Source organism: Nitrosomonas sp. (genome assembly GCF_020852615.1).
In the GTDB taxonomy this organism is placed as follows: Bacteria; Pseudomonadota; Gammaproteobacteria; order Burkholderiales; family Nitrosomonadaceae; genus Nitrosomonas.
The window spans coordinates 1-57,671 of the sequence record NZ_JADZAJ010000012.1; the positions used below are offsets into that span (position 1 = coordinate 1).

General features: G+C 51.7%; 50 protein-coding genes (1 of these 50 running past the window's edge). 24 read left to right on the plus strand and 26 right to left on the minus strand.

Annotated elements, in window-relative coordinates:
- Positions 1–214: 214 nt before the first annotated feature.
- Positions 215–478, minus strand: coding sequence for a 30S ribosomal protein S20 (gene rpsT, locus IT527_RS02025; RefSeq protein ID WP_292965846.1), 264 nt, complete (start codon positions 476–478; stop codon positions 215–217).
- Positions 479–796: 318 nt separating this feature from the next.
- On the opposite strand from rpsT, the gene acs reads away from it, so the two are divergent.
- Together acs and IT527_RS02035 are read left to right on the plus strand one after the other, a co-directional pair.
- The gene (gene acs, locus IT527_RS02030; protein ID WP_292965848.1) at positions 797–2,764 is read left to right on the plus strand and encodes an acetate--CoA ligase; all 1,968 of its coding nucleotides are present in this window, start codon (positions 797–799) and stop codon (positions 2,762–2,764) included.
- A gap of 17 nt (positions 2,765–2,781) precedes the next feature.
- Entirely contained in the window at positions 2,782–3,762 is a 981-nt protein-coding gene (locus IT527_RS02035) for an MBL fold metallo-hydrolase (protein ID WP_292965850.1), read from the plus strand.
- Between the two features lie 366 nt (positions 3,763–4,128).
- Here the strand turns inward: IT527_RS02035 and IT527_RS02040 are convergent, their stop codons facing one another.
- Positions 4,129–4,317 carry a hypothetical protein gene (locus IT527_RS02040; protein ID WP_292965852.1) on the minus strand — a complete coding sequence of 63 codons (189 nt, stop codon included), beginning with the start codon at positions 4,315–4,317 and terminating at the stop codon, positions 4,129–4,131.
- Between the two features lie 18 nt (positions 4,318–4,335).
- Between IT527_RS02040 and kdpA the strand changes: the two genes are divergently transcribed.
- From kdpA to kdpE, 5 genes are read left to right on the plus strand one after another with little or no spacing between them, the layout of a single operon-like run.
- Entirely contained in the window at positions 4,336–6,042 is a 1,707-nt protein-coding gene (gene kdpA, locus IT527_RS02045) for a potassium-transporting ATPase subunit KdpA (RefSeq protein ID WP_292965855.1), read from the plus strand.
- 14 nt (positions 6,043–6,056) lie between these two features.
- Positions 6,057–6,722, plus strand: coding sequence for a K(+)-transporting ATPase subunit C (gene kdpC / locus IT527_RS02050; protein WP_292965858.1), 666 nt, complete (start codon positions 6,057–6,059; stop codon positions 6,720–6,722).
- A 19-nt stretch (positions 6,723–6,741) separates the two neighbouring features.
- The gene (gene kdpB, locus IT527_RS02055; RefSeq protein WP_292965860.1) at positions 6,742–8,847 is read left to right on the plus strand and encodes a potassium-transporting ATPase subunit KdpB; all 2,106 of its coding nucleotides are present in this window, start codon (positions 6,742–6,744) and stop codon (positions 8,845–8,847) included.
- A gap of 59 nt (positions 8,848–8,906) precedes the next feature.
- A complete protein-coding gene (locus tag IT527_RS02060) occupies positions 8,907–11,669 on the plus strand; it encodes a DUF4118 domain-containing protein (RefSeq protein ID WP_292965862.1) in 2,763 nt (920 codons plus the stop codon).
- Entirely contained in the window at positions 11,666–12,355 is a 690-nt protein-coding gene (kdpE, locus tag IT527_RS02065; RefSeq protein ID WP_292965864.1) for a two-component system response regulator KdpE, read from the plus strand. The genes IT527_RS02060 and kdpE overlap by 4 nt, the downstream gene beginning before the upstream one ends.
- Before the next feature lie 57 nt (positions 12,356–12,412).
- Here the strand turns inward: kdpE and IT527_RS02070 are convergent, their stop codons facing one another.
- A complete protein-coding gene (locus IT527_RS02070; protein ID WP_292965867.1) occupies positions 12,413–13,051 on the minus strand; it encodes a hypothetical protein in 639 nt (212 codons plus the stop codon).
- Positions 13,052–13,252: 201 nt separating this feature from the next.
- Positions 13,253–14,761: a lysine--tRNA ligase gene (gene lysS / locus IT527_RS02075; protein ID WP_292965870.1), complete on the minus strand. Its 1,509-nt coding sequence runs from the start codon at positions 14,759–14,761 to the stop codon at positions 13,253–13,255.
- 266 nt (positions 14,762–15,027) lie between these two features.
- Between lysS and IT527_RS02080 the strand changes: the two genes are divergently transcribed.
- On the plus strand, positions 15,028–16,728 hold the full coding sequence (locus tag IT527_RS02080; RefSeq protein WP_292965873.1) for a glutamine--tRNA ligase/YqeY domain fusion protein: 1,701 nt from the start codon (positions 15,028–15,030) through the stop codon (positions 16,726–16,728).
- Positions 16,729–16,858: 130 nt separating this feature from the next.
- Positions 16,859–17,383 carry an NlpC/P60 family protein gene (locus IT527_RS02085; RefSeq protein ID WP_292965876.1) on the plus strand — a complete coding sequence of 175 codons (525 nt, stop codon included), beginning with the start codon at positions 16,859–16,861 and terminating at the stop codon, positions 17,381–17,383.
- Between the two features lie 40 nt (positions 17,384–17,423).
- Here IT527_RS02085 and IT527_RS02090 read toward each other — a convergent pair whose 3' ends face one another.
- From IT527_RS02090 to IT527_RS02100, 3 genes are read right to left on the minus strand one after another with little or no spacing between them, the layout of a single operon-like run.
- Positions 17,424–18,251, minus strand: coding sequence for a pyruvate, water dikinase regulatory protein (locus IT527_RS02090; RefSeq protein ID WP_292965879.1), 828 nt, complete (start codon positions 18,249–18,251; stop codon positions 17,424–17,426).
- Between the two features lie 4 nt (positions 18,252–18,255).
- Positions 18,256–20,631, minus strand: coding sequence for a phosphoenolpyruvate synthase (gene ppsA, locus IT527_RS02095; protein ID WP_292965882.1), 2,376 nt, complete (start codon positions 20,629–20,631; stop codon positions 18,256–18,258).
- Positions 20,632–20,674: 43 nt separating this feature from the next.
- Positions 20,675–21,043 (minus strand): Mth938-like domain-containing protein, encoded by a 369-nt coding sequence (locus IT527_RS02100; RefSeq protein ID WP_292965885.1) that lies wholly within the window; start codon positions 21,041–21,043, stop codon positions 20,675–20,677.
- 133 nt (positions 21,044–21,176) lie between these two features.
- On the opposite strand from IT527_RS02100, the gene IT527_RS02105 reads away from it, so the two are divergent.
- The 8 genes from IT527_RS02105 (at position 21,177) to odhB (ending at position 32,069) form a co-directional block, all read left to right on the plus strand.
- A complete protein-coding gene (locus tag IT527_RS02105; protein WP_292965888.1) occupies positions 21,177–22,403 on the plus strand; it encodes a pyridoxal phosphate-dependent aminotransferase in 1,227 nt (408 codons plus the stop codon).
- Between the two features lie 105 nt (positions 22,404–22,508).
- Positions 22,509–23,825 (plus strand): homoserine dehydrogenase, encoded by a 1,317-nt coding sequence (locus tag IT527_RS02110; protein WP_292965891.1) that lies wholly within the window; start codon positions 22,509–22,511, stop codon positions 23,823–23,825.
- A 113-nt stretch (positions 23,826–23,938) separates the two neighbouring features.
- Positions 23,939–25,372, plus strand: a complete 1,434-nt coding sequence (gene thrC, locus IT527_RS02115) for a threonine synthase (RefSeq protein WP_292965894.1) — start codon at positions 23,939–23,941, stop codon at positions 25,370–25,372.
- Positions 25,373–25,500: 128 nt separating this feature from the next.
- Complete coding sequence (locus tag IT527_RS02120; RefSeq protein ID WP_292965897.1) at positions 25,501–26,196, plus strand: succinate dehydrogenase iron-sulfur subunit; 696 nt, start codon at positions 25,501–25,503, stop codon at positions 26,194–26,196.
- Positions 26,193–26,459 carry a succinate dehydrogenase assembly factor 2 gene (locus IT527_RS02125; RefSeq protein WP_292965900.1) on the plus strand — a complete coding sequence of 89 codons (267 nt, stop codon included), beginning with the start codon at positions 26,193–26,195 and terminating at the stop codon, positions 26,457–26,459. Before IT527_RS02120 ends, IT527_RS02125 begins: the two co-directional genes overlap by 4 nt.
- A gap of 23 nt (positions 26,460–26,482) precedes the next feature.
- Positions 26,483–27,766, plus strand: coding sequence for a citrate synthase (gltA, locus tag IT527_RS02130; protein WP_292965903.1), 1,284 nt, complete (start codon positions 26,483–26,485; stop codon positions 27,764–27,766).
- 166 nt (positions 27,767–27,932) lie between these two features.
- Positions 27,933–30,791 (plus strand): 2-oxoglutarate dehydrogenase E1 component, encoded by a 2,859-nt coding sequence (locus IT527_RS02135; RefSeq protein ID WP_292965906.1) that lies wholly within the window; start codon positions 27,933–27,935, stop codon positions 30,789–30,791.
- A 21-nt stretch (positions 30,792–30,812) separates the two neighbouring features.
- The gene (gene odhB, locus IT527_RS02140; protein ID WP_292965909.1) at positions 30,813–32,069 is read left to right on the plus strand and encodes a 2-oxoglutarate dehydrogenase complex dihydrolipoyllysine-residue succinyltransferase; all 1,257 of its coding nucleotides are present in this window, start codon (positions 30,813–30,815) and stop codon (positions 32,067–32,069) included.
- A 135-nt stretch (positions 32,070–32,204) separates the two neighbouring features.
- On the opposite strand, the gene IT527_RS02145 is transcribed toward odhB, so the two are convergent.
- The 9 genes from IT527_RS02145 to IT527_RS02185 all read right to left on the minus strand — a co-directional run bounded on the left by IT527_RS02145 (position 32,205) and on the right by IT527_RS02185 (position 38,498).
- Entirely contained in the window at positions 32,205–32,978 is a 774-nt protein-coding gene (locus IT527_RS02145; protein WP_292965912.1) for a hypothetical protein, read from the minus strand.
- Positions 32,979–33,410: 432 nt separating this feature from the next.
- Positions 33,411–33,662, minus strand: a complete 252-nt coding sequence (locus IT527_RS02150) for a BolA/IbaG family iron-sulfur metabolism protein (protein ID WP_292965915.1) — start codon at positions 33,660–33,662, stop codon at positions 33,411–33,413.
- A gap of 33 nt (positions 33,663–33,695) precedes the next feature.
- Positions 33,696–34,451, minus strand: a complete 756-nt coding sequence (locus IT527_RS02155; protein ID WP_292965918.1) for an ABC transporter permease — start codon at positions 34,449–34,451, stop codon at positions 33,696–33,698.
- A complete protein-coding gene (locus tag IT527_RS02160; RefSeq protein ID WP_292965921.1) occupies positions 34,448–35,362 on the minus strand; it encodes an ABC transporter ATP-binding protein in 915 nt (304 codons plus the stop codon). The genes IT527_RS02155 and IT527_RS02160 overlap by 4 nt, the downstream gene beginning before the upstream one ends.
- A gap of 49 nt (positions 35,363–35,411) precedes the next feature.
- Complete coding sequence (locus IT527_RS02165; protein WP_292965924.1) at positions 35,412–35,735, minus strand: STAS domain-containing protein; 324 nt, start codon at positions 35,733–35,735, stop codon at positions 35,412–35,414.
- A 1-nt stretch (position 35,736) separates the two neighbouring features.
- Positions 35,737–36,354, minus strand: coding sequence for an ABC transporter substrate-binding protein (locus IT527_RS02170; RefSeq protein ID WP_292965927.1), 618 nt, complete (start codon positions 36,352–36,354; stop codon positions 35,737–35,739).
- Positions 36,355–36,368: 14 nt separating this feature from the next.
- A complete protein-coding gene (gene mlaD / locus IT527_RS02175) occupies positions 36,369–36,848 on the minus strand; it encodes an outer membrane lipid asymmetry maintenance protein MlaD (protein ID WP_292965930.1) in 480 nt (159 codons plus the stop codon).
- A complete protein-coding gene (gene mlaE, locus IT527_RS02180; protein WP_292965933.1) occupies positions 36,848–37,645 on the minus strand; it encodes a lipid asymmetry maintenance ABC transporter permease subunit MlaE in 798 nt (265 codons plus the stop codon). The genes mlaD and mlaE overlap by 1 nt, the downstream gene beginning before the upstream one ends.
- A 37-nt stretch (positions 37,646–37,682) precedes the next feature.
- Positions 37,683–38,498 carry an ABC transporter ATP-binding protein gene (locus IT527_RS02185; protein ID WP_292965936.1) on the minus strand — a complete coding sequence of 272 codons (816 nt, stop codon included), beginning with the start codon at positions 38,496–38,498 and terminating at the stop codon, positions 37,683–37,685.
- Between the two features lie 119 nt (positions 38,499–38,617).
- Between IT527_RS02185 and IT527_RS02190 the strand changes: the two genes are divergently transcribed.
- A complete protein-coding gene (locus tag IT527_RS02190) occupies positions 38,618–39,493 on the plus strand; it encodes a thermonuclease family protein (protein ID WP_292965939.1) in 876 nt (291 codons plus the stop codon).
- A gap of 14 nt (positions 39,494–39,507) precedes the next feature.
- Here the strand turns inward: IT527_RS02190 and IT527_RS02195 are convergent, their stop codons facing one another.
- Complete coding sequence (locus tag IT527_RS02195; protein WP_292965942.1) at positions 39,508–40,188, minus strand: TIGR04211 family SH3 domain-containing protein; 681 nt, start codon at positions 40,186–40,188, stop codon at positions 39,508–39,510.
- A 104-nt stretch (positions 40,189–40,292) separates the two neighbouring features.
- Positions 40,293–40,487, minus strand: coding sequence for a hypothetical protein (locus tag IT527_RS02200; protein WP_292965944.1), 195 nt, complete (start codon positions 40,485–40,487; stop codon positions 40,293–40,295).
- A gap of 113 nt (positions 40,488–40,600) precedes the next feature.
- Here IT527_RS02200 and cutA point away from each other — a divergent pair, with 113 nt between their 5' ends.
- The 3 genes from cutA to IT527_RS02215 all read left to right on the plus strand — a co-directional run bounded on the left by cutA (position 40,601) and on the right by IT527_RS02215 (position 43,543).
- Positions 40,601–40,939 carry a divalent-cation tolerance protein CutA gene (gene cutA / locus IT527_RS02205; RefSeq protein WP_292965946.1) on the plus strand — a complete coding sequence of 113 codons (339 nt, stop codon included), beginning with the start codon at positions 40,601–40,603 and terminating at the stop codon, positions 40,937–40,939.
- Positions 40,940–40,951: 12 nt separating this feature from the next.
- Complete coding sequence (dsbD, locus tag IT527_RS02210; protein ID WP_292965948.1) at positions 40,952–42,889, plus strand: protein-disulfide reductase DsbD; 1,938 nt, start codon at positions 40,952–40,954, stop codon at positions 42,887–42,889.
- A 105-nt stretch (positions 42,890–42,994) separates the two neighbouring features.
- On the plus strand, positions 42,995–43,543 hold the full coding sequence (locus tag IT527_RS02215; protein WP_292965950.1) for a TlpA disulfide reductase family protein: 549 nt from the start codon (positions 42,995–42,997) through the stop codon (positions 43,541–43,543).
- Positions 43,544–43,645: 102 nt separating this feature from the next.
- Here IT527_RS02215 and IT527_RS02220 read toward each other — a convergent pair whose 3' ends face one another.
- From IT527_RS02220 to ovoA, 4 genes are all read right to left on the minus strand, one after another.
- Positions 43,646–43,813, minus strand: a complete 168-nt coding sequence (locus IT527_RS02220; protein WP_292965953.1) for a hypothetical protein — start codon at positions 43,811–43,813, stop codon at positions 43,646–43,648.
- A 685-nt stretch (positions 43,814–44,498) separates the two neighbouring features.
- A complete protein-coding gene (locus IT527_RS02225) occupies positions 44,499–45,695 on the minus strand; it encodes a J domain-containing protein (RefSeq protein ID WP_292965956.1) in 1,197 nt (398 codons plus the stop codon).
- 275 nt (positions 45,696–45,970) lie between these two features.
- The gene (locus IT527_RS02230; RefSeq protein WP_292965959.1) at positions 45,971–47,164 is read right to left on the minus strand and encodes a pyridoxal phosphate-dependent aminotransferase; all 1,194 of its coding nucleotides are present in this window, start codon (positions 47,162–47,164) and stop codon (positions 45,971–45,973) included.
- The gene (gene ovoA / locus IT527_RS02235; RefSeq protein ID WP_292965962.1) at positions 47,161–49,278 is read right to left on the minus strand and encodes a 5-histidylcysteine sulfoxide synthase; all 2,118 of its coding nucleotides are present in this window, start codon (positions 49,276–49,278) and stop codon (positions 47,161–47,163) included. The genes IT527_RS02230 and ovoA overlap by 4 nt, the downstream gene beginning before the upstream one ends.
- Positions 49,279–49,451: 173 nt before the next feature.
- Here ovoA and clpB point away from each other — a divergent pair, with 173 nt between their 5' ends.
- The 3 genes from clpB (at position 49,452) to bamC (ending at position 54,170) form a co-directional block, all read left to right on the plus strand.
- On the plus strand, positions 49,452–52,067 hold the full coding sequence (clpB, locus tag IT527_RS02240; protein WP_292965965.1) for an ATP-dependent chaperone ClpB: 2,616 nt from the start codon (positions 49,452–49,454) through the stop codon (positions 52,065–52,067).
- A gap of 65 nt (positions 52,068–52,132) precedes the next feature.
- Complete coding sequence (gene dapA, locus IT527_RS02245; protein ID WP_292965968.1) at positions 52,133–53,011, plus strand: 4-hydroxy-tetrahydrodipicolinate synthase; 879 nt, start codon at positions 52,133–52,135, stop codon at positions 53,009–53,011.
- Positions 53,012–53,021: 10 nt separating this feature from the next.
- Positions 53,022–54,170, plus strand: coding sequence for an outer membrane protein assembly factor BamC (gene bamC, locus IT527_RS02250; protein WP_292965971.1), 1,149 nt, complete (start codon positions 53,022–53,024; stop codon positions 54,168–54,170).
- Between the two features lie 195 nt (positions 54,171–54,365).
- On the opposite strand, the gene IT527_RS02255 is transcribed toward bamC, so the two are convergent.
- The 4 genes from IT527_RS02255 to murJ all read right to left on the minus strand — a co-directional run.
- Positions 54,366–54,602, minus strand: coding sequence for a hypothetical protein (locus IT527_RS02255; RefSeq protein ID WP_292965974.1), 237 nt, complete (start codon positions 54,600–54,602; stop codon positions 54,366–54,368).
- 297 nt (positions 54,603–54,899) lie between these two features.
- The gene (locus IT527_RS02260) at positions 54,900–55,868 is read right to left on the minus strand and encodes an SGNH hydrolase domain-containing protein (RefSeq protein WP_292965977.1); all 969 of its coding nucleotides are present in this window, start codon (positions 55,866–55,868) and stop codon (positions 54,900–54,902) included.
- A complete protein-coding gene (locus IT527_RS02265; RefSeq protein WP_292965980.1) occupies positions 55,868–57,028 on the minus strand; it encodes an acyltransferase in 1,161 nt (386 codons plus the stop codon). Before IT527_RS02265 ends, IT527_RS02260 begins: the two co-directional genes overlap by 1 nt.
- A gap of 75 nt (positions 57,029–57,103) precedes the next feature.
- On the minus strand, positions 57,104–57,671 hold the 3' end of the coding sequence (murJ, locus tag IT527_RS02270) for a murein biosynthesis integral membrane protein MurJ (RefSeq protein WP_292965983.1). 980 nt of this gene lie beyond the right edge of the window; the window shows 568 of its 1,548 coding nt (coding positions 981–1,548); its start codon lies beyond the right edge, outside the window — the gene reads right to left on this strand; its stop codon occupies positions 57,104–57,106.

The following is a 57,671-nucleotide window of genomic DNA, read 5'->3' on the forward strand; positions in this document are numbered from 1 at the left end:
CCGATCCAGCTTCAACGCATCATAAGTCTCGTCCGGTACCGTCGATATGTCCGCCTGTACCGCCCCGCACAGCATTATCCCCGCGCAGAACAATACCCCCCTTATCCACTCCCCTAATCTCATCTCTCTCTCCTTTGTAGCTATCTTAACAACAACTTTTCAACAACCTTTCCAATCTCTGTTTCCAGAAACTTTGATCTGTAAATCCAGTCTGTCAACCCATCGCCTTAACTGCACCGGAAAGACGGCTTTTATGTCTCGATGCCTTATTCTTGTGAATCACTCCCTTACCTGCGATTGTATCGATAACGCTTACTGCTTTTCTGAACACAGCCTCAGCCAGACCTTTGTCACCAGCTGCTACTGCTTTTCTGACGCCTTTAATTGCGGTACGCAGCTTGGACCGCAATCCAAAATTACGCTCCCGCCGCTTGGCGGTTTGTCTCACTCGCTTTTTGGCTTGTGCTGTATTTGCCATATATTTCCAGTTCTCCGTTAATTTTTTTAACTATTGCTTCAGTACAAAATATCGAACCGCGCGATTTTACTTTCATTTCACGCTTAATGCAAAAATCGATAACACACCTTCGCTGCACCTATTTCAGAAAGCGGAAAGCCCCTCGTTGAAAAAATCATACAAACCCGGCCTCAGAAAAAATCAATTTACTCCTGTACAGGTACAGCCAGTGGTCAAATTATTGTTTACATCTCTGATTTTTCATGCTGAGTGTTACAATCGCGCGCTAAATTAAGACTTGGTCAGCAGAACAGGAAACAGAACAGGAAACAGAACAGTATGGCTACGATTGAATCAATTTTGCACGAAAACCGGGTGTTTCCGCCCACCGATAAATTTACCCGAAGCGCTAATTTGCCCGGGACAGATGCCTGCGAAGCTCTGCGCCAGGAAGCTGAGCACGATTACGCTGGTTTCTGGGCAAAACTTGCAAAACAGTACATTACCTGGCACAAACCTTTCACCCGTGTTCTTGATGATACCAGTCCGCCTTTTTACAAGTGGTTCGATGATGGTGAACTGAACATTTCATGGAATTGTCTGGATCGACATCTGACTACCCAGGCCGAAAAAACTGCCATTATCTTTGAATCTGACGAAGGCAGGACAACCCGCTGCAGTTATCGTGAACTGCACAGCCGGGTCTGCCGTCTTGCCAACGGATTGAAATCACTTGGTATCCGCCAGGGTGATCGCATTGTCATCTACATGCCCATGCGAATCGAGGCTGTGGTTGCCATGCAGGCATGTGCGCGTATTGGCGCAATTCACTCGGTTGTGTTCGGTGGTTTTTCGGCAAAAAGCGTGCACGAACGTATCATCGATGCCGGTGCATCTGCCATCATCACCGCTGATGAACAAACCCGCGGAGGGAAACATCACCCGTTAAAAGCAACCGTGGATGAAGCATTGGCAATGGATGGCACAACCTCTGTTCACAGCGTCATTGTCTTCCAGCATACGGGAGCTGACATTACCTGGCGACCGGAACGGGACTGCTGGTGGCATGACCTCACCGCTCAACAGCCCGATCAGTGCGAACCGGCCTGGGTCAATGCTGAACACCCGTTATTTACGCTGTATACCTCAGGTTCAACCGGAAAACCAAAAGGGGTGCAACATTCCTCAGCCGGCTACCTGCTTGGCACGATAATCAGCATGCAATGGGTATTTGATTACCATCCGGAAGATATATTCTGGTGTACAGCTGATGTAGGCTGGGTTACCGGACATAGCTACGTTACCTACGGGCCGCTGGCTGTCGGTGCAACCCAGGTGATTTTTGAAGGAACCCCGACCTACCCTCATGCGGGCCGATTCTGGGAAATCATTCAGAAACACAAGGTCACGACCTTCTACACTGCACCCACCGCCATCCGTTCCCTGATCAAACTGGGTTCCGACCTGCCCGGGAAATATGATCTTTCCTCGTTGCGCCTGCTTGGTTCGGTGGGTGAACCGATCAACCCGGAAGCATGGATGTGGTATTACACTGTTGTCGGTCAGTCACGCTGCCCGATAGTCGATACCTGGTGGCAAACTGAAACCGGCTCTCACATGATCGCCCCGATTCCAGGCGCGGTACCGGCCAAGCCAGGTTCCTGCACCCTCCCGCTACCCGGTATTTACGCCGCGGTGATAGATGAGACCGGACATCCGGTAGAACAGGGAAAGGGTGGGTTTCTGGTTATCCAGCGTCCATTCCCTTCAATGCTGCGCACCTTGTGGAATGACCCGGAACGATTCCAGAAAACCTATTTCCCGACAGATATTGCCGGTGGCCGCTACTACCTCGCAGGTGATTCAGCCCATTGTGACCAGGATGGCTATTTCTGGATCATGGGGCGGATTGATGATGTACTGAATGTTTCCGGTCATCGGCTCGGCACCATGGAAATCGAATCCGCACTGGTGGCGCATCCTCTGGTTGCAGAAGCGGCTGTTGTCGGAAAACCGCATGAAATCAGGGGAGAAGTAGTTGTGGCATTCGTTGTATTAAGAGGAAAATTACCTGATGATCAGCAAGCTGCTGAAATTGCTGCAGCTTTACGTGAATGGGTTACCAGCGAAATTGGTGCGATTGCCCGTCCTGAAGAAATCCGGTTTGGTGAAAATCTGCCTAAAACACGTTCCGGCAAAATCATGCGACGCCTCCTGCGCGCCCTGGCAAAAGGTGAAACTGTTACGCAGGATATTTCAACATTGGAAAATCCGGTAATCCTTGAACAACTCAGCCAGACTGTATAACCGAAACCTCTCTATTTATGGAACAACTCCCAGCCATCACTGATTATCCGGACGGGATCAGTGTTATTGATGCACGTTATCATCGTCCGGGCCGTGCTGCCATTCACCTGATCACAGAAGGCGACAAGGCCGCGCTGGTGGATACCGGCACCCGTTTTTCGGTTCCCGGTACCATGGCAGCACTGGCGCATAAACACATTACTCCCGAACAAATCGAATATATTTTTCTCACCCACATCCACCTTGATCATGCCGGCGGGGCAAGTGAATTCATGCGGCAGCTGCCCAACGCCAGGCTGGTAGTGCACCCGCGGGGAGCATCCCACATGGCCAACCCAGTGAAGCTGATTGCCGGTGTCATGGCCGTGTACGGTGAATCCGAATTCCGGCGTGTCTACGGTGAAATCCTGCCAATCTCCGCCGAACGTATTATTGAGGCACCTGATGATACCGTGATCGAACTGAATGGCCGTCCATTACGGCTGCTGGATACGCCCGGGCATGCGCGGCATCACTATTGCATTCACGACGCCCGCAGTGCATCCATCTTTACTGGCGATACCTTTGGAGTGTCATATCGCGAATTCGATGCCAACGGACTGGAATTTGTTTTTCCGACCACCTCACCGGTACAGTTTGACCCGGAAGCTGCCCATGTTTCCATCAACCGGCTCATGGCACTACACCCCGAACAGGCATTTCTCACGCATTACGGGCGTATTCGCCACCTTCCACATCATGCATCGCAAATGCACACGCTCATCGATGCCTTTGCCGGCATCGCACAGCAAGCTGCAGCAATTCAGGACCGGCAACCCGTCATCATGCAGGCACTGCAGGATCTGCTCCTGGAACGGCTTGCTGCTCACCGGTGCACCCTCACCCGGGATGCCGCCCTCCCGATATTACAGACTGATATCAGACTCAATGCACAGGGGCTTGAAATCTGGCTGGAACAAACCCTCAGGCAATCAGAACAAGGGCGAGCTGCAGGCTGAACATTTCCAGCAGGAGTCTCCACCCGCCTGCTGCACTTACCCCCATAATTCCCCTGTAACGGGGCGATGTGCGCAGCGGACGACTCACCCGGCGCATACTTACCGCTGCAGGTCGGGACAGTCGGGCACCCCCGCCTGAATACCCGCCAGCCACTACCCGGATCATGCTTCACACAGGCCGGCAGCTTGCGGATAAATGGCAGAGACCACCTTGATATTATCTTGATACTATCCCATACAATCTTTATCACAGCCAGATTTCCACAGTCGCAGTATTTCTCCGCATGTTCCGGGGAGAGGTCACAGTGTTACCTCCTTTCTCATAAAATCACTGCTGCAAAGGAAGCCCCCTGATCTCACCCGCTTTCATTCACTGGTTTGCTGTTGCAGGTGCACCGGTTGTTTATCCCGGATACATCCTGTCACATCTGGAGAAACTCTGATTATCGGAGCACACACAACTTGCAGGACATCATTTTCATCGGCACCACGGTTGTTTTCTTCGCTGTTACCGTATGGCTCATATTCGTGCTGCAGCGTCTTTAAACAGCTCATTTTTCAGGGATCCGTTTCATGGAACTCGATATTTCCGGTTTTACCGCTGTACTTGTAACAATGACCGGATTGGCCATCATCATGGGACACCGGCTGGCCAAACTGTTTGAAGATGAACAGCACCTGGCACCGGAACGCCTGAGCTATCGCGTGCTGGGTGTGGACCCGGCCGAGCGCATGGGCTGTGCCCGCTACAGTCTGGCACTGCTGCTGTCCAACGCCGCCATGATGGCGCTGGGCTATGTGCTCCTGCGCCTGCAGGGCTGGCTGCCGCTGAACGAGCCGGGCAACACGGCGCAGGCACCGGATCTCGCTTTCAACACGGCTGCTTCCTTTATCACCAATACCAACTGGCAGGCCTATGCGGGTGAAAGCAGCCTGTCCAACGCCACGCAGATGACAGCCATCACCTTTCTGATGTTCTGCAGCGCCACAACAGGCGTGGCGGCGGCGGGCGGCTTCATCCGGGCGCTCGCGCGTACCAGCAGCCAGGACATGGGCAACTACTGGGTGGATTTCATGCGTGTGCTCTGGCGCGTAATGCTGCCGCTGTGCTTCATCATGGCGCTAATCTGTGTATGGCAGGGCATACCGCAGACGCTGTCCAGTCAGGCCGTGGCCACCACCCTGGAAGGCGCGCGCCAGCAGATCATGCTGGGGCCGGTGGCGAGCTTCGAGACCATCAAGCACATCGGGACCAACGGTGGCGGTTTTTTTAACACCAACGCTGCGCACCCGTTCGAGAACCCGACACCACTGACGAATGTGCTGCACATCCTGTCGATGCTGCTGATTCCCTCGGCACTGACGGTGACCTTTGGCCTGATGCTGGCCAGAAAAAAACAGGGCTGGGTGTTCTTCGGCACCTTTGTGGTGATGTTCATCGGTTTTCTGGTTCTGGTGTATGGCGCCGAACAGGCCGGCAACCCTCTGCTGGCCCGGGCCGGCGCTGATCAGCAACAATCGGCCACACAGAGCGGCGGCAACATGGAGGGTAAGGAGCTGCGCTTCGGCATTGCCGATACCGCCCTGTTTATTACCACCACCACCGCAGCGACGACGGGATCGGTCAACGCCATGCACGACTCACTTACGCCCATGGGCGGCCTGGTGCCGCTGGCGCAGATGATGCTCAACTGCGTGTTCGGCGGCGATGGCACGGGCTTCATTAACCTGATTCAGTACGCCATCCTCACGGTGTTCCTGGCCGGCATGATGATTGGCCGTACACCTGAATTTCTAGGAAAAAAGATCGAAGCACGCGAGATCAGGCTGGTGATACTTGCGGTGCTGGCACATCCGGCATCTATCCTGGGTTTCACCGCACTGGCCTGTCTGTGGCCGGATACGGCAGCCAGCCTCAATAACCACGGCCCGCATGGCTTCTCGGAAGTGCTCTACGCCTACGCCTCAGGGACTGCCAATAATGGATCGGCCTTTGCGGGCTTCAACGCCAGCACACCGTTTTTCAACACCACGATTGGTCTGGCCATGCTCATCGGCCGCTATTTCACGCTGCTGCCCATGCTGGCCGCCGCCGGTTCTCTGGCTGCCAGGAAGACGGTGACAGCCGGCCCTGGCACTTTTCCCACCGCTACCCCACTGTTCATGGGGCTGCTGATATTCGTCGCACTGGCAGCAGGTGGCCTGACCTTCCTGCCCGCACTGACCCTGGGGCCGCTGGTTGAGCACCTGCAAATGCTGGGCGGCCACCTTTATCCCTGAATGGATCGAGAAAAATGCGCACCTTGAACCACTTGAATCCATCTCCTGCTGCAACCGCTATTCCAGGTTCACCGCTCAAAGGTTTGTCCGGCCCCTGCGTGCGCGGCGCCTTGTTCGTCGCCCTGCTGACCGGCATGGTGTATCCACTGGCCATTACGGGTGTGGCACAGCTGCTGTTTGCATACCAGGCCAATGGCAGCCTGATCGCTGACAACCAGGGCATCGTTGGCTCCGGACTGATCGGACAGGCGTTTACCTCGCCGCGCTATTTCCACCCCCGTCCCAGTGCTACGATACCTGGCCCCTACAATGCGGGTGCATCCGCCGGCAGTAATCTGGGACCGACAAACCAGACCCTGATCGATAACGTCAAACAGCGTGCCACAGCCTACCGGCAGGCTAACGGGCTGGCAGTTAATGCATTGGTGCCGGTGGATGCCGTAACGGCTTCCGCCTCCGGACTCGATCCACACATCTCGGTGGCCAATGCCACGCTGCAAGCGGCTCGTGTTGCACAAGCGCGCGGCCTGGCACCCGGATCAGTACAGCAACTGCTGGTGCAGCATACCGAAGGGCGCGTATTCGGTATATTCGGCGAGCCGCGCGTTAACGTGCTATGCCTGAATCTGGCGCTGGATGCGCTGAAGCCATCCATTCCCTCAATGACATCCTGTCCCTGATCCGAAAGCGGGAGGAACCTTGCCTGATAAAAAATCACTGACCCTGCTGGATCGCACTCTCATCGGGCAAGCCTGCAAGGATGCGCTCTGCAAATTAAGTCCCCGGGTACAGTGGCATAATCCGGTAATGTTCATCGTGTATCTGGGTGCCCTGTTGACCACGGTACTGTTCTTCCAGCCGTCGGGAGGCAAAGGCGAAACACCGTCCGGCTTCATTCTCGCCATCAGCCTGTGGCTGTGGTTCACAGTATTGTTTGCCAACTTTGCCGAGGCGCTGGCCGAAGGGCGCAGTAAAGCGCAGGCTGCCAGCCTCCGGGGCCTGAAAAAAACCACCTGGGCCAGGAAGCTGGCCAGGGGCGATTATCAGGCCCCGCACACACGCGCGGAGCTGCAATGGCTGCTCACGGAAACCGACCATTTACGGCGTGGCGACATCGTGCTGATTGAAGCGGGCGATGTCATTCCCGCCGATGCCGAGGTGATCGACGGCGTGGCCTCGGTGGATGAGTCAGCCATCACGGGCGAATCAGCGCCGGTGATCCGCGAATCAGGGGGGGATTTTTCCGCTATCACTGGCGGAACACGCGTGCTCTCGGACTGGATCGTGGCACGGGTGGCAGTGAATCCCGGTGAAGCGTTTGTCGATCGCATGATCGCGATGGTGGAAAATGCCAGCCGTAAAAAAACACCGAATGAAATCGCACTCAATATTCTGCTGGTAGGGCTGACGCTGGTGTTTTTGCTGGTTATCGTCACCCTGCGGCCATACTCGTCCTTTGCCGTGGCGCAAGCCGGTTCGGGCAGCACAGTCAGTGTGACGGTGCTGGTCGCACTGCTGGTGTGCCTCATTCCCACCACCATCGGCGGGCTGCTCTCGGCCATCGGTGTAGCTGGCATGAGCCGCATGATGCAGGCCAACGTCATCGCCACCTCGGGGCGTGCGGTGGAGGCCGCGGGTGATGTGGATGTACTGCTGCTGGACAAGACCGGTACCATCACCCTGGGTAACCGTCAGGCAAGCAGTTTCATCCCCGTGCGCGGAGTAAGCGAAAAACAACTCGCCGATGCCGCGCAACTGGCCTCGCTGGCTGATGAAACGCCAGAGGGGCGCAGCATCGTAGTGCTGGCCAAGCAGAAATTCAATCTGCGTGAGCGTGATATTGAAAGACTGGGAGCACAGTTTGTGCACTTCACGGCGCAAACGCGCATGAGCGGTGTCGATCTGGCGGGCAGTGCAGGAGAGGGCCGCACCATCCGTAAAGGCGCTGCCGATGCCGTGCGCCGTTATATCGAAGCGCTGGGTGAATCGTTTCCGAGCGAGTTGCAACACACCGTGGATGAAATCTCGCGCCGCGGGGCTACACCGCTGGTGGTGGCCGAAGGCAGCCGTGCGCTGGGCGTGGTTGAGCTTAAGGACATCGTCAAGGGCGGTATCAGGGAACGCTTTGCCGAGCTGCGCCGCATGGGGATCAAGACCGTGATGATCACCGGTGACAACCGCCTGACAGCTGCCGCCATCGCAGCCGAAGCGGGTGTGGATGATTTTCTGGCCGAAGCCGCGCCCGAGGACAAGCTGGCCCTGATCCGCGACTACCAGGCCAGGGGGCAGCTGGTGGCGATGACCGGCGACGGCACCAATGATGCCCCCGCTCTGGCGCAGGCCGATGTGGCTGTCGCCATGAACACCGGCACCCAGGCTGCCAAGGAGGCGGGTAACATGGTGGATCTGGACAGCAACCCCACCAAGCTGATCGAGATCGTCGAGACCGGCAAGCGGATGCTGATGACACGCGGCTCGCTTACCACCTTCAGTATCGCCAACGACGTGGCCAAGTATTTCGCCATCATCCCGGCAGCCTTTGCCAGCACCTGTCCGCAACTGAGTGCGCTCAATGTCATGCAGCTGGCCAGTCCCTCGTCGGCCATTTTGTCGTCGGTGATCTTCAACGCACTGATCATCGTGTTCCTGATTCCGCTGGCCCTGAAAGGGGTGAAGTACCGTGCCGCGGGAGCAGCCGCACTGTTGCGCCGCAATCTGCTCGTGTACGGCCTGGGGGGGGTGATTGTGCCTTTCATTGGCATCAAAGCCATTGATCTGATAATCGTTGCACTGGGTCTGGTATAAAAAACAATGGCAATATTGACCAGCATCAACCCGCCCAAAGTGTCATGAGACCAGTAATTATGCCTGCTCCGGTTCTGCCGCCAGATGAACGCCCCGATCCCGACAGGCTGTTGCAGCAAGTGCAACAGGAGGAAGAACAGGCAAAGCACGGGCGCCTGAAAATTTTCTTTGGCGCATCAGCGGGAGTAGGTAAAACTTACGCCATGCTGTCAGCAGCACGTACCACACAGGCACAAGGCGTACCACTGGCAGTCGGTCTGGTGGAAACACATGGCCGTCCGGAAACGGCGGCACTGCTCGCCGGCCTGCCCCTGTTACCGCTGAAAGCTACACCTCATCGCGGACATACACTCAGGGAATTCGATCTTGATGCTGCACTGGCCTTCGGTGCAGCACATGCAGATGGCCCTGAACCACCGTTAGTGCTGCTGGATGAACTGGCACACAGCAACGTACCCGGTTCACGTCACCCCAAACGCTGGCAGGATGTGGAGGAACTGCTCGCCTCCGGCATCGACGTATGGAGCACAATGAACGTACAGCATCTCGAAAGTCTGAACGATATCGTTGGCGGCATTACCGGCATTCGCATACGGGAGACGGTACCCGACACTTTATTTGATGCCGCCGGGGAAGTCGTAATGGTCGATTTGCCACCAGATGAATTACTGGCACGCCTGGCAGCGGGCAAGGTCTATATCCCGACACAGGCCAGGCATGCAGCCGCCAATTTCTTTCGTAAAGGGAATCTGATTGCACTGCGCGAGCTGGCGCTGCGCCGCACAGCCGATCGGGTTGATGTGCAGATGCAGCACTGGCGCCTGAGCACCGGCACTGGCGCAACAAATCGGCCTGTATGGTCAACACGCGATGCATTGCTGGCATGTATCGGTCCCGGATCAGGTGGCGAAATGATCGTACGCAGTGCGGCGCGGCTGGCGGCCTCATCCAATCTGCGCTGGCATGCGGTGTTTGTTGATACGCCATCCATACGGCATGCAAGTGACCGTACACGTGAGCAGGCACTGCACGCACTCAGGCTGGCGCAGGAATTGGGTGCCACCACAGCTACGCCCGCAGGCACCGAGGTTATCGAAGTACTGGTGCGCTACGCGCGTGAACATAATCTCTCACGCCTGGTACTGGGCCGGCGCCCGGGTTTGCGACGCTGGAGACTGACATTCACTGAACGCCTGGCGGATCAAACCCCGGATATGGATGTACTCCAGGTGCCGCTGCCGAAAGAAACCCGGGGAAGTTCATACTGGCGCCAATGGATGGCTGGTGCCGCTTCCATCCGGTGGGCAGGTTACGTCGTGGCAACAATGGTCTGCGGTATGATGGCACTGCTGGCAACCTCGTTACATGGCGTGCTGGAGCTTACCAATATCGTCATGCTGTTTTTGCTCACGGTAGTTGGCATAGCACTGCGCTATGGGCGCGGGCCAGCTGTTCTGGCTGCGTTTCTGGGAGTGGCGATATCCGATTTCCTGTTCACTCCACCACTTTTATCACTGCAAGTGAGCGATGCGCAGTATCTGATTACCTTCGCCGTCATGCTGGCAGTCGCGCTGGTAATCGGGCAGCTTACCGCCAGTCTGCGGGCACAGGCCAATGCCGCCGGCGAGCGGGAACGGCGCATACACAGGCTCTATCAGATGTCGCGTGATCTGTCTGCAACACTGCTGGCCGGTCAGGTGGCCGAAATCAGTGCGAACTTCATCACGGCTGAATTTGCTGCCAAATCAGCTCTGCTGGTGGTCGGTGATAATAATCAATTGCAGGCACTGCCCGGGGCCGATGCTGATGTTGATATGGCAGTGGCGCAATGGTGTTTCAGTAAGGGGGAGGCAGCCGGCCGCGGTACCCATACTCTGCCCTCCTGCACCTGTCTGATGTTACCGCTGAAGGCGCCCATGCGCCTGCGCGGTGTACTGGCTGTGCAGCCGCCACAAACCGGGTTACTGACGCCTGAACAGCGTCAGCTGCTGGATACCTGTGCTTCACTGCTGGCAATCTCACTCGAACGTATCCATTACATTGACGTGGCACGCGAAAGCACGGTAGAAATAGAATCGGAACGGCTGCGCAATTCATTGCTGTCAGCCATTTCGCATGATCTGCGCACACCACTGGCATCACTGGTGGGACTGGCCGATACACTGAATCTGCTATCGCCACCACTGACAGGTCCGCAGGCCGAGATAGCCGGTGCTATCCATCAGTCCGCCCTGCGCATGAGCATGCTGGTCAATAATCTGCTGGACATGGCACGACTGGAGTCCGGCAGGATTCAGCTGCGTCGTGAATGGCAGCCGCTGGAAGAAGTCGTGGGAAGCGCGCTTGCCGCCTGCGACCCGATATTGAGCACGCATCCTGTCGAAGTGCGGCTGGCCGGAAATTTACCGCTTTTGCATCTGGATGCCGCACTGTTTGAACGTGTGCTGGTCAATCTGCTGGAAAATGCGACCAAATACACCCCGGCAGGTACGGCCATCCATATCGGGGCAAAAGTGCTGGATGACGATGTACACATTACGATCGATGATGAAGGCCCTGGTTTACCTGTCGGAAATGAAGAATCCGTATTCGGAAAATTTGAGCGTGGCGGCAGGGAAACCACCCTCCCCGGTGTCGGACTGGGCCTGGCAATTTGTCGCGCCATCGTTCAGGCACACGACGGCAGGATCCGGGGGGAAAACCGGGTTGAACAGGGACATGTGACGGGAGCCCGGTTCATTATTATTTTGCCGCGGGGAAATCCGCCGCAGGATGATGGCAGCCAGATCCACGCGGCCCTCCCGGACAAGGACAATTCATGAACGAAGTGCGCATTCTGATCATCGAGGATGAAGCGGATATTCGCCGTTTTATCCGCCTGGCACTGGCCAGTGAAGGCTATGAAGTATTCGAGGCAGCCACTCTGCAGCGCGGTCTGATTGAAGCAGGTACGCGCCGCCCGGATATTCTGGTGCTGGATCTGGGAATGCCCGATGGTGATGGTGTGGATCTGATCCGTGATTTACGTACCTGGTCGGCCATGCCTGTTATCGTACTTTCAGCACGCAGCCATGAGGCAGACAAGATTACAGCGCTGGATACGGGTGCGGATGATTACCTGGTCAAACCATTCGGTGCAGGCGAGTTGCTGGCGCGCGTGCGTGCCCAGCTGCGCCGGCAGCATATCCGGATACAACCGGGCGAATCGCCGGTTACCTTTGGTGACATCAGTATTGACCTTGCCAGACGCAGTGTCTGCCGCGCTGGTGAGGTGCTGCATCTGACACCTATCGAATATCGCCTGCTGACCCACCTGATCAGCCATCCCGAGTGCGTACTTACTCACAGACAACTGCTGCACGCTGTCTGGGGTCCGGGCCATATGGAAGATACGCACTATGTCCGGGTACATATGGCCAATCTGCGCAAGAAGATCGAGACTGACCCTTCACGCCCGCGTCATCTGCTGACGGAAACGGGCATCGGCTACCGTTTTTGCGGATTGTAAAATCGTACTGGCAAGCCCCCCCGGGTATACACCAGGAAATATCTGCTTTATAAAACGCTACCTGTTCGGCCTGATTTGGTTCGGCCTGATTTGTCCGGATTCATGCATCACACAATCACTTTTTTCCAGAAAACCATCCTCATTGAATCTGACCGTCTCCCCTGGTTTAAACCGGGGAGGGGTTTGCCGGGTAATTATGTAATGATTGCCATCATTTGCCATCAGGCTGATTCTGTAATAAACAGGCTCGGCAATGTTCCTTTCGGGCGGAGTGTAACCACTGTTACCCGGAACATCGATTTCAGTAAAAAAACTTCCCCCGTGTCTGCCCAGGGGAATTGCGACTGTCCCCGGGATCAGGGTATTCGTATTGCCACTGTTAGCAGGATTAAGCGTGATGGAGGCGATGTGTTCCACTACGCTGCAATAACCGGCCGGAAGCTGCGCAGGGTCAATCAAGGCTCGGGAAGCATCAGTGCTGCGGATACTCCGATAGGCCGGCTGTTTCAATCTGCGTTCATTTTTGCCTGCTGATCCGGTAGAGAACACCACTTCTCCTGCGGACGCTCCCTGCCGGCCGGATTTTGAATGTGACCCGGCTGTTCCCCGACTGTTTACAGCCTTGTCCGGCTGCACACCGGAAGCCAGTGCAACTTCAGCCAGTCCTGTGCAGATAGCCAGGGATAATGCAGCCATTATCAGCTTATAAAGGGCCCTCTGAAAAACGATCTGCGTTGCTATCACCACGTTCAAAACAACCGGGCAATCAGACATAGCAAGCTCCATGATTCGATGCGGAAATTACCACATCGGCAATCACACTTTGTGCTTGAGCAGCTCTGGAGTGATATCAGTCCGGGCTGCTCTCTGAAAACAGGCTGGAACCGGCAGCTGCCGTCAGTCTTCCTTGCGCAGCTGCGGGAACAGAATAACATCACGGATGCTTGGAGAATCGGTCAGCAGCATCACCAGTCGATCAATACCGATTCCCTCACCTGCTGTTGGCGGCAGACCGTATTCCAGCGCCTGGATATAGTCAGCGTCATAGTGCATTGCTTCCATATCGCCCGCCTCTTTTGCTCTGGCCTGCTCCAGGAAGCGAGCGGCCTGGTCTTCAGGATCGTTTAATTCGGAAAACCCGTTCGCGATTTCCCGCCCGGCAATATACAGTTCAAAACGATCCGTAATTTCCGGATTGGCATCGTTACGGCGTGCCAGCGGAGAAACCTCGGCCGGATAATCAATGATAAATACCGGCTCAAACAGCAGATGCTCGGTCGTTTCGTCGAACAGAGCGAGCTGCAGGCCGCCGGTTCCGCTGCCGGGATTGAATCCGATTCCCTTCGCCTGCAAAATTTTGATCAACTCATCCCTGCTGTTAAGCTGCGTTTCAGAATATTCAGGGTGGTATCTCAGAATGGCCTGCGTGACAGTCAGTCGGGCAAAAGGCCGGGCAAGATCCATTTCACGCTGCTGACAGATGATACGGGTGGTTCCCAGCACCTTCAGTGCAACTTCGCGCAGCATGGATTCCGTCAGCTCCATCAGGTAATTGTGATCCTGATAGGCTTCATAAAACTCCAACATGGTAAATTCGGGGTTATGACGGGTGGATATACCTTCATTCCGAAAATTACGGTTGATTTCGAATACTTTTTCCATACCGCCCACGACCAGCCGTTTCAGATAAAGCTCCGGCGCAATGCGCAGATACAGCGACATATCCAGTGCATTATGATGAGTGACGAAAGGCCGCGCAGTCGCACCGCCAGGGATGGAGTGCATCATGGGGGTCTCAACTTCGAGATACCCGCGGCTGACGAGAAATTCACGAACCGCCTGGATGATTTTCGAGCGAACAGCAAATACCTTGCGTGCCTCTTCATTGGTAATCAGATCGAGGTAGCGCCGCCGGTATTTCTGTTCCTGATCGGTCAGGCCGTGAAATTTTTCCGGCAGCGGACGCAGGGATTTGGTCAGAAGGTGCAGCTGTGTCACCCGCAACGACAATTCATCCGTCCTGGTTTTGAACAACACACCTTCCGCTCCGAGAATATCGCCCAGGTCATAATGCCGGAATGCTTCGTGAGCGGATTCCCCGGTATGATCATTGGAAATATAGAGCTGCACCCGTCCACTCATGTCCTGAATCGTTGCAAAACTTGCCTTCCCCATCACGCGCTTGAACAACATGCGCCCGGCAATTTTTACCTTTACCTGACTGCTTTCCAGTTCTTCTCTGGGACAGCCATCATATTTCTCATGCAGATCACGAGCCAGACTGTCCCGGCGATAATCATTCGGGAAAGCATTACTGATCTCTCGCAACGCAGTCAGTTTGGAACGGCGTTCCGCGATGAGACTGTTTTCATCCTGGGAAATACCGGGTATATCTTCCTGGGTCATATTTATTCCAAGTTTTCGGTAATTTTTATTGATATAAAATTTCTCTGTTTTCGTGCCGGATGGCGCAGCAGCCCTAGAGTCACCGCCGCACGCCCAATCAGCGTGTATTATAGTGGCTTTACCCGGCCCGGTTTAACGAGCTTGGTAAACTGTTTGTGTTTATTTACGGCAGCAGGTTAAATGCGCATACACATTCTCATTCTTTACATTGCCACCCATCCCGGCACATCAATCAATCTTCTGCTGAAATCAACTGAAAAATATTTGTGAATACGCCAGCAACCCCAACTCACTTTATTCGCAACATCATCGAGGAAGACAACCGTACCGGTAAATGGAACGGACGTGTGGAAACACGCTTCCCCCCCGAGCCAAATGGTTATCTGCATATCGGTCATGCTAAAAGTATTTGCCTGAATTTTGGACTTGCCCGGGAATACAACGGAATCTGCCATCTGCGATTCGACGATACCAACCCTGAAAAGGAAGCTCAGGAATACGTCGATGCCATTATTGAATCAGTGCACTGGCTGGGTTTTGACTGGAAAACACATCTCTATTTTGCTTCTGATTATTTTGACCAGCTATACGAATTTGCGGAATACCTGATCACGCAGGGAAAAGCGTATGTGGATAGCCTGCCGGCGGAAGAAATCAGGAGATTGCGCGGAACCCTGACTGAGGCCGGTATAAACAGCCCTTATCGTGACCGTCCGGCAGAAGAAAATCTCGACCTGTTCCGGCGCATGCGCGCAGGCGAATTCCCGGATGGGGCACATGTGTTGCGCGCCAAAATTGATATGGCTTCTCCCAATATCAATCTGCGCGATCCGGTCATCTACCGCATCCGCCATATTCACCACCAGCGCACCGGCGATAAATGGTGCATCTATCCGATGTACGATTACACCCATTGCATTTCTGATGCACTGGAACGGATCACTCACTCGCTCTGCACGCTGGAATTTGAAGATCATCGTCCACTGTACGACTGGGTACTGGACCAGCTCACCGGGAAAGTTCCCTGCCATCCGCAGCAGATTGAATTTGCACGGCTGAACCTGACCTACAGCGTAATGAGCAAGCGTAAACTGATCGATCTGGTGGAAAACAGACTGGTGGACGGCTGGGACGATCCACGCATGAATACACTGGCCGGGTTGCGCCGCCGGGGCTATACACCGGAATCTATCCGTCTGTTTGCGGAACGTATCGGCATCAGCAAAGCGGATTCCTGGATTGATATATCCATCCTGGAAGATTGCCTGCGTGAAGATCTTAATGAATCAGCCTTACGCCGCATTGCCGTACTCGATCCGGCGCTGCTGATCATTGATAATTTTCCAGAAGGGCATGAAGAAGTTTGTTACGCCCCCAATCACCCGCAAAAACCTGAATCGGGCACACGCGAACTGATACTGACGAAACAGATTTACATTGACCGGGAAGATTTTATGGAAACACCAGGTAAAGGCTTTTTCCGCCTGTCACCAGGCGCCGAAGTGCGGCTACGTTATGCATTCATCGTAAAATGTACCCATGTTGTCAAGGACGACACGGGAAAAATCCTGGCAATCCACTGTATTTATGACCCTGATACCAAAAGCGGTACTGCCGGAGCTGAAACCCGCAAGGTGCGCGGTAATATCCACTGGTTGTCAGCCACCCGTGCCAGCACTGCAGAAATCAGACTGTATGACCGCCTGTTCAGTGACCCATACCCTGATGCGGAGGGAAAGGATTTCAAAGCTTCTCTTAACCCTGATTCCAAACACATCATTACTGGCTACGTTGAACCGGCTTTAAACGAGGCGCGCGCTGAGCAGCGCTTTCAGTTTGAACGCTACGGCTATTTTGTGGCTGACCTGGCAGACACCAGGCCGGGAAAACCGGTATTCAATCGTACTGCATCCTTACGCAACACCTGGGAAAAAACCACAAACAAATCAAATACAAACAGATCATAAATAATAACCTGAAATACAATGACATAATCGCAAAATCTGAATATCCGGCTAAAACCAACCTTTATTACTCCACATCAGCATAATTTTCTTGTTATACTCGGTTCCCGTTTCAACAACACGAATTGAAAGTATGTCCTCAAAACACATTGTCATTCTGTTGCTCAGCGCTGGCATGGCAGTGGGATGCAGTTCCATCCCGAAAGAATCAAACCAGACAGAAGTTTCACGTCATTGGCATAAGCCCGAGCTTATTCTCCCCAAAGAAACAGCAGAAAATGATCCCTATTCGTACTTTGTACGGGATCGTCTGTACAGCCGGTATCAGGAATGGCAAGGGGTACGTTACAGACTGGGTGGCTCAGATCACTCAGGAATAGATTGCTCGGCATTTGTCAAAATTATCTACGAGGCAGAATTTGGCCTCTCATTGCCCAGAACGGCGCTTTCACAAGCAACCCTCGGTCACGAAGTTGACCAAAGCAGGCTAAAACCGGGTGATCTGGTTTTCTTCAGAACCAGCAGGCATTCACAACATGTGGGAATTTACCTCGAAAGCAGGCAATTCCTGCATGTTTCAACCAGAAAAGGTGTGACCATATCTGAACTGGATGATTCCTACTGGAAATCCAGATACTGGAAATCAGTCAGAATCTAAAGCTGGACAGCATTACCGGGTCAGTAGCTGATTGGCGGTATCAGGTTCCGTACTGACGCCTTTCCAGATGGGCACGGTCAATAATGGATGCACTGATCTCTTCTATTGACACACTCGTTGTGTCGATGGAAGGGATATCACACTGTCTGTACAACTCGTTCTGCCATTGCAGCTCGCGCTGGCATTCAGCAAACGAAGCATAATGACTGCCAGGATAGCGTTCTTCGCGTATTGTTTGAAGTCGTGCCGGACTGAGCGTCAGCCCAAACAGTTTTTTTTGCATCGGCTGCAATAGCGGGGGAAGCTGCATTACCCCCATATCTTCCGGCGTAAACGGATAATTGGCCGCGAGCACTCCATACTGCAAAGCCAGATAGACACACACCGGCGTTTTACCGGTACGCGAAACTCCCACCAATATTACATCAGCATCAGAAAGCAACCTGGTATTAGCACCGTCATCACTGTTGAGCGCATACTGGATTGCCGCAATGCGCCGGAAGTAGGAAGCGTCCTGCCTGAGAACATGGGAACGCCCCGGCGTGCGTACGGGAGGTTGCTGTAATGCCGCTTCCAGCGGCCCCAGACATATCTCAAAAAAATCAAACAGCACGCAGTTTGCCCGGCGGACAGAAGCAAGAACAACCGGATCAAGCAAGGTACTGAACACCAGTGGCGGCTTCCCTTCCTGTTCTGCAGCGGCATTGATCTGTTCAACGATTACCTGCACTTTGGCCGCACTGTCCATGAAAGCGGCATAACGCTTTTTCCATTCGATTCCATCGAATTGCGTCAGCAGACTGTGGCCAAGTGTTTCTGCCGTTATCCCTGTACGATCTGACAAGAAAAAAACACTCCGCTGCAGCATCACGTTACGGCTCCCCGCCAGCCAGATATAGCCAGGTATCCACTACCGTATCCTGGTTAAGTGACAGGCTGCTGACACCCTGCTCAACCAGCCAGCGGGCAAAATCCGGATAATCGGAAGGCGCCTGGCCGCAGATACCAATATATTTCCCCTGTTTGCGACAGGCATCGATCGCCATTTTCAGCAACCGCTTGACCGCCGGATTACGTTCATCAAACAAATGGGCAACCAGCCCGGAATCACGATCCAATCCGAGTGTCAACTGAGTCATGTCATTTGATCCAATCGAAAATCCGTCAAAATATTCAAGAAACTCCTCAGCCAGCACCGCATTGGAAGGAATTTCACACATCATGATCAGGCGTAGTCCATTGCTTCCACGCTTCAACCCGTTAGCTGCCAGCAACGCCGTAATCTGTTGCGCTTCTTCCAGCGTGCGGCAGAAAGGAACCATTACCTCAACGTGGGTGAATTTCATTTCATCACGCACTTTGCGCAAAGCCCGACATTCCAGCTCAAAACAGGCGTGGAAAGTATCGGCAAGATAACGCGACGTGCCACGGAACCCGATCATTGGATTTTCCTCACGGGGTTCAAAACGGTCACCCGCAATCAGGTTGGCGTATTCGTTAGATTTGAAATCAGATAAACGCACGATCACGGGATGTGGATAAAAAGCAGCTGCCAGCGTGGCAATCCCTTCCGCCAGTTTTTCAACATAAAAAGATACCGGATCCGGATAACCCGCTATTCGTTTCCTGATCGATGCTTTCAGATCTTCGGGCAACGTATCGAATTCCAGCAATGCTCTGGGATGAATACCGATAATATTGTTGATGATGAATTCCAGTCGTGCCAGCCCCACCCCATGATTTGGCAGCTGCGAGAATGTAAACGCCTGTGCCGGATTACCAATATTCAGCATCATTTTGACAGGCAACTCAGGTAATTTACCTACCTCTGAACTAAAGCGCTGAAAAGGAAGCAACCCTTCATAAACGAAACCGGCATCTCCTTCAGCACAGGATACGGTTACCACATGGCCATTACTGATTTTCGCGGTTGCCTGCTCACACCCGACCACCGCAGGAATACCCAGTTCCCGCGCGATAATCGCCGCATGGCAGGTACGCCCGCCACGATTGGTCACAATCGCTGCAGCACGCTTCATGATCGGTTCCCAGTCGGGATCGGTCATATCCGTCACCAGAACATCGCCTGGCTGAACTTCCGACATCTGCCCGGCACTCAGAATAACCCGTGCCCTGCCCTGCCCGATTTTCTGACCGATTGCGCGCCCTTGTACCAGCACCTGCCCGCGCTCATTCAGGCGAAACTGCTCAACCGACTGCTCAGCGCGGCTTTTCACCGTTTCAGGGCGGGCCTGCACAATATAAATCTCTCCATCAATACCATCGAGTGCCCACTCAATATCCATCGGGCGGTTGTAGTGCTGCTCGATAATCACTGCCTGTCGCGCCAGTGATTCAATCTGCCCATCCGACAGACTGAAACACTGACTCCGGTCTGGCGATACCGGCCGCACCTCAGTCATCTGCCCGGCCTGCTCATCACTGTAGATCATCTCGACCGCTTTAGTACCCATCCGGCGCGAAAGGATGGCGGGCAACCCTGCTTCAAGATTACGCTTGTACACAATAAATTCATCCGGATTGACTGCCCCCTGTACAACGGTTTCTCCCAGACCGTAAGCAGAGGTAATAAACACCACATCCCGGAAACCGGATTCCGTATCCAGTGTAAACATTACGCCACTGGCACCCCGGTCACTGCGCGCCATTCTTTGTACACCCGCAGACAAAAACACCTGATCATGATGAAATCCGTGATGTACCCGGTAAGCAATGGCCCGGTCGTTGTAGAGAGAAGCAAATACCCTTCTGATAGCATCAATCAGATTTTCCAGTCCCTGCACGTTCAGCAGCGTCTCCTGCTGGCCGGCAAAGGAAGCATCTGCCAGATCCTCCGCTGTTGCGGAGGAACGCACAGCAAAGGACACTTCGTTACCCATCTCGGAAACCAGTTGCCGGTAGGCTCCGGTGACAGCTTTCAACAGGCTGTCCGGCAACGGCGCAGCAAGCAGCCAGGAGCGGATCAGCTTGCCGGTGGCTGCCAATGCTTCCACATCGTCTACATCCAGCGTCGATAGTTTCTGGCTGATACGATCACCCAGATCATTATTTTTGAGAAATTCCCGGTAAGCATGCGTTGTCGTGGCAAATCCACCGGGAACTTTCACTCCGGCGCGGGCAAGATTCCCAATCATTTCTCCCAGCGAGGCATTTTTACCTCCCACTCTTGCCACATCACCCATACCGACCTGATCCAGCCACAAAATACAGTCAGAATGATCAGCCATAACTTACCCTCCGTTAAATTTCAAACTGTTGTTCACCAGCAGGTCAAATCAGTATTGCAGCCGCCACATGCCTGCCTTCTGATGACAGAATATTGTAGGTTCTGCAGGTTGCCTGCGTATCCATCACTTCAAACCCGATTCCACGCGAAAGTATCATTCTCATCAGCGATACATCGGGAAACTGCAGCGATGTTCCTGTGCCAAGCAAAATGATTTCCGGCTGTACAGCCAGCAGCGCTTCAAAATGCTCCATACCCAACCGGCTGATACTGTCCGCCTGCCAGTGTTCGATAAGCTGATTTGGCAGAACGATCATGTTATCCGTATACCTTACCTGATTGACGGCAACGTAGCCTTCTCCATAGCCGGAAAACATGTTCAGACCGGAGTGATCCGAGAGATGCAGCTTCATGAAAACCCTCATGACAAAATGATTTATTTGACCCGAAGCAAGTGATACAGCCGGTTTAACCGGTCATTTTCACCCCAACCGGGATTAGCGTAACATGGTATGCTTTTTTCGTACCGAACATCTCATTACGTCCATGCAACCCATCAAAAAATCCAGCAAACTCGACAATGTCTGCTATGACATACGGGGTCCGGTTCTTGATCGCGCCAAACAAATGGAGGATGAAGGCCATCGCGTCATCAAGCTCAATATCGGCAACCCCGCTTCCTTCGGTTTCGAAGCACCGGATGAAATTTTGCAGGATGTCATTCGCAATCTTTCCGCCGCATCCGGTTATTGTGATTCAAAGGGATTATTCGCCGCCCGTAAAGCCATCATGCATTACACGCAGGAAAAAAATATCGCCAATGTACAGATGGATGATATTTACATCGGAAACGGCGTATCGGAACTGATCATGCTGGCCACACAGGCGCTGCTGGAAAATGGTGATGAGGTACTGGTTCCTTCACCGGATTATCCGTTATGGACAGCGGCGATTTCACTTGCCGGCGGAGTTGCACGACATTACGTCTGCGATGAGCAATCAGACTGGTTACCTGATCCGGAAGAGATACAGGCCAAAATCAGCAGCAGAACGCGAGCTATCGTTATCATCAACCCCAACAATCCAACCGGCGCACTGTATCCGGATGATCTGCTGCGTAACATTATCGAAATCGCCCGGCGTAACAATCTGATCATTTTTGCCGACGAAATCTACGACAAGATCCTCTACGACTCTGCCAGCCATACCTCGGTAGCCTCGCTGGCTGACGATGTTTTATTCGTCACGTTCAACGGTTTATCCAAAAACTACCGTGCGGCCGGTTTCCGCTCCGGCTGGGCTGTTGTTTCCGGCAACAAAACCCATGCACGGGATTACATTACCGGGCTTAACATGCTGGCATCCATGCGGTTGTGTGCCAATGTCCCATCGCAATTTGGCATCCAGACTGCGCTGGGGGGCTATCAAAGCATACATGATCTCACCATGCCTACCGGCCGGCTGAAACGACAGCGCGATCTGGCCTGGAAACTGCTCACCGATATCCCCGGGGTGACCTGCTTCAAACCTCAAAGCGCACTGTACCTGTTTCCACGGCTTGATTCCGACTATTACCCGATAGAAGATGATGAACGATTTGCGCTGGATTTACTGCTGGAAGAAAAAGTACTCATCGTGCAGGGGAGCGGATTCAACTGGCCGCAACCTGATCATTTCCGCATTGTATTTTTGCCGAACAGCGATGATCTGACAGAAGCCATCGGCCGGATCGCACGATTTCTCGACCGCTACCGCATTCGCCACCATCGCTGATTCCGTCACCGGAAGAAACGGGAACGAAGCGGGTACCGACTAGCCTCGCTTTATTCCGTATATAATCTGCTGTTTACTTTCACTGATGCATCAATCAATCTTGTTATGAAGCCAATTCACATAGGGCTGCTCGGTGTCGGCACCGTTGGCGGCGGCACTTATACCGTTTTGAAACGCAACCAGCAGGAAATTACCCGCCGAACCGGCCGCAGTATCATTGTCCGCATGATCGCGGATCTGGATCAGGAGAAAGTTCGTCGTCTGACGGCAGGGGATGATGTCATTGTGACTGCCGATGCGCTTGAGGTTGCCAGACATCCGGAAATTGATATCGTCGTCGAACTGATGGGAGGGCAGACCATTGCCAAACAGGCCATCCTTGAAGCCATCGCTCACGGTAAACATGTCGTTACTGCCAACAAAGCCCTGCTGGCCATTCATGGCAATGAAATTTTCGCTGCGGCACAACAACATAACGTCATTGTTGCATTCGAAGCCGCAGTAGCGGGCGGCATTCCCATCATTAAAGCTCTGCGTGAAGGCCTGGCAGCCAATCACATCGAATGGATCGCCGGCATCATCAACGGAACCAGCAACTTCATCCTGTCCGAAATGCGCTCCAAAGGACTGGATTTCACCACCGTTCTGGCTGAAGCACAGAAACTGGGCTATGCCGAAGCTGATCCGACTTACGATATTGAAGGGATTGATGCCGCACATAAAATCACCATCATGTCCGCCCTTGCCTTTGGTATCCCGGTACGATTCAACCAGGCCTACATTGAAGGGATTACGAAACTGGCCAATGATGATATCCGCTATGCGGAAGAACTCGGCTATCGCATCAAACTGCTGGGTATTACCAAACGCACCGCCAGCGGAATTGAACTGCGTGTCCACCCGGCGCTGATTCCGGTCAAACGGCTGATCGCCAATGTTGAAGGCGTCATGAACGCGATCATCGTAAAAGGTGATGCAGTGGGGCCAACACTTTACTACGGTGCCGGAGCCGGTGCGGAGCCTACCGCCAGTGCAGTCATCGCTGATCTGGTTGATGTGACACGCTTGCTCACTTCCAGTCCGGAGCACCGGGTGCCCGTGCTGGCATTCCTGCCGGAACTGCTGTCCGATACACCCATCGTCCCGATGGAGGATGTTGAAACAGCTTATTACCTGCGGTTCCAGGTGCGGGACAAGTCAGGCGTGCTGGCTGACGTTACACGCATCCTGGCAGACAGCCATATCTCTATCAGCGCCATGATTCAGAAAGAGCATGCGGATAAAGAAGATAAGGTCAATATCATCATGCTGTTGCACAAGACCAGAGAAAAAAACATCAACACGGCTATTGAAAAAATCCAGAGCCTCCCCGCCATGGCTGATAAAATTATTCGAATCCGGCTTGAAGAACTCGGCAGTTAAGCGTTTTCCTTACATCAGGGCCTGATTCATCCTCTGCATCCTCGCGGAGTTGGCACGCCTTCACCAGGACCGGAATACCCGGCTGTTTTGTACCCCGCTTATCACAGGTTTATATGCGTTATCTCTCAACTCGGGGCGGTATGTCGCCCAAAACATTTACTGAAATACTGCTGACCGGCCTGGCTCCTGATGGCGGGCTGGCCATGCCGGAGGTCTATCCCGAAATCAGCCCGGCCACGCTCGAATCCTGGCGGCCGCTGGACTATCCATCGCTGGCATTCGAGATTCTGTCACGCTTTATGGACGATATCCCGGCTGGTGATTTGCACACACTCATTGCGCGCACCTACACATCTGATATTTTTGGCAGCAAGGAGATCACACCCGTCCAGATGCTCGAGCCCGGACTGTATCTGCTGCATCTGTCCAACGGCCCCACTTTGGCGTTCAAGGACATGGCCATGCAATTTCTGGGCAACCTGTTTGAATATGTCCTCACAAAGCGTGGCGAAGAATTGAATATCCTGGGCGCAACTTCCGGGGATACCGGCTCCAGTGCGGAATATGCCATGCGCGGGAAGCGGGGAATCCGCGTATTCATGTTGTCACCTTATGGAAAAATGAGCACTTTCCAGACAGCACAAATGTTCTCGTTACAGGATAACAATATCTTCAATATTGCGATCGAAGGCGTATTTGATGATTGCCAGGATATCGTCAAAGCAGTCAGTAACGATCAGACATTCAAACAAAAATATCGGATCGGCGCGGTCAACTCGATCAACTGGGCACGAATTGCTGCCCAGGTGGTTTACTACTTTAAGGCTTATTTTGCGGTTACCCGCTCCAGCGGTGAGACAGTTTCTTTTTCTGTTCCTTCCGGCAATTTCGGCAACATTTTTGCCGGCCATGTTGCTCGCATGATGGGCCTGCCAGTCAGGAAACTGGTTCTGGCCACCAATGAAAACGATGTACTGGATGAATTTTTCCGCACGGGCCTGTATCGCCCCCGTTCAACTGCGGAAACAAAACAAACCAGCAGCCCCTCCATGGATATCTCCAAGGCCTCTAATTTTGAACGATTCATTTTTGATCTGACCGGGCGCGATGCCGGACAAGTTAAAACACTCTGGAAATCAGTTGATCAGGGCGGTGCATTTGATCTTTCCAACACTGATCTATGGAAAAAAATTGCTGATTTCGGTATCACTTCAGGAACCAGCAGCCACACCGCCCGTATTCATACCATCCGCGAAACCTATCGTAAATTTAATACCCTGATTGATACGCATACTGCAGATGGACTAAAAGTTGGTATGGAATTACGTGAACCGGATATCCCGCTGGTCTGTCTGGAAACCGCACTGCCAGCCAAATTTGCTGACAGCATCCGGGAAGCGGTGGGTTTTGAGCCGCAACGGCCCGCAGGATATGACGATCTGGAAAGCTTGCCGCAACGTTTTGAACGCATGGCTGTAGATACTGAACAAGTCAAGCAATTCATCATCAGACAAACAGATTCATCAGGCAAAATGAACCCGGCATGAAAGGTTGAGTGGAATCCTGATATATTGCTAACCTTCCCCCCTGGGTAATGTCATAAAAACATCATTTTCTTTCCCCGATCAGGGTGTTTTTATAACCAGACTGCAACAAACGGAAAAAGGAGTGCGTTATGCTGTTTTCGATTAGCCGTTATGATCCGGACAAGGATGGAAAGCCATACATGCAGGATTATGATGTAGCGCTTGAGCCCACGGATAAAATGCTTTTGGATGCATTGATACGCATCAAAACCATTGATGACAGTCTTAGTCTGCGGCGCTCCTGCCGGGAAGGTGTCTGTGGTTCCGATGCCATGAATATCAATGGCCGCAACGGACTGGCGTGTATCACTCCGCTTGCCGGGTTGCGCGAGCCGGTGGAAATCCGACCTTTGCCGGGATTACCGATCATTCGGGATCTGATCGTCGATATGAGCCAGTTTTTCAAGCAATATCATTCGATCAAGCCCTATCTGATTAACAATGACCCGCCACCGGAAACCGAGCGACTGCAATCTCAGGAAGAGCGCGCTCAGCTGGACGGGCTCTATGAATGTATTCTATGCGCCTGCTGCACCACAGCCTGTCCGTCATTCTGGTGGAACCCCGATAAATTTATCGGGCCGGCCGGCCTGCTGCAGGCTTATCGTTTTCTGGCCGACAGCCGGGATCAGGCCACTTCTGAACGACTGGACGATCTGGAAGATCCATACCGTTTGTTCCGTTGCCATTCCATCATGAATTGTGTTGATGCCTGCCCCAAGGGACTGAACCCCACCGCCGCAATAGAAAGCATAAAAGCCATGATGCTGAACAAAACAGTATGAATAACCCAACCCGCATGCGCTGGCGCTGTCGCCGCGGCATGCTGGAGCTGGACATCATTCTGCAGCGCTTTATGGATAACCACTACGAGCAGCTGGATGAACACCGGCTTACATTGTTTGAAGCATTACTGCTGCTCCCCGATCATGACCTGTGGAGCAGGATTATCCGCAATGCAGAAATACCGGACGATCCGTTTCAACCCGTATTGACGCTGTTACAGGAAAATCACCTCGCAGATCAGACATCCACGAAAAAAATTTAAATACAGGATCAATGGAGAAAATTATGCCCCCACAAAAAGTTGCCACGTTATCACTGGGTGAAGGCAGGCAAGTGATTGAACTACCCATTTTGTCCGGTAATGAAGGCCCTGACGTTATTGATATTCGCTCGCTGCATTCGCAAAACGGCATGTTTACCTATGATCCCGGTTTTGTGTCGACAGCAAGCTGCAAATCAGCCATTACCTATATTGACGGGGACAAAGGTGTTCTGCTGTACCGCGGCTACCCCATTGAGCAACTGGCTACCCGTTGTGATTTTATGGAAGTCAGTTATCTGCTGTTAAACGGTGAATTACCGTCTCCTGATCAGAAAACACAATTTGTGGACAGCATTAAAAGCCATACGATGCTGCATGAACAACTGATCAAATTTCTCAGTGGATTTCGCCGTGATGCCCATCCCATGGCTGTTATGGTTGGCGTGGTCGGGGCATTGTCGGCCTTTTATCACGATGCCATGGATGTATCTGATGCCCAGCATCGCGAGCAGTCCATATTCCGCCTGATCGCCAAATTACCGACAATCACGGCGATTGCCTATAAATACAATATCGGCCAGCCTTTCATCTATCCACGCAATGATCTGGATTTCACGGAAAACTTCCTGCACATGATGTTTGCCACACCGGCCGAAAAGTACAAGCCCAATCCGGTTATCGTCAGAGCACTGGATCGCATCCTGATTCTGCATGCTGATCACGAGCAGAATGCCTCCACCTCAACTGTTCGCCTGGCCGGCTCAAGCGGAGCAAACCCGTTTGCCTGCATCTCGGCCGGGATTACCTGTTTATGGGGTCCGGCACATGGCGGTGCAAACGAAGCCTGCCTCAACATGCTGGAACAGATTGGCGATGTTTCACGTATCAGCGAATACATTGCCCGGGCTAAAGACAAAAATGATCCTTTCCGGCTGATGGGATTTGGTCACCGCGTCTACAAAAACTTTGATCCACGGGCAACGCTGATGCGTGAAACCTGTCACGAAGTTCTGGATGAGCTGGGATTACACAATGATCGCCTGTTCAAGCTGGCACTGGAGCTGGAAAAAATTGCCCTGGAAGATGATTATTTCATCAGCAAGAAACTGTATCCCAACGTTGATTTTTACTCGGGGATTGTGCAACGTGCGCTGGGCATTCCAACATCCATGTTTACTGCCATTTTTGCTACTGCCCGCACCGTTGGCTGGGTTGCTCAGTGGAATGAAATGATTTCCGATCCGGAACAGAAAATAGGCAGGCCCCGCCAATTGTACGTTGGTGCCCCTCGCAGAGATGTACCATAACAACCGCAACCGCAACGGCCTTGCCAGGCCGGCACAGGGCTTGTAATCAGATCTGCAGCAACTGGCAAGTGCAGTTAACCTTGCTGATGTTTTTCACTTGCCAGTTGTTCAGTCTTCCGGCGATCTGAAAAATATTGCTGTGATTTCGCAGACTCAGGTGGCTACCGTGATAAAACAACTTTTAGAAGATTCCAAACTGTTCGGTGCGAATGCAGCATTCATTGAAATGCTCTACGAACATTATCTGGAAGATCCATCCGGAGTCCCGGATCAATGGCGTCAATATTTTGATTCTCTGCAGCCAACGGGAACCATCTCTACACGAGATATTTCCCATACACCTATTGTTGAATCACTGGTACGTTCTGCCACCCGGCGGCAATCACCTCTGACTGAAACCTCTATCAGACAGGCAACCGAACAGCCTTCTGATATTGAGGTACAGGAGCGCAAGCAGGTGGCCGTGCTGCAGCTGATCAACACATACCGTTTTCTGGGTGTGCGCAGAGCCAATCTCGACCCGCTCGGCCTGCAGCAGAAACAGGATATTCCCGAGCTCGATCCGGCATTCCATGGACTGGCTGATACAGATATGGACAAGGTATTCCATACCGGATCGCTGGTTGGTCCCGACCACGCCAGTCTGCGCGAAATTCTGCATCGGCTGCAGCAAACCTACTGCGGCAGTATTGGTACCGAGTACATGCATATCGCCGATACCAGACAAAAACGCTGGATACAAAACCGGCTGGAATCCATCAATGCACAGCCCAGCTTCACAGCTGAATACAAGCACCATATTCTTGAGCGGCTCACTGCGGCAGAAGGGCTGGAAAAATATCTGCACAACCGTTATGTCGGCCAGAAACGCTTTTCCGGAGAAGGTAACGAAAGCCTGATTCCATTACTGGACAAGCTGCTGCAGCACGCCGGCACTGCAGGCGCACTGGAAATTGTCATGGGAATGGCACACCGTGGCCGCCTGAATGTCCTGGTCAACACGCTGGGGAAAATGCCTTCCGAACTGTTCCAGGAATTTGAAGGCAAAAATCCGCAAACCCTGACATCAGGGGACGTCAAATATCACCAGGGATTTTCCTCTGCAGTCATGACCCCGGGCGGTATCACGCGCCTGGCACTGGCATTCAATCCGTCACACCTTGAAATTATCAACCCGGTAGTGGAAGGTTCAGTACGTGCCCGGCAACATCGCTATGGTGACAGGAATGGAGACCAGATCATCCCGGTGCTGATCCACGGAGATGCTGCCTTCGCCGGACAGGGTGTCGTGATGGAAACGCTGAATCTGTCACAAACACGCGGTTATGGCACAGGCGGAACCATCCATATCATCATCAACAACCAGATCGGCTTCACCACATCAGACCCGCGCGACAGTCGCTCAACCCTGTATTGCACCGATGTCGTCAAGATGATTGAAGCACCGGTTCTGCACGTCAGCGGAGATGATCCTGAAGCAGTGGTGCTGGCAACAGAAATTGCATTTGATTTCCGCATGCAGTTTCATAAAGATGTCGTGATTGACCTGGTCTGTTTCCGTAAACAGGGACATAACGAGCAGGATGAGCCAATGGTTACCCAGCCCTCAATGTACCGCGTCATTCACCAGCACCCGGGCACCCGTAAACTGTATGCTGACAGGCTTGTCCGCCAGAGCATCATTACAGAAGCCGAAGTGGAAAACATGATGAATGCCTATCAGGAAGCCATGGATGAAGGGCGCAACCCCAATGCGACTATCTGCTATGACTACAAATCCCCCAATACAGCCAACTGGGCACCCTTCCTGATTTCTGAAAACTGGAGTCAACCGGTAAAAACCGGAATGGCTGTTGAAGACCTGCAATATCTGTCAGAACGCCTGACTACTATTCCCGCCACATTCAAGCTACACCCAAGAGTTGAGAAAATTATCGAAGATCGTCAGAAAATGGGTGAAGGCAGCTTGCCGCTGGATTGGGGGATGGCTGAAAATCTCGCCTATGCGGCCCTGCTGAAAGAAGGTTGCCCTGTTCGCCTTTCCGGGCAGGATTGCGGACGCGGTACTTTCTTCCATCGCCATGCTGTCCTGCACGACCAGAACCGCGAACAGGATCAGTGGGAGGATGGTATCTACGTTCCCTTGCGCCACATTTCCCCCAGGCAGTCCGATTTTGTCATTATTGATTCAATCCTGTCGGAAGAAGCGGTACTGGGCTTTGAATACGGCTATGCCACAGCCCAGCCGGATGAGCTTGTCATCTGGGAAGCGCAGTTTGGAGATTTCGCCAATGGCGCTCAAGTGGTCATTGATCAGTTTATTGCTTCAGGGGAAGCAAAATGGGGGCGCCTGTGCGGTCTGGTGCTGCTGCTGCCCCACGGTTATGAAGGACAGGGGCCGGAACATTCATCTGCCCGTCTGGAGCGCTATCTGCAGTTATGCGCTGAATACAACATTCAAGTATGTGTCCCTTCCACGCCGGCACAGATTTTCCATCTGCTGCGGCGCCAGATTATCCGACCGATACGTAAGCCACTAATCGTTATGTCACCCAAAAGCATGCTGCGCCACAAGGAAGCCACATCATCGCTAAACGAACTGGCTGACGGCCATTTCCAGCCCATCATCCCCGAAACAGAATCACTTGAAACAGACAAGATAAAACGGCTGATTATCTGCAGTGGAAAAATATATTACGAACTGATCGCCTACCGGCGTGAACATGCTGTCACCAACATGGCAATCATCCGGCTGGAACAGCTTTACCCTTTCCCGCATGCAGATTTTCAGGCCCAGATAGATCAGTACAGCCACACCAGAGAAATTCTCTGGTGTCAGGAAGAACCGGGCAACCAGGGCGCCTGGCACCGTATCCAGCATTATCTGTTACGGCACATGCGACCCGACCAGACCCTCGGCTACGCGCTCCGCCCCTCTTCCGCTTCACCATCAGTCGGTTATCTGGCAATGGACAGGCTCAGGCAGAAGCAGCTGATCGAAGCTGCATTTCGCGACACAATCTGAAAAAACTCAGGAGAGTTCACTATGCTGATCGAAATCAAAGTCCCTGCATTATCGGAATCAGTAGCGGAAGCCACATTGATTAACTGGCACAAACGGCAGGGCGATCATGTCGAACGGGGTGAAAACCTGATTGATATTGAAACCGATAAAGTTGTTCTGGAGCTCCCTGCCCCGCAATCCGGAGTGCTTGCTGAAATTATCAAAGGTGATGGTGCTACTGTTATCAGCGGAGAACTCATCGCCCGCATCGATACTGCGGCCAAAGAAACGAAAGCCACTGCGCAGCAACCGGAAACAGCAGAATCTGTGACACCCCCCGCAGATGTTATGCAACTCCTGATGCCTGCAGCCAGAAAAGCAGCAGAAGAGAATAACCTTGTTGCAGAGGAAATTGCTGCAATTCACGGCACAGGCCGTGGCGGACGTATCACTAAAGAAGATGTGCTGGATCATATTAAAAATATCACTACCAGCACTTCTTCCAGTCAGCAACCTGATTCGAAAACTGACCAGGTCGTCAGCACAACCCAGACCACCGGTACTTCTTCATCAGCAGCTAATCAGATAACAGAATCGGGGCGAATGGAGAAACGCATCCCCATGACACGTTTACGCATGCGCATTGCTGAACGGCTGGTGCAATCCCAATCTACGGCAGCCATTCTGACCACCTTCAATGAAGTCAATATGCAGGCAATCATGGATTTGCGCACCCGCTACAAAACCAGCTTTGAAAAGGAATATGGCGTCAAACTTGGCTTTACCTCATTTTTCGTCAAGGCTGCCGTTGCAGCCCTCAAGAAATTCCCTATCATCAACGCATCGGTGGATGGAAATGACATTATTTACCACGAGTATTACGACATTGGTATTGCCGTGGCCAGTCCACGGGGGCTGGTTGTCCCGATCATCCGTGATGCCGACAAACTCAGCTTTGCTGAAATTGAAAAACAGGTTGCTGATCTGGCTAAACGGGCACAGGATAGCAAGCTCACGATAGAAGAACTGACAGGTGGGACTTTTTCCATTACCAATGGGGGCGTATTTGGCTCAATGCTCTCAACACCGATCATCAACCCACCCCAAAGCGCTATTCTTGGCATTCATGCCACCAAAGAACGTCCGGTGGTGGAGAACGGCCAGATCGTAATCCGGCCGGTGAACTATCTGGCACTTTCCTATGATCACCGCATTATTGACGGACGCGAAGCTGTCCTGTCTCTTGCCGCAATCAAGGAAGCTTTAGAGTATCCGGTCAGTCCGCTGTATGAGGCTTGACCGGACAGGATAGATTGAAAAGTGGGGAGGAAGATTAAACGCGGGTTCCGTTCAGGGCCATTCGCTGAATAAAAACCGGCTCTGGCAACTTCAGTGTGATAAAACAGCTCTGAGCAGTAACCCGTTACGGCTGGTTTATTTCAACTGCAGTGAACGCTTTTTCCCTGATTTGCTGGGCCAGATCTGCTTTCCCTCATAAACAATAGGCATATCACGGTTAATTTGGGCTGCAGAAGGTTTGACTGTTACATCGACTCCCTGGCCGCACGACTCAGGTAACGGGTTGGCGGTCAGGTTACGGGTTATCTTCAATGGAGCAGGCCCTCCCTCTGCTTTACTGTCATAAATTGTGCCCAGATCGTTATGTGTCCACAGATCCACTACACCCTCTGTCTGCAATCCGCCAGGGCCTGTGATCTGGCAAATATCAACAATAGATACCTGGAAGGTTACACTTTTCGCACAAGAACTCTTCGCGATGTTAACTGCATTCAACCGGAAAGGAACATAAGCCACCATTCCTTCCGGCATCCCCGGGCCGCCCGCTGCCCAGAACCCGACAACTTTTTTGGCTGCATCCTGCTTGGGTTTTACGTAATCAAAAGCCGCGCGACTCAGCAAAGGTCGAATGCTATCACTCCAGTTTGATATAAAATCTGTCAACAGATTACCTTGAGGCTGGCCGTCAATTAAAACGGTTGAATCAGCACCATCCGGAAACACAACAGAAGTCCCAATCACAGGATTGGTTCCGCAGGGATGCCCAATCACCACGTTATTCGTGATTCTGACACCTTCGCTTACTGTTCCGGTTTCAAAACGAGTATGTGCAGATGTTTCCTGCCCGATCCCCAATAACATCGTTATTGCTAATGAAAATAATGATAATTCCAGTTTGCGTTTCTTCATGTATTTACCCTTTTATTTATCAAAACCAGGCGATTGATCTGCTGTGATACCAGAACCCACCCTACCTTCTCAATAATCTGTAAAAGATGGCGACAGGTAATATCTGCAGCAACTGTTTTTTAACGAGGATGACAAACAGCTGGGAAATATTATCTGACTGGCATAAGCGGATAACAATGCGACAAATTGTCACACCTGCTAAAAAATGAAGGCCTTCCAGTTTCAGAAAAACAGGATAACCATTTGAAAAAAATGGAAATTTATAAAAGAAAAAGATTATTTTTCAAGAGATCGGCTGTACAAGTGCGACAATATGTCGCACTTGTACAGCGCCTGACAGAGCAGCAGATTTACTGACTGGCCTGTTTGCCGGATATCTCGTCCATCCGGGTGGTCAATCAGGGTGTGTTACATGGAGGTGTTATGGATTTGTCAGCTCGATGTTTTTGCTGCTTCCCACTGCTCCGGGGTGTAGGTCTTCATTGATAGCGCATGAATTTCCTCGCGCATCCGTTCACCGAGCGCCTGGTAAACCAGTTGATGCTGTTTGACCGTACTCTTACCCTGAAACAGCTCACTGACGATAATAGCGCCAAAATGATGGCCATCATCCCCCTCCACCCTGATCCAGGTGCAGGGTAACGCAGTTTTGATTGAATGTTCGATTGATTCTGCTGTAACCATATTTACTCCTGTATTTCCCGAATATCAAAATATTTACGAACGAATTTTGTAGCCGCTCTTCAGCATCCACAATGTCCAGCCTGACATGACTGCAAGACAGCACAATACAACGATCACGCTGATATAGGGTGAAATGTCGGAGACACCAAAAAAGCCGTAGCGGAAACCATCAATCATGTAAAAAAACGGGTTGAAATGTGATAAAAACTGCCATATTGGCGGCAGAGAGTGGATGGAATAAAACACCCCGGAAAGAAACGTCAATGGAAGAATGATAAAATTCTGGAATGCCGCCAGCTGATCAAACTTGTCTGACATAATCCCGGCGATCATACCCAGCACGCCCAGCAGAGCACTGCCAAGCAATGCAAATAAAACCACCCAGAGTATTGATTGCAATGGTGATGAATAGAACCAGGCGGCTACCGCATATACTCCCAGACCGACAATCAGCCCACGCAACGTGGAAGCACTGACATAAGCCAGAAAAATTTCCAGATAGGAAAGCGGCGACAGCAGAATAAATACCAGATTTCCGGTTATCTTCGACTGAATCAGGCTGGAAGATGAATTGGCAAAAGCATTTTGTAAAACAGCCATCATGACCAGTCCCGGGATCAGGAAACCGGTATAAGGAACACCGTCATAAACCTCAACGCGCGCTGACAATACGTGTGAAAAAATCAGCAGATAAAGCAGACTGGATAAAACCGGCGCCAGTATAGTCTGGAGACTGACTTTCCAGAAACGTAACAACTCTTTATAAAACAGGGTATAGAAGCCAATCATGAATCACCCGCTGCATCAGATCCCGTAATTTTCATGAACACTGTCTCCAGGTCTGGCTGGAGCAGCTGCATGTCAAGCACCTGTATTCCGGACTGACGCAATATCGCCAGTATTGTTTCAATCTCGGTGTATTCCTTTATTTTCAGACTATGCAGACAACCATTATGCTTACCTGGCCATATAGTTAACCCGGGTGGCAAGATGTCGGTGGATAAACGCAATTCCAATGTATAGTCCCTGGTGCTGCGCACAAGGCTATGCATACTGTCGAGCGCCACGATTCTTCCCTGCTTGAGCACTGCTACGCGGTTACACAGCGCCTCGGCTTCTTCCAGATAATGCGTGGTCAGCACAACCGTATGACCTTCAAGATTGAGTTGCCGGATGAACTGCCATAAGCTCTGGCGTAAATCCACATCCACCCCTGCGGTGGGTTCATCCAGGATGATGACCGGCGGTTTATGCACCAGCGCCTGCGCAATCAGCAAACGCCGTTTCATACCGCCTGACAGCGCACGCACATTGGTATGGGCCCGATCAGAAAGATCGAGGTGCTGCAGAATCTCATCGATCCAGGCATCATTTCGTTTAATTCCGAAGTAACCTGACTGGATCACCAGCATTTCACGTACAGTGAAAAAAGGATCGTACACCAGCTCTTGTGGCACCACTCCCAATCTTTTCCGGGCTTCGGAATACTCGGTCAATACATCGTATCCCATGATGCTGGCTGTCCCCTGGCTGGCTCGGGTCAAACCTGCCAGGATACTGATTAATGTGGTTTTACCCGCTCCGTTTGGACCCAGCAGTGCAAAAAATTCCCCCGGCTGCACCGTCAGATCAAGATTATCCAGTGCAATCAGCTTGCCATAACGTTTGCTGAGTTGCTGTACCTCGATAGCCGGAGTCATTGAACAGTGACAGAATCAGAGTGTTCCACGGTGTCGCTGCGGCACGAAATCAGAGAAGCTCGCCCGGACCGGCAACCGGGATCAGATCATTCACATCGTATAACTCAACCAGGCTTGCCAGGTTTACCGGCAGATTGATAAATCTGATCTTCTGACCATAGGCCTGTGCTTTGCGCACCCATTCCAGCAACATGCTGACGGCCGAGGAATCCACCTGCGTAATTTCCGCCAGATCAACCAGTACAGCACTGGTTTTAATTGCCGCTTCACCCGCACGGGCGATACCGGTCACCGTATCATAAGTTACCGGGCCGCCAACTAAAAGCCGGGGGCCCTCCAAACGGATATGTGCATCCGTCTTTCCGGCTGCCACCTTATTTTCCCCGTACAGACATATTTTTCTCCGCAAGCGCGGCAATCAGACCATTTACCCCCCCATTCTTGATCTGGCTGTTAAAAGTTCCCCGATAATTGGTAACCAGGCTAACTCCGGAAACAGTCACATCGTATACCTTCCAGGTGTTCTCATTTTTTTCCATGGCGTAGTCAATTGGGACAGACTGCTTTCCCCCTCCCTGAATCACCAGGGTTTTAACCGTCGCTTTTGTATCCTGCGGGCCAATATTAGTCGGGGTTACCTTGATGACTTCATCACGGTATGTTGTCAGCGAATTGGAATAGGTCCTCACCAGCAACGTACGAAATTCCTTTACCAGCGATTTTTTCTGTTCCTGATCTGCCTGAGACCAGTTCTTGCCCATTGCCAGCTGCGTCATACGTGTAAAGTTGAAATGGGGCAGTATTTTCTCCCGGACAAGATTTAATACCTTGTCCTGATTCCCCTCTCTGATCCCGTCATCCTGTTTCAGGATAGTCACCACTTCATCAACCGTACTTCTGATCAGGGCATCCGGTGACGAGTTTTGTGCCGCTACAGGCAGCGCAATCGCCAGCAATGACAATAAAATAAAGTTACCAATGGATATTTTCATATTTATCACCTGTTTCAAATTTTTGGATCAGTATCCTTTTTTTCTGAAGCCTTATCGAACAGAAAACGCCCGATCATATCCTCAAGCACAATAGCCGAGTTGGTTTTCATGATTTTTTCACCATCCTTGAGCATCTCTTCATCCCCTCCCGGCAATAGCCCGACGTATTGCTCGCCCAGCAACCCGGATGTCAAAATACTGGCAAAAGTATCTTTCGGGAACTGGTAATGCGTATCCACCTTCATAGTGACCACGGCATCATAGGTTTGTGTACTGAACTGAATATCCGCCACCCGCCCTACCACCACACCCGCACTTTTTACGGGCGCTCTTACCTTCAGGCCACCAATATTCTCAAAATTTCCCACCAGCCTGTAACTCCCCTCCGGCTGGAAATCAGTCAGATTCCCCGCTTTTAGCCCAAGTATCAGTAATGCACCGATACCTGCCATGACGAACAGCCCCACCCAAAAATCCATCATGGTTCGTTGCATCAACTTACTCCTCTGAACATAAACGCAGTTAGAACGAAATCCAGCCCAAGAATTGCAAGTGCAGAAGTGACCACTGTACGAGTCGTTGCTCTCGATACACCTTCCGCTGTGGGGGGTGCATCAAACCCTTCAAACACAGCGATGGCTGTTACCACCACCCCAAAGAAACCGCTTTTGATGACGCCGTTCACAATGTCATAACGGAAATCAACTGCGCTCTGCATCTGGGACCAGAAAGATCCTTCATCCACACCGATAAAAACCACTGTCACCAGATACCCGCCAAATATGCCTGTAACAGAGAACATTGCTGCCAGCAGCGGCATGGAAAACACCCCCCCCCAGAATCTGGGCGCGATGATACGTGCAATCGGATCAATTGCCATCATTCCCATGGCAGCCAGCTGCTCAGTTGCCTTCATTAAACCGATTTCAGCTGTCATGGCCGAACCGGCACGGCTGGCAAACAGTAATGCAGCGATGACAGGGCCCAGCTCTCGCACGAGAGACAATGCCACCAGCGTCCCCACAGCAGATTCGGATCCAAATTTCTGCAGGGTTTCATAGCCCTGCAAACCCAGCACCATACCGACAAACAGCCCGGATACCAGAATAATGATGAGCGACAGGACACCGGCAAAATAAATCTCACGTGTAATCAGGCGGAAACGCAGAAAACCGGGGACAGATTTCAACAGAACCAGCAATATAAACCGGGTCGCATACCCGAGTCGCCAAATGCTGTCGACTACCCTGTGACCAACTGATTCAATAAAGACTTTAAGCTGCTTAACCAAACCGGTAATTCCTGTTATTCATACCGCCAGAATTCGATCAGACACTTTTCATCACACCTATACCCAGATCCTGCGAATACGTCTGTGCCTGATAATGAAATGGTACCGGGCCATCTGTTTCACCATGCACAAACTGATGAACAAACGGTACTTTTGATTCGCGCACCTCATCCGGTGTCCCATGCGCGGTAATCACGCCATCCGCCAGAAAATAAACATAATCGACAATCTGCAGCGACTCCTGAACATCATGCGTCACCAGAATGGAAGTCATGCCGAGCGTATCGGTCAAACGACGGATCAAGCCACCCACAACACTTAACGAAATCGGATCCAGGCCGGCAAACGGCTCATCAAACATCACCAGCATGGGATCCAGCGCGATCGAGCGTGCTAATGCCACACGTCGTGCCATCCCACCGGAAAGCTGGGCCGGCATCAGATGATGCGCACCACGCAACCCGACAGCGTGTAACTTCATCAGCACCAGATCCCGAATCATTGACTCGGGTAAATCGGTATGTTCGCGCATCTGAAAAGCGACATTGTCAAATACCGACAAATCCGTGAACAGGGCACCAAACTGGAACAGCATGCCCATTTTGCGCCGCAGCCTGAACAGCTCATCCCGGCTCAGTTCATGCACAGTCTGACCTGCCACACTGACAGAGCCCGCAGACGGGCTGACTTCGCCGCCAATCAGGCGCAGCAGCGTAGTCTTGCCTGATCCGCTACCCCCCATGATGGCAATCACCTGCCCCCGGGACATGCTCATATCGACACCTTTCAGAACAGGCCGGGTGCCATAGGAGAAATTAACATTCCTGAATTCAATCAACGGGCTGTCAGCCAATTTGTTTCCTGCCTTCCAAAATTTCAGTGTCGTGCATAATACCTTCGGGGCTGCATTTTCTTACCATTGCTGGCGCACAACCCTTTCAACCCGAATAAAATTCCAACCTGTTTTAATCCATGCATTTTACCAGAGCCCTCCGAATACAACGCACCGCATCATTCTCTTTCAGCAAAATTCACTGCTTTGCCGTCCTGCTGTTTCTCCTGCACGCCCAGTTCGGCCTGACTGAAACCATCTATCGCTCTACCGATACGTATGGCCGAACCCTTTATTCAGAAACCCCATCGCCTGCGGCAAAAGTTTTGCAATTGTCCGTCCGGCCGGTTCGCAGCAAACATCGCGTTACCAGAGTTATCGATGGCGATACCGTCGTTCTTGAGAATAACGAACGGGTAAGGCTGTTAGGTATCAACGCACCGGAAATTGAGAACCGGTATCATCCGGGAGAGCCGGGAGGACTGGATGCAAAAAAATGGCTGCAGGCAAAATTACAGGGACGCAATGTATATCTGGAACACGATCAGCAAAAATATGACCACTACAGGCGGATACTCGCCCATTTATATCTTCCGGATGGAGAACACATCAACCTTTCCCTGGTAGAAAAGGGATTAGCCGCAGCCAGCCCGATACCACCCAACCTGCTGCATACCGATACCATCATCAGGGCACAGCAACAGGCAGAAGCCAGGAAGCTCGGGATCTGGTCAATGAAATACTATCAGCCACATCCACTGACCCGGTTAACTGAAAAACCATTTGGCTGGCAGCGTTATCTGGTGAGAATCAGGACACTTAAAAAGAGTCGCCAATTTACCCGGCTTGTTATCAGTGACAACCTCGAGCTTACCATCGACAATCGCGATCGAGCCTTGTTTCCACCTCTGGAAACTTATCTGAACAAACCGCTTGAAGTGCGTGGCTGGGTGTCTCGCAGGAAGGATCATTTTTCAATACGAATTCAGCATCCAAGCGCACTGGTTCAGCGATGAGCACATCAGCCTTTTCAGAAATCGCTGAAACGTGATCGTTTGCGCCATTGAATGCGAGGAACAATCAACCCAATAACCAACCCGGAAAACAGTACCAGTGCCCCGGCAAAAAACCATTCACGCTGAATCTTTTCACTGAGCGTGTGATTCTCCTGCTCAAGCTTGCCAAGCTTCTCCTTCAAACCAGCCGTCTGTTGGCGCATTTCCCGGTTTTGGTCACTTAACTGCACCGCATTGGCGGATAACTGTCTGATACTGGCCAATTCCGCTTCCAGCCGCTTGTTATCTTTCTCAAGATTAACCGCCCGTCTGGTCAGCGTCTCAAATTCATGCCGGATCAGGTCAGCCTGAGCACGGGGATTATCCAGCTTGCTGCCGCCCCCGGAGAAATCATTACCTAACTTTTCAAGCAGCTCACGAGCAGCCGGATCTGCCATCAAATGCCGGGACAGCACCCAGCCTTCTGCCCCGCCAGCAGTTTTAACCCTGGTATATCCTTTGCTCTGATCACGTTCCAGCACCTCCAGCTCCGCACCACTTTTCAGCACACGTACAATCGCATGCTGTTGAGTAGGACCGGTTCGCATCAGTACTTCAACCTGATCGCTTGCGTAGCCTTTTTCTGCTTGAGCAGCCAGCGGCAGTACTGAAAAAAACAGCAGAAGCGTAACGAAAAGATAAGTCAGTTTGTTCATGTCATCTGTAATCCCGGTTGCAGAAACAGGACAATATCATAGACGCCGGCGGGCAACCCGGATATTGCGGATATCGCTTCTTTATCTGTTCCGACGAACCTAAATTACTTCTTATCAAACCCGGATATGAAATATTTGATCAGCAGCACCATGCAAAAAGGAAAAGCACTCAGTGTCGTCGCCAGATAATGCGCGTAGGTAAACTGATCTCCCTCGTCCATAATGATATAAGCAAAGAAAACACTGATAGGGAAAATAATCGTAATGGACTGGAGTAATACAAACAGATTTTTCATCATATCGCTTCACACCATTCTTGTTGATTGCCACGAGAAATTTCGCTTACTACAGTAGAATATCACAGAAATTCGAGACTACCTGCCGGGGTGGCCGCTCCCGGAACCACATAAAAATGACCGGATCACCGCAAATTCTGCTTGTTCTGACCAGCTTCCCGGATAATGCACATGCCAGGGAGCTGGCAGAATTACTGGTTGATCGCAGACTGGCTGCCTGCGTCAATATTCTGCAAGAGGGCACCTCCGTTTACCGGTGGCAGAATCAGATCGAAGCAGCCAGCGAATTCCCGGTTCTGATTAAAACCACCCGGCAACGTTACGAGGCTGTAGAACAAGCTATCAAATCACTACACCCCTACGAACTCCCCGAAATTATTGCTGTCCCTGTTGATAACGGGCTGTCTGCTTATTTACAGTGGATTGCTCACGAAACAACTGAACCCAATATTTGACCGAGATAACCAATGCACTGGATAAAAACTGCTTTACTGCTACTGAGTCTGATAAGTACCCATGTCCTGGCCGAGGAAAACCAGTCAGGCGGATTGATGAACATCCTGCAACAGCTGGGAGTCACCTCCGAACAGGTCGAGCAGGAACTGCTGCCCCCGGATGAGGCTTTCAAACTGTCACTTGAGGCCCGAGATGATCACACACTGATTGCCCGCCTGACACCCGCCAAAGATTACTACCTCTATCGGGATAAAATTAAGTTTGAGTCGAGAAGTGCAGGCGTACATATTGGCAAGGTAACTTTGCCAGCCGGCAAAATGAAGCAGGACCCTGCCTTTGGTCAGACTGAAGTTTATTATCAGCCACTCGAAGCCATTATCTCACTGAACCGGGACGCTGCTTCCCCGGAAGCGCTCACCCTGTCCTCCACCTATCAGGGATGCAATGAACCTGTCGGCGTGTGCTATGCGCCAATCAACAAGGTAAACGACATCCTCCTGCCGGCTGTTAAAGCTGCGGTTGATACCGTTGCCGGCACGATCAGCGGGGATGCCCGGGCATCCGCCGGTACCGATGCTGCAGCCGGGTTATTCCAGACACCCGGTGGCAATGCGCCATTATTTGAAACCGAGTCTTACAAAATAGAACGCCTGTTCGCCAGTGGTAATTTCTGGCTGATCCTGAGTGGCTTTTTCGGCATCGGCTTACTGCTCGCCTTTACACCCTGCGTATTTCCCATGCTGCCGATCCTGTCCGGAATTATCGCCAGCAAAGGACAGCAGATGTCCAAGCTGCGTGGATTCATGCTTGCTCTGGCCTATGTGCTGGGCATGTCGATTACTTACGCCATCGCCGGCGCAGCAGCAGGTTTATCCGGTGCCATGCTGTCCGCTGCACTGCAAAATGCCTGGGTACTGGGCTCTTTTGCGCTGATCTTCGTTGTGCTTGCTTTTTCGATGTTTGGCTTCTATGAACTGCGATTGCCCTCTTCCATACAAAACAGATTGACTGAAGAAACGGGGCATTTCAAAGGGGGTCAGCTGGCTGGTGTATTTGGAATGGGTGCACTGTCCGCTCTGATCGTCAGTCCCTGCGTCGCCGCTCCACTGGCTGGCGCACTGATTTATATCAGCCAGACACGTGATGTTGTCCTGGGTGGCTCTGCATTGTTTGTCATGGCATTAGGGATGGGTGTGCCATTACTGTTACTGGGGATTTCAGCCGGCGCACTGCTGCCCAAGTCCGGTGCATGGATGAAATCTGTCCAGCAGTTCTTTGGAGTCCTGCTGCTGGCAGTAGCCATCTGGCTAATCTCGCCTGTCATCACAGAAGTTGTACACATGCTGCTTTGGGCAGCGCTGCTGATTATTTCAGCAATCTATCTGCATGCACTGGATCCACTGCCCGGCCATGCATCGGGCTCCAATAAATTTCTCAAAGGTGTCGGTGTAATTGCTCTGCTGGTAGGCATCGCCCTGCTCATTGGCGTACTCTCCGGAAGCCGGGATATTTTGCAACCCTTATCCAGACTCACTCTCGCAGCCGCACCTGCCGGGCAACCTGCCGAAGCTTCCGCAAGCACAGCTGAACCACTGCCATTCAGGCAGATTAAAACAGTGGCCGAGCTGGATGAACTCATCCGGCAATCCCGGGGGCGTTATGTCATGATCGATTTTTATGCCGACTGGTGTATTTCCTGCAAGGAAATGGAGCGCTTCACTTTCACGGATCCACAGGTACAGGCACGGTTAAAAGATGTCGAACTGGTGCAGATCAATGTCACTGACGGCACACCGGACGATGCCGCATTACTCAAACGCTTTAAACTCTTTGGCCCGCCGGGAATCCTGTTCTTCGACCGGCAGGGGATTGAAATCCCTAATATCAAGATCATTGGCTATCTCGATAAAAAAGATTTTGTCACCGTGCTGGATGCAATTCTGCTCTAAGGAATCTCTGCATGGCCCCCACATGGTCACGGGTCCGTGCCGAGATTCCCTGACAACCGATCCACATCCGCATCTCATATCAATTTCCTTTTCAGAAAACACTTTATGTCCAAGCCCAGTAAATTTTCGTTTTATGTCATTGTCGCCATCCTTTCACTGGCAGCCGGCGTTGCTTACAAATCCAGGGAAATGGGCATTACAACCCAAATGTCGAGCACGGACCGTAAAGCCGGGGCTGACAAATTTTTCAGCGCAACCTTGTCTGATCTGAATGGAGCACCCCAAGCCATGTCGAAATGGCGGGGGAAAATTGTTATCGTTAATTTCTGGGCAACCTGGTGCCTGCCCTGCCGTGATGAAATTCCGGAGTTAATTGATACCTATACAACGTATCAGCAAAAAGATGTGGTTATTCTCGGTGTTGCCATAGATGATGCAGAAAAAGTGGCTTCATTTCACAAGGAATTCAACATTAACTACCCGGTGCTGGTCGGAGAATTCGATGCCTTTACCCTGGCGGAAGCCATGGGAAACCCGCAAGGCGCACTGCCTTTTACTGTCACAATCGACCGCAGTGGCATGATCGTCGATACCCACCTGGGAAGAATCAAGAAAAAACAGATCGAAGAAATCATCAACCCGATGCTGCAATAAACCTGCGAAGCCCGGTTAACTGCCACTCATGGTTCGATACGCCTTGGCACTCTGCATGATTGCCTCGGGCGGCCACCCCAAAATCCACTCAGCCTGCCGTCATCACCGGCCCAGTGGGTATTGAGTGCGGGCATCCGGACTATCGCAGTAACGGTCAAGCGCCCCGGAATACAACATTGCCTTTCCATCCCGCTTCTCACGTGGTATTGCGTTATATCGCCCCTGCTCTCTGACCTTCCGGCACGTTTCACATAAAATACGTTGACTCATGCGCGTTTAACCTGGTGCGGGTAAACGATTTGAGTCGTCTACACTCAAGCTGCGCTAACCCACTACTTTCAGTAGATGATAGTTTAGTTCCGTTGTTCTTACTCCCCCGGTAACCATGAAGCCGGCCCAGGATGAGGCGCTTGCGCTGAGTAAAAAGCGCGGTACAAGTAATAAACGAGCATTTTGAGTCGCAGTAACGGCCACGCAGATAGTTTGGCAGAGGATCCTTAGCGGATGTGAATACTGTCGTATATATAATTACGTTGAGCCTCATGAGAGTCTATCGATGACTGCTTCGATTATATCGATCATTCGACGAGCAATTATACCTAGTGAAGTCGCAGCAGACGGACGTTACACATACCCAGGGACGTACGGTATCTATCAGCTGCCATATGAATCCTCATCTCCTACGCGTTTTCACCAAGGCAATCATCCCGTTCGCCTTCAAGAGCTTGAGCGAGAATTTGGAGCCTGCACACTTCTATTCCTATTTGAGTCAAAGGAAGATGCGCAAATCCTGACAGCAGTACTTAATGGGCGTGAGATCTAATCGGGTAGCTGGTATTGGCCGGGGTCAGATCTCGAATCAAGAAATAAGTGTAACAAGCGTTCTGTATTCCGGCCCCATTATTGAAAAATCAGATTTTCTGTCCTGGCTGTTGAGGTATGTCCGGATTGGTATTTAGCGCTTACGCCGACGGGCAGGTGGCACAGAAAAACTGCTCAGTAGATCACCCAGCATTTGCAACTCGTCAAACTCGTCGAACCCATTATCCACCTGATAATACTTAATGAAGGCCGCGAGCTGTTTGGCATCCTGGAAAGCGATGAGGTCAATATCAGCTTGCCTCAGATCCATTTCCAGCCGCGTGATTTCGGCATCCATTGCCTTGTCAACATGGGTCGGCCTGATTTTCTGCGTATACTGCACCAGCTGCCGGTAGGGCATCAATAACGACGCAAGCTCCACCTGGAGTTCCGCCAGTTGCTCACGCAGTACCTGAATGTAATGTTCAATGCGTTCATCAGGTAGATTGGTGAGGTAATTGGTATCGATCTGTTCTATTTCGAGCTGGATATTCAGCAGTTCAAGCAAATCGCTCCGATCATAAGCCTGGTTGACGCGCTGCATCAGGGTGGTTTTCTCATCCACTGTCAGATCAGTGCTTGCGCGATCAGGATGCAGGCTGCTGGCCAGTTTGCGATAAATTTCACGCACGGACTGGCTGATTTCTTTTTTTACTGCCGCACGTTTCTCCTCAGCAGCCGCCTGTTTGGCTGATTTACGGCGGCGTGAGCCTGACCCGGTTTTATTTCTGACCTCTTCTTCCTGTCGTTGGCGCATGGCTTTTGCCAGCATTTCCTCCATGCTGACATTCGCATTGTCATCGTCCAGACGCACACCAAACAGTTCTTCGATCACATCCTGCGAAACGGCCTTATCAATCCCGGCCTGATCGTCATAACTGAAATCACTATATCTGTCATACAGCGCCACGATTTCCTCATCGCGCTGTTCAAGCAGCAACTCATGCGCCAGATTGAGAATAATGTCGCATAACTTTGCGCGCTGTTGCTTGCCGCGAACGACATTGCTCTGATGAAATTGCGTGTCAAGCAGATGCAGCATGGCGATACGTTTTTCGCGCAGTTGTGCAAACAGGGGCATCAATTCGCTGCCCACGCGCTGACCGTAGCGTTCGCTGTAAGTGTGCCACTCCGCAACCTGGGCACGTTGCTCATCAATTTGCCGGATCAGGCGCTGAAAGATTGCCTGTTGCTTGGTTTGGGGTTTTGCGTGCGTCAGAACATCGGTAATGGTGAGTTCGCTGCTATTGACAGGATCAGATAGTGATTCTTGCCGGGGGCTACGAGACATAGCAGAAATTCCAGAATATGAAAAACAGAGAAGTTAAGCAACCTCTGCAAAATTATGTTGCTGCGAAAAAGCTACAGGCTGACATGGCAATCATCCAGATCTTTATACCTGCTATTTTTGTTTCCGTTTATCTGGATCACTTCAACAACCCTCATGGATGCTGCAAAGATGAGATGAGGTACTGTTTCTCCCCTGTTACCCGCTTCACCATACTCACAGTTGCAACCGTATTCATCTATTTACCAGTATTTTCCCGGGCAATAAATCAATTATTTTCAGGAAACACTGTTTTTTCTTCGTTCAAGTGCACCGCGAATGCTCTCCAGTGCCTGCCTGATCCGGTGTCGGGGAGTACCGATGTTCATACGCATGAAACCACTGCCTTCTTTGCCATAGGAAACACCGGCATTCAGTCCGAGCCCGGCTTCAAAGATGAAGAAATATTTGAGCTCGTCATCAGTCATATCCAACTCGCGACAATCCAGCCACAGCAGGTAAGTACCCTGCGAAGGAATCAATCTGATTTGCGGCAGATACTCGGTCAGATAATCCAGCACCATCTTGCGAGAAACATCCAGATATACCATTAACGCATCCAGCCATTTACCACCTGCACGATAAGCTGCCTCAAATGCCACAATGCTGAACGGGTTAGCCGCACTGACATGCATCACATCCAGTTGCTCCCGGATAGCCGCCCGGTATTCCGGATGGGGAACAATCAGGGCAGATAAATTAAGCCCCGGGATATTGAAGGTTTTACTCGGTGCCACAGCAGTAATGACCGATTCCGGAGAATCTGCCAGACTGGCAAGGATATGATGTTTGTTCCCCGGATAAACCAGATCGGCATGGATTTCATCCGAGACAATAATCAGATTATGCTGTCCGGCGATATCCAACAGCTTTTCCAGTTCCGGTCTGCTCCATACCCGACCAACCGGATTATGCGGCGAGCACAATAACAGCATGCGTGCAGCCACCGCCTGTTGTGCCAAGTCAGCGTAATCCATGTTGTAACGCCCCTGCCCCTGTTGCAAGGCATTGTTCAGCAGCGTTCTGCCGGTTTTTTTGATCACTGAGAAGAAAGGGTAATACACCGGCGGCTGAACGATGACAGCTTCACCCGGCTGGCTCAGCGCAAGGATGGATGTGCTCAGCGAAGGCACCACGCCCGGACAGAAGACAATCCATTCTCGCGCTATCCGCCAGCCATGGCGTAATTCCATCCAGCTGATCAGGGATTCATACAGACTGTCAGGAAAAAGTGTATAGCCGTAAACAGGATGAGTGGCACGAGTAACCAGTGCCTCAGTGACAGCTGCCGGGGCGGCAAAATCCATATCCGCCACCCACAATGGCATGACATCCGGACGACCGAACGTTATCTCACGCCCATCATATTTGGTGCTGAATGTCCCATCCCGATCAATTTCATGATCGAAATTGTGATTAAAGTCATTATTCAAGCAATCTTTTCCCAGAGCGTCACTTCTGACAGCGTATGCTGGAATTTACGCCGGGTTTCACGAATCACAAACGGCACTTGCTGCGGTTCTCCAAGTAAGCGGAAATGGCTGTTGAGCATTTCTTTCAGGCCGTCCAGCGTTGTGAAATTTTCACCATCCCGTTTGAAACCACCCACCCAATGTTCCCGTTTGGTGTGTTCCTCCAGCCAGGTATAAGGCGAAGCCAGCAATAACAGCCCGCCTTTGTTCAGCCGTTCATGCACCGCAGTCAGGAATCTGGCAGGCTCATACAACCGATCGATCAGATTGGCTGCCAGAATCAGATCATAGCCGGTCAGTATCGGCTTGAGATTACAGGCATCCCCCTGAAAAAACTCCACCTTGTGTTTAACTTCTTTCAAATCCAATCCGGCAAGCGTGCATTCCCGGTAAGAAACCAGCTCCCCTTCATCTGTCAGGGTATAACGCAGAATGCCATGTTCTGCCAGCATGACGCCCTGATTGATAAAACGTGCCGAAAAATCAACACCGGTGACATGCTCAAAATGACGTGCCAGCTCAAATGTGGCTCGTCCGGAAGCACACCCCAGATCAAGTGCTGTACGCGCCGGGCGATCTTCCATGGCAGTAATCGCCAGCTTTGCCAGAGTGGCCGGGAAGTTGGGCACATCAAAATAAGTATCGCCATAATGAAATTCAGCATACTGCGATAACAGCTCATCCGTTTCATAGTGCGAGCTGTGATGTTCAGCAGACGCGGCCGAAATCACGTAACGGAAACCAGCATGCTGGAAAAAATGTCTGCGGAATGCATAACGTGATGCACGAATGGATTCATTGCCGCACGCAATCCATGATCCACCCTTGATGAGATTATGCCGGTCGTCAAAAGTGGGTGTGGTGAAATCATCGTACAACGGATGCACCTCAAAACCGGGGAACGGATGCATAGGTGTTTCAGTCCACTGCCAGACATTACCGACAACATCAAAAAACTCACCCTGCCGAAATTTATCCACCGGACAGCTGGACGCATAGTAATCCAGATGAATATTGCCTTGTGCCCGTTCAGTACGGGGGACTTCGCTCAGCCCGGCAACCTCATATAAACGATACCATTCATCTTCAGTGGGTAAACGCACCGGCTTCCCGACTGTTTTTGCTTTCCAGTTACAGAATGCCTTGGCTTCATGGTAGTTGACCTCTACCGGCCAGTTCCATGGCATCGGTATTTCCTGTGTCATCAGGCGCAACTGCCATTGATCCCCCTGCTGTATCCAGAATGTCGGATGAGCCGCACCGCTAAATTTCCGCCATGCCAGCCCCTCTTCCTCCCAGTAACTATCTGTTTTGTAGCCCTGCGCTTCGACAAAACCAAGAAATTCCCGGTTACTGACCAGATAACAGCTGGCCTGAAAATCGGACACTTCCGCCTCATGATGGCCATACTCATTATCCCAACCGTAAACGGGATCGGTTTTATCCTTGCCCAGCACCACTTTCCCTGCCGGGACAGTAACCATCCTGTTCTCTGGCGAACTGCCGCTCTCGCGACAAGGCTGCCAGGCGGGATGAGGCTGTACATATTCGAGTTTGTGCTGACGAATCAGGACAGAGGAAGTTTCAAGATGAATACGCTCATGTTCCACTCCCATTACAATTGCCCACCACGGACTCTCCCATGTAATCGGCAACGTTAATGGCAATGAACTGATAAGGCCATCCACTTTCGCACGCATGCTGCGGCGGTAGGCCATTACCTCCTCAACTGCCGGCCAGTCATAATGCGTGGCATCCAGATCATCCCAGCTCATCTCATCCACACCCACGGCAAAGATGGATTCCAGCCGCGGATCAATACGCTCCGCCAGTACACCCGCCAGGACGAGTTTGTTGACAAAAAAAGTAGCAGTGTGGCCCAGATAAAAAATCAGCGGGTGACGTAACGCAATCGGCTTTTTGTAATAAGCCTCATTGTTGCGCAAGGTCTCAAATAACTGTTCGTACCTGTCCAGCGTCGTATGAAAATAGGCGCGCAGCTCTGCACGTTTGGCTTCGATAGCTTCGCCATTTAACCATGGCGTCCTTTGAAACAATTCGGGTGTGGAAGACATAAAACGGCTCAAGACAATCGTCTTGTTCTATTAAAAAGAGCTGATTATAACGCCTCTCACTACCCGGAACATTGCGCAAGAAAAGAGATGGCCTGTTAATTGCGCCGCCGGGTTGAAATTTCACTGTTTCGCCATATAGTAGGGGCATTCCAATGCTTACTTAAGGAGATGACATGCGATTTGACAAATTCACCACCAAATTTCAGCAGGCACTCGCCGATGCGCAGAGCATGGCGCTGGGGCAGGATCATCCCTATATCGAACCACAGCATCTGCTGCTCGCACTGATGCAGCAGGAGGATGGCAGCATTACCTCGCTGCTGCAGCGGGCCGGCGTAAATGTTCAGCCATTGCGCGAAGCACTGACACAAAGCCTGAAAACCCTGCCGAAAGTGGAAGGTACGGGTGGAGAAATTAATGTATCCCGTGATCTGGCCAATCTGCTCAATCTGACAGATAAAGAAGCACAAAAACGGGGTGATCAGTACATTGCCTCGGAAATGTTTCTGCTGGCAGTATTGGAAGACAAAGGCGAAACCGGGCGATTGCTGAAGCAGTATGGAGCCGCACGCACAGCACTGGAGCAGGCGATCACTTCTGTGCGCGGCGGAGAAAAGGTAACCGATGCCGAAGCGGAAGGCAGCCGTGAAGCGTTGAAAAAATACACGCTGGATCTGACCGAACGGGCACGTTCCGGCAAGCTTGACCCTGTAATTGGCCGTGACGACGAAATCCGCCGGACAATCCAGGTATTGCAGCGACGCACCAAAAACAATCCCGTCCTGATTGGTGAGCCCGGTGTCGGTAAAACCGCCATCGTGGAAGGACTGGCACAGCGTATCGTCAACGGGGAAGTACCTGAAACACTGAAAAACAAACGCGTACTGTCACTGGATATGGCTGCACTGCTGGCAGGTGCCAAATACCGTGGCGAATTTGAGGAACGGCTGAAAGCGGTACTGAAAGAGCTGGCACAGGATGAAGGTCGCACCATTGTATTCATTGATGAATTGCATACGATGGTAGGGGCCGGCAAGGCGGAAGGGGCAATGGATGCGGGCAATATGCTCAAGCCGGCGCTGGCACGCGGTGAGCTGCACTGTGTCGGCGCAACCACGCTGGATGAATACCGAAAATATGTTGAAAAAGATGCTGCGCTGGAACGTCGTTTCCAGAAAGTGCTGGTAGATGAACCCGGCGTGGAAGCAACCATCGCCATCCTGCGCGGCTTGCAGGAAAAATATGAATTGCATCACGGCGTGGAAATCACAGATCCGGCCATTGTTGCCGCAGCTGAACTCTCTCATCGCTATATCACTGACCGCTTTCTGCCGGACAAAGCCATTGATCTGATCGATGAGGCCGCTGCCCGTATTCGTATGGAACAGGATTCCAAGCCGGAAGTGATGGATAAGCTCGATCGGCGTTTAATCCAGCTGAAAATAGAACGTGAAGCTATCAGAAAGGAAAAGGACGAAGCATCGAAAAAACGTCTGGCGTTACTTGAAGAAGAAATCGGGAAACTGGAGCGCGAATACGCTGATCTGGATGAAATTCTGAAAGCAGAAAAATCCCGTGCAAAAGGCTCACAGGAAATCAAGGAAGAGCTCGAAAAACTGCGTCGGGAAGAAGAAGCCGCACGCCGCAAAGGGGATTTGCAAAAGGCATCGGAACTGCTGTACGGGCGTATCCCGCAACTGGAAGCGCAGCTTGCCGAGCAGCTTCATCACGCTGAATCAGCTGAAGAAGTGTCACAGCCCAAATTATTCCGTACCCAGGTAGGTGCTGAAGAAATTGCTGAGGTAGTTTCACGCGCCACCGGCATCCCGGTATCCAAAATGATGCAGGGCGAGCGTGAAAAACTATTATTCATGGAAGACAAATTGCATGAACGAGTCATCGGTCAGAATGAAGCCGTCCGTCTGGTTTCTGATGCGATCCGACGCTCCCGTTCGGGACTGGCCGACCCCAACCGGCCTTATGGATCTTTCCTGTTTCTGGGGCCGACCGGCGTGGGTAAGACCGAACTGTGCAAGGCACTGGCAGGATTCCTGTTCGATTCCGAAGAACACCTGATCCGGGTGGATATGTCCGAATTCATGGAGAAGCACTCGGTTGCACGCCTGATCGGGGCGCCTCCAGGGTATGTCGGTTACGAGGAAGGCGGCTATCTGACTGAACAGGTAAGGCGTAAACCCTACTCTGTTATCTTACTGGATGAAGTGGAAAAAGCTCATCCGGATGTGTTCAACGTCCTGCTGCAGGTGCTGGATGATGGACGAATGACAGACGGCCAGGGACGCACTGTGGACTTCAAAAATACGGTTATCGTTATGACTTCCAACCTGGGTTCACAGATGATTCAGCAAATGAGCGGGGATGATTATCAGGTAATCAAGCTGGCGGTAATGGGTGAGGTTAAAACCTATTTCCGGCCGGAATTCATCAACCGCATTGATGAAGTTGTCGTTTTCCATTCACTCGGTGAAGCCCATATCAAGTCGATTGCGCAGATTCAACTGAGCAATCTGGGTAAAAGACTGGCACAGATGGAAATGAAGCTGGTGGTTACGGAATCGGCACTGGAAAAACTGGCAGAAGCCGGGTTTGATCCGGTATTCGGTGCACGGCCACTGAAGCGTGCAATTCAGGCCCAGATCGAAAATCCACTGGCAAAAGAGTTGCTGGAAGGCCATTTCTCTGCAGGGGACAGTATTCTGGTGGAATACAGCAGCGGCCGCATGCAATTCTCTGCACAGCACCAGGCCGCACAGGCAGGCAGTCGCTGAAATTGAATGAAGACAGGCTGTTTCGGGTAGAATAACGGCCATTATTTTCAGATGGATAATATGCCATGATCAAAGGCAGTCTGGTAGCTGTTGTCACTCCCATGCTCGAAGATGGGGCGCTGGATCTGGACAGGTTCTGCGCCCTGATCGACTTTCATATTGAACAAAAAACCGATGGTATCGTCGTGGTTGGCACTACGGGTGAATCCCCCACCGTCGATTTCGATGAACATCATCTGCTGATTCGCACGGCTGTCTCGCATGCTGCCGGACGCATCCCGATCATCGCCGGAACAGGCGCCAACTCAACACGAGAAGCAATCGAGCTGACAGTTTTCTCGAAAAATGCCGGTGCAAATGCCTGCCTATCTGTCGCACCCTATTACAACAAACCTACCCAGGAAGGGTTATACCGGCATTTCAAAGCAATCGCTGAAGCAGTCGATATTCCGATGATTTTGTATAACGTACCGGGACGAACTGTAGCAGATATTGGCAACGATACCGCATTACGACTGGCACAAATACCCGGTATCGTCGGCATCAAGGATGCTACCGGCAATATTGCACGCGGGTGTGATTTGCTGCAGCGTATTCCGGACAACTTTGCGGTTTACAGTGGCGATGACGCCACTGCACTGGCATTATTATTACTCGGCGGGCATGGCATTATCTCGGTTACCGCCAATGTCGCTCCCAGATTAATGCATGAAATGTGTACCGCTGCTTTTGCCGGTGATTTAGCACGGGCACGGGAGATCAACACCCGGCTATTCAAACTGCATACAGACCTGTTTGTCGAGGCCAATCCAATCCCGGTTAAATGGGCTGTGGCAAGAATGGGGCTGGTCAATGACAGTTTACGCTTGCCATTGACGATTCTGTCCAGCCAGCACCATGAACTGGTCAGGAAAGCCATGCTCCAGGCTGGTATTACAGTTTAAGGGTTTATTCATGCGCAACAAGCATCTGGCAACCATTCTGATTGCAAACATTACGTTGGCTGCCCTGGTTTCAGGTTGCAACCTGTTACCCGAAAATAAAAAGATAGATTATAAATCGGCCGGAAAGCTGCCCCCGCTGGAAGTTCCACCTGATCTGACCAGCCCGGAAACCAATGATCGTTTTGCCATCCCGGACCTGGATGCTTCCGGCAGTGCCACGTTCTCTGCTTACAACAGCGCACGTAACGGACAATCAAGAGATCCGGCAAGATCAACTGTACTTTCCGCCACTGATTTACAGAACGGCGTCCATATTGAACGATCAGGCACACAGCGCTGGCTGGTCGTACCTCGTGATCCCGCAGCAGTATGGCCGGTTATCAAAGAATTCTGGCAAGACATGGGTTTTCTGCTCAAGGTGGAAGCACCTGATATCGGGATTATGGAAACTGACTGGGCGGAAAATCGTGCCAAAATTCCTCAGGATCTTATCCGCAGCGCGTTGTCGACTTTCCTTGACAGCCTTTACTCCACAGCCGAGCGGGACAAGTTCCGTACCCGCCTGGAACAGCCGCAGCCTGGCACAACCGAGATTTATATCAGCCACCGGGGCATGGTTGAGGTATTGGCTGATCGCAACACTAACCGTACTATCTGGCAGCCACGCAAATCTGATCCTGAGCTGGAAGCAGAAATGCTCAGCCGCCTGATGCAACGTTTTGGTGTGGACGAAGAACGTGCAACCGCTGAAGTTGCTGCCGGCGGTACAGTTGAAGAACGAGCTTTCCTCGACAAAACCCGGAAAGGTGTACTAATCGTAAAAGAACCATTTGATCGTGCATGGCGGCGGGCAGGTAACGCGCTTGACCGGATTGGCTTTACCGTGGAAGACCGGGATCGCTCAAGTGGAATCTATTTTGTCCGGTATATCAGCCCTGATGAAGAAAACCGCAAAGCCGCTGCAGGTAAAGGCCTACTCTCCAAACTGGTTTTCTGGTCAAACGATACCGAAAAAGATTCCACTGCTGAAAAATACCAGATCAAAGTAAGCGAAGTCGGATTGAACAGTGAAATCAGTGTCCTCAATACAAACGGGATTGCTGAAGGATCAGAAATAGCGCAACGCATCCTTAACCTGCTGCGGGAACAGCTCAAGTAGAATAACCGTCCGGCTCCTCCACTCCACCAGTTCCAGCGCCTTTTCCGGGTGCTGGAAACAGGCAAGCAGGTAGTTCTACTCATCTGCAAACAAACCGGCTCACGCCACCAGGGCTTGGCAGGTTTCCATACAAACGAAAACGGCAGCCATAAAAAAACCGCCTAAAAAGGCGGTCCTTTTTTGAAGATTTTTAGCTTAGTGTGCTGCAGGGATACCACTATCACCTTCTTTCAGGCAATTACCATTTCCATCCAAGCCATGTGGGCATTCTAATTTTTGACCAGAAATGATTTTTTCGTAATTTGCTTTTTCAGTTTCTGGGAGTGCTTGCGAAGGACGTCCGCATGCTGTCAGTAAAACTGCTGCGACAATAGCAACTGCGTAAACAGATTTCATTATAAAAGTTCCCTTTAAAATTTTTACAAAAACCATGCTGCAGCCGGCAGTATATAACAGAAATATCTTTTGGCTCAAGCATGAGTTAAGCATGGGGTTAAGCCGCCCGGCTCCACTCATTGCAGAGAAAACAGGCGCACTTCAGCTCACCGGAAACCTGGTCACCCCTAAAAAAACATCTGTTACCGGCTGCTGGCTTGGACAGTAAAGCGCATTTCTACTACTGATGAAAATCAATCTCGGCAGGTTGCTGTTTTAATCGGGCAACAGGAACAGTTCATCTGTTTTTCAGCCCCATATAAAAAATGCAGGTATCTATCTGATATAACCATATTATTGATGAGGTATATTCAGATATGGGAGGATTTCCTGTGCGATAAGCCGCGCTCCACCAAGCGATACATGATCATCGTCAAAATAAAGTATCTTGCCGTCCTTCATCGCCCAACACCATTGTTCATCACAAAATGGTTTGGCGCCATCAATAAGAACGACTTGCGGGAAATCAGCCAGCACCCTGGCTACCAGTGTACGGTAGTCACGATTGCGTTCCTCGAAAACAGCACGAGGCACAGCACAAGGAGAACGAAGATTTTTTGGCGTCAGGCGAAAAGGCCTTGAGTCAATACAGGATTTTGGATCAAAGCCCAGTTCTGGATTATCAAGTACAAAGATAACACGCTTACCAGCCGAAACCAGCTCAGCAAGCATAGCGCGCATGGCAGTTTCCCAGACGGACATGTAATCAGCCAATTCCGGATGTGCCTGATAATGCAGCACCCAATCATGATTTTTCTCATCTGCAAAATCATCTGGTGCAAACCCTTTGCCAGTCAGGTACAGCGGGCCGCGGGAAACGAGCAAAACAGTATGCACGGCAGAATTTCCGGCTGCATCGAGGGCCTGACTGATGATACTAAGGCAACGCCCCCGATCTTCTTCTGAAGTTTTACGATCAAAGGATAGCATTTCCCGAAATGGCACACATCCGCCACTGCCCAGGCCAGCAAGCACTTCCGTACTCTCCGCAAATAAATTAACCATTCCCGGATAAAGTGAATTGCTATGAGAATCACCGATAATCAGAACTGATGGCGCAGCATCTTTATCCAACCTGCAATATGCGTTTTCTGCTGCAAATGGAAAACGGGCTTTACAAACGGCTTCCTGATTCTCCGCCGCCCAGGGACGGCTTCTTTCATCAAACAAAACTGCATAATTTCTGGTGAATTTTTCTACTCGAAATCCCAGCCCATCCCGCTCATAAGTATTGAATCCCGTATAGCCGATTGCCAGCAACATCAGGCACAATGCCGGGTTTTTCCAGGATGTCGCCCCCCCCCCCCCCCCCGACGAGCCGGCCTTTCAATCAGCCGCCAGGTAAGTGCAGCAAGAATGAAGCTCGTCAACACGACTGCAATGCGCCATTCACGAGCCGGCATATCGCCCTCCATAATGCGCAGAAAGGAAAGCAGCGGCCAGTGCCACAAATACAGCGGATAGCTGATGAGGCCAATCCAGATCATCGGTTTATTGGCCAGCAGCGTACGGTTGATCCAGGTTTGCGGCCCGGCGGCAATCAGCAGCATAGCCCCCAACACCGGCACCAGCGCATGTGGGCCCGGCCAGGGCATCTCAGCACGATAAAAAGCGATACCGGCAAAAATAAGAGCCAGCCCGAAACCTGCAGCCAGATTGTGCAGCAGCGCTGGCTGCCGGGAAGGTTCCGGTACCTGACGAAATATGATGTGATTGAATACCAGACAGCGTAATCCTTTCATCAGCAACTCTGGCCAGTCACCAAACACCTGAATATGCGCAAGCAAGGCACCGGCCATCAGTTCCCACATGCGCAGGTGTGTCCAGAAAAAAGCCTTTACCGTATTTATATCAACCCCCTTGCGAGCCAGCAGGAAGGAAATCAGCATAACCAGCACAATGCCAGTAAGCAGATTCAGACCCTTGCGCCAGAGTAGCCAGATGAACAACGGAAAAAACAGGTAGAACTGCTCTTCTACCGACAGTGACCACAGATGCAGCAAAGGTTTGAGCTCCGAAGCCACATCGAAATAGCCTGCCTCTCGCCGCAGAACGATGTTCTGCACAAAGCCGGCACTGGCTGCAATATGCTTGCTGAGCTGCTTGAATTCATCCGGCAGCAGTACAAACCAGCCAATGATGAAGCTGACTGCCAGCACGGTAATCAAAGCCGGGAAGATGCGCCGTACACGGCGCATGTAAAAATCAGCAAAACTGAAATCGCCACGCTCAAGGCTACGGAAAATAATCAGCGAAATCAGATAGCCGGAAATAACAAAAAATATATCGACACCAATGAAACCACCCGGTGAATAGCGTGGAAAAGCGTGAAATGCCACCACTGGCAGGATGGCAAGTGCACGCAGGCCGTCAATATCTGGCCGGTAGTGCAGATGAGGATTATGCTCCGGGAATTTACTCATGATCTTTTATAGAATAAAAACAGGCAGATATTTTCCACAATACGGGTATCAGACAAAACGAAAAACAAAGATATTTCAACTGCCCGGAGAAGGCTGATGCCGTACGAAATCGCGCAGTCGGAGCCCCAGCAGCCACAGGCACGCAAAGTAGCTGATGCCACCCAGTATGACCACCCACCCCAGCTTCATCGCACGTTCAGTTGCGGTAAAGGTAAACCATTCGGCGCTATCTCCGGTTGCCAGCCACAACCCTGCACCCATTACAGTCAGGGCTGTCAGAATCTTGAGCAGAAATATTCTCCAGCCGGGCAAGGGTTGATAGATACCCTGGGAACGCAGTTTGGTATAAAGCATTCCGGCATTGAGGCATGCGCCCAGGCCGATCGCCAGCGCCAATCCGGCGTGTTTCAGCGGGATGATGAATGCAAGGTTCATGAGTTGGGTGGCAAGCAGCGTCAATATCGCAATCTTGACCGGGGTTCTGATATTCTGCCGGGCGTAAAAACCGGGTGCCAGCACTTTGACCAGTATCAGCCCAAGCAACCCGATGCTGTAGGCGATCAGTGCTTCCCGGGTCATCCACACATCCTCCATGGTAAAAGCACCATAGTAAAACAACGTTGTGATAAGAGGGGTGGCCAGC

Coding starts and splice junctions, on each gene's coding strand:
- rpsT (WP_292965846.1), bottom strand. CDS start 478: ATGGCAAATACAGCACAAGCCAAAAAGCGAGTGAGACAAACCGCCAAG.
- acs (WP_292965848.1), top strand. CDS start 797: ATGGCTACGATTGAATCAATTTTGCACGAAAACCGGGTGTTTCCGCCC.
- IT527_RS02035 (WP_292965850.1), top strand. CDS start 2,782: ATGGAACAACTCCCAGCCATCACTGATTATCCGGACGGGATCAGTGTT.
- IT527_RS02040 (WP_292965852.1), bottom strand. CDS start 4,317: ATGAGCTGTTTAAAGACGCTGCAGCACGAATATGAGCCATACGGTAAC.
- kdpA (WP_292965855.1), top strand. CDS start 4,336: ATGGAACTCGATATTTCCGGTTTTACCGCTGTACTTGTAACAATGACC.
- kdpC (WP_292965858.1), top strand. CDS start 6,057: ATGCGCACCTTGAACCACTTGAATCCATCTCCTGCTGCAACCGCTATT.
- IT527_RS02060 (WP_292965862.1), top strand. CDS start 8,907: ATGCCTGCTCCGGTTCTGCCGCCAGATGAACGCCCCGATCCCGACAGG.
- kdpE (WP_292965864.1), top strand. CDS start 11,666: ATGAACGAAGTGCGCATTCTGATCATCGAGGATGAAGCGGATATTCGC.
- IT527_RS02070 (WP_292965867.1), bottom strand. CDS start 13,051: ATGGCTGCATTATCCCTGGCTATCTGCACAGGACTGGCTGAAGTTGCA.
- lysS (WP_292965870.1), bottom strand. CDS start 14,761: ATGACCCAGGAAGATATACCCGGTATTTCCCAGGATGAAAACAGTCTC.
- IT527_RS02085 (WP_292965876.1), top strand. CDS start 16,859: ATGTCCTCAAAACACATTGTCATTCTGTTGCTCAGCGCTGGCATGGCA.
- IT527_RS02090 (WP_292965879.1), bottom strand. CDS start 18,251: ATGCTGCAGCGGAGTGTTTTTTTCTTGTCAGATCGTACAGGGATAACG.
- ppsA (WP_292965882.1), bottom strand. CDS start 20,631: ATGGCTGATCATTCTGACTGTATTTTGTGGCTGGATCAGGTCGGTATG.
- IT527_RS02100 (WP_292965885.1), bottom strand. CDS start 21,043: ATGAAGCTGCATCTCTCGGATCACTCCGGTCTGAACATGTTTTCCGGC.
- IT527_RS02105 (WP_292965888.1), top strand. CDS start 21,177: ATGCAACCCATCAAAAAATCCAGCAAACTCGACAATGTCTGCTATGAC.
- IT527_RS02110 (WP_292965891.1), top strand. CDS start 22,509: ATGAAGCCAATTCACATAGGGCTGCTCGGTGTCGGCACCGTTGGCGGC.
- thrC (WP_292965894.1), top strand. CDS start 23,939: ATGCGTTATCTCTCAACTCGGGGCGGTATGTCGCCCAAAACATTTACT.
- IT527_RS02120 (WP_292965897.1), top strand. CDS start 25,501: ATGCTGTTTTCGATTAGCCGTTATGATCCGGACAAGGATGGAAAGCCA.
- IT527_RS02125 (WP_292965900.1), top strand. CDS start 26,193: ATGAATAACCCAACCCGCATGCGCTGGCGCTGTCGCCGCGGCATGCTG.
- gltA (WP_292965903.1), top strand. CDS start 26,483: ATGCCCCCACAAAAAGTTGCCACGTTATCACTGGGTGAAGGCAGGCAA.
- odhB (WP_292965909.1), top strand. CDS start 30,813: ATGCTGATCGAAATCAAAGTCCCTGCATTATCGGAATCAGTAGCGGAA.
- IT527_RS02145 (WP_292965912.1), bottom strand. CDS start 32,978: ATGAAGAAACGCAAACTGGAATTATCATTATTTTCATTAGCAATAACG.
- IT527_RS02150 (WP_292965915.1), bottom strand. CDS start 33,662: ATGGTTACAGCAGAATCAATCGAACATTCAATCAAAACTGCGTTACCC.
- IT527_RS02155 (WP_292965918.1), bottom strand. CDS start 34,451: ATGATTGGCTTCTATACCCTGTTTTATAAAGAGTTGTTACGTTTCTGG.
- IT527_RS02160 (WP_292965921.1), bottom strand. CDS start 35,362: ATGACTCCGGCTATCGAGGTACAGCAACTCAGCAAACGTTATGGCAAG.
- IT527_RS02170 (WP_292965927.1), bottom strand. CDS start 36,354: ATGAAAATATCCATTGGTAACTTTATTTTATTGTCATTGCTGGCGATT.
- mlaD (WP_292965930.1), bottom strand. CDS start 36,848: ATGCAACGAACCATGATGGATTTTTGGGTGGGGCTGTTCGTCATGGCA.
- IT527_RS02190 (WP_292965939.1), top strand. CDS start 38,618: ATGCATTTTACCAGAGCCCTCCGAATACAACGCACCGCATCATTCTCT.
- IT527_RS02195 (WP_292965942.1), bottom strand. CDS start 40,188: ATGAACAAACTGACTTATCTTTTCGTTACGCTTCTGCTGTTTTTTTCA.
- IT527_RS02200 (WP_292965944.1), bottom strand. CDS start 40,487: ATGATGAAAAATCTGTTTGTATTACTCCAGTCCATTACGATTATTTTC.
- cutA (WP_292965946.1), top strand. CDS start 40,601: ATGACCGGATCACCGCAAATTCTGCTTGTTCTGACCAGCTTCCCGGAT.
- dsbD (WP_292965948.1), top strand. CDS start 40,952: ATGCACTGGATAAAAACTGCTTTACTGCTACTGAGTCTGATAAGTACC.
- IT527_RS02215 (WP_292965950.1), top strand. CDS start 42,995: ATGTCCAAGCCCAGTAAATTTTCGTTTTATGTCATTGTCGCCATCCTT.
- IT527_RS02220 (WP_292965953.1), bottom strand. CDS start 43,813: ATGAGTCAACGTATTTTATGTGAAACGTGCCGGAAGGTCAGAGAGCAG.
- IT527_RS02225 (WP_292965956.1), bottom strand. CDS start 45,695: ATGTCTCGTAGCCCCCGGCAAGAATCACTATCTGATCCTGTCAATAGC.
- ovoA (WP_292965962.1), bottom strand. CDS start 49,278: ATGTCTTCCACACCCGAATTGTTTCAAAGGACGCCATGGTTAAATGGC.
- clpB (WP_292965965.1), top strand. CDS start 49,452: ATGCGATTTGACAAATTCACCACCAAATTTCAGCAGGCACTCGCCGAT.
- dapA (WP_292965968.1), top strand. CDS start 52,133: ATGATCAAAGGCAGTCTGGTAGCTGTTGTCACTCCCATGCTCGAAGAT.
- bamC (WP_292965971.1), top strand. CDS start 53,022: ATGCGCAACAAGCATCTGGCAACCATTCTGATTGCAAACATTACGTTG.
- IT527_RS02255 (WP_292965974.1), bottom strand. CDS start 54,602: ATGGTTTTTGTAAAAATTTTAAAGGGAACTTTTATAATGAAATCTGTT.
- IT527_RS02260 (WP_292965977.1), bottom strand. CDS start 55,868: ATGTTGCTGGCAATCGGCTATACGGGATTCAATACTTATGAGCGGGAT.
- IT527_RS02265 (WP_292965980.1), bottom strand. CDS start 57,028: ATGAGTAAATTCCCGGAGCATAATCCTCATCTGCACTACCGGCCAGAT.